Annotated in this window: 54 protein-coding genes, 4 tRNA genes, 2 rRNA genes and 3 other annotated features (1 of these 63 running past the window's edge); of the genes, 48 read left to right on the forward strand and 12 right to left on the reverse strand. The window is 27.9% G+C overall.

Going from position 1 to position 57,671, the window contains the following annotated elements; genetic code table 11:
- From ACUSRV_RS02895 to ACUSRV_RS02935, 9 genes are all read left to right on the forward strand, one after another.
- A 23S ribosomal RNA gene (locus tag ACUSRV_RS02895) occupies positions 1 to 89 on the forward strand; the annotation flags it as partial.
- 42 nt (positions 90 to 131) lie between these two features.
- Positions 132 to 206 (forward strand) — tRNA-Glu (locus ACUSRV_RS02900).
- A 4-nt stretch (positions 207 to 210) separates the two neighbouring features.
- Positions 211 to 287, forward strand: a tRNA-Arg gene (locus tag ACUSRV_RS02905).
- A gap of 4 nt (positions 288 to 291) precedes the next feature.
- A tRNA-Phe gene (locus ACUSRV_RS02910) sits at positions 292 to 367 on the forward strand.
- 14 nt (positions 368 to 381) lie between these two features.
- Positions 382 to 455 (forward strand) — tRNA-Gly (locus ACUSRV_RS02915).
- A 10-nt stretch (positions 456 to 465) separates the two neighbouring features.
- Positions 466 to 582 (forward strand): 5S ribosomal RNA (gene rrf / locus ACUSRV_RS02920).
- 150 nt (positions 583 to 732) lie between these two features.
- The gene (locus tag ACUSRV_RS02925) at positions 733 to 1,566 is read left to right on the forward strand and encodes a YihY/virulence factor BrkB family protein (protein ID WP_490140423.1); all 834 of its coding nucleotides are present in this window, start codon (positions 733 to 735) and stop codon (positions 1,564 to 1,566) included.
- Between the two features lie 43 nt (positions 1,567 to 1,609).
- Entirely contained in the window at positions 1,610 to 2,224 is a 615-nt protein-coding gene (locus tag ACUSRV_RS02930) for a histidine phosphatase family protein (RefSeq protein WP_490140424.1), read from the forward strand.
- Between the two features lie 105 nt (positions 2,225 to 2,329).
- A complete protein-coding gene (locus tag ACUSRV_RS02935; RefSeq protein WP_490140425.1) occupies positions 2,330 to 2,830 on the forward strand; it encodes a fascin domain-containing protein in 501 nt (166 codons plus the stop codon).
- Between the two features lie 45 nt (positions 2,831 to 2,875).
- Here the strand turns inward: ACUSRV_RS02935 and ACUSRV_RS02940 are convergent, their stop codons facing one another.
- Entirely contained in the window at positions 2,876 to 3,568 is a 693-nt protein-coding gene (locus ACUSRV_RS02940) for a hypothetical protein (RefSeq protein WP_490140426.1), read from the reverse strand.
- Between the two features lie 259 nt (positions 3,569 to 3,827).
- Here ACUSRV_RS02940 and ACUSRV_RS02945 point away from each other — a divergent pair, with 259 nt between their 5' ends.
- Positions 3,828 to 4,361: a fascin domain-containing protein gene (locus tag ACUSRV_RS02945; RefSeq protein WP_490140427.1), complete on the forward strand. Its 534-nt coding sequence runs from the start codon at positions 3,828 to 3,830 to the stop codon at positions 4,359 to 4,361.
- A gap of 34 nt (positions 4,362 to 4,395) precedes the next feature.
- Here the strand turns inward: ACUSRV_RS02945 and ACUSRV_RS02950 are convergent, their stop codons facing one another.
- Positions 4,396 to 5,088, reverse strand: coding sequence for a hypothetical protein (locus ACUSRV_RS02950; RefSeq protein ID WP_490140428.1), 693 nt, complete (start codon positions 5,086 to 5,088; stop codon positions 4,396 to 4,398).
- 348 nt (positions 5,089 to 5,436) lie between these two features.
- Between ACUSRV_RS02950 and ACUSRV_RS02955 the strand changes: the two genes are divergently transcribed.
- From ACUSRV_RS02955 to ACUSRV_RS02970, 4 genes are all read left to right on the forward strand, one after another.
- Positions 5,437 to 6,201 carry a DeoR/GlpR family DNA-binding transcription regulator gene (locus ACUSRV_RS02955; RefSeq protein WP_490140429.1) on the forward strand — a complete coding sequence of 255 codons (765 nt, stop codon included), beginning with the start codon at positions 5,437 to 5,439 and terminating at the stop codon, positions 6,199 to 6,201.
- A gap of 189 nt (positions 6,202 to 6,390) precedes the next feature.
- The gene (locus ACUSRV_RS02960; RefSeq protein WP_490140430.1) at positions 6,391 to 7,656 is read left to right on the forward strand and encodes an MFS transporter; all 1,266 of its coding nucleotides are present in this window, start codon (positions 6,391 to 6,393) and stop codon (positions 7,654 to 7,656) included.
- 48 nt (positions 7,657 to 7,704) lie between these two features.
- On the forward strand, positions 7,705 to 8,655 hold the full coding sequence (locus ACUSRV_RS02965; protein WP_490140431.1) for a sugar phosphate isomerase/epimerase family protein: 951 nt from the start codon (positions 7,705 to 7,707) through the stop codon (positions 8,653 to 8,655).
- A gap of 304 nt (positions 8,656 to 8,959) precedes the next feature.
- Positions 8,960 to 10,222, forward strand: coding sequence for an MFS transporter (locus ACUSRV_RS02970; protein WP_490140432.1), 1,263 nt, complete (start codon positions 8,960 to 8,962; stop codon positions 10,220 to 10,222).
- A 75-nt stretch (positions 10,223 to 10,297) separates the two neighbouring features.
- Here the strand turns inward: ACUSRV_RS02970 and ACUSRV_RS02975 are convergent, their stop codons facing one another.
- Together ACUSRV_RS02975 and ACUSRV_RS02980 are read right to left on the reverse strand one after the other, a co-directional pair.
- Positions 10,298 to 11,278, reverse strand: a complete 981-nt coding sequence (locus ACUSRV_RS02975; protein ID WP_490140433.1) for a hypothetical protein — start codon at positions 11,276 to 11,278, stop codon at positions 10,298 to 10,300.
- A gap of 25 nt (positions 11,279 to 11,303) precedes the next feature.
- Entirely contained in the window at positions 11,304 to 11,498 is a 195-nt protein-coding gene (locus ACUSRV_RS02980) for a hypothetical protein (RefSeq protein ID WP_490140434.1), read from the reverse strand.
- 178 nt (positions 11,499 to 11,676) lie between these two features.
- On the opposite strand from ACUSRV_RS02980, the gene ACUSRV_RS02985 reads away from it, so the two are divergent.
- The 6 genes from ACUSRV_RS02985 (at position 11,677) to ACUSRV_RS03010 (ending at position 18,268) form a co-directional block, all read left to right on the forward strand.
- Positions 11,677 to 12,291: a class I SAM-dependent DNA methyltransferase gene (locus tag ACUSRV_RS02985; RefSeq protein ID WP_490140435.1), complete on the forward strand. Its 615-nt coding sequence runs from the start codon at positions 11,677 to 11,679 to the stop codon at positions 12,289 to 12,291.
- Between the two features lie 117 nt (positions 12,292 to 12,408).
- Entirely contained in the window at positions 12,409 to 13,290 is an 882-nt protein-coding gene (locus ACUSRV_RS02990; protein ID WP_490140436.1) for a C40 family peptidase, read from the forward strand.
- 152 nt (positions 13,291 to 13,442) lie between these two features.
- Complete coding sequence (locus tag ACUSRV_RS02995; RefSeq protein WP_490140437.1) at positions 13,443 to 14,114, forward strand: sigma factor; 672 nt, start codon at positions 13,443 to 13,445, stop codon at positions 14,112 to 14,114.
- A gap of 3 nt (positions 14,115 to 14,117) precedes the next feature.
- Positions 14,118 to 14,900 carry an anti-sigma factor domain-containing protein gene (locus tag ACUSRV_RS03000; protein ID WP_490140438.1) on the forward strand — a complete coding sequence of 261 codons (783 nt, stop codon included), beginning with the start codon at positions 14,118 to 14,120 and terminating at the stop codon, positions 14,898 to 14,900.
- Positions 14,901 to 15,204: 304 nt separating this feature from the next.
- The gene (aspD, locus tag ACUSRV_RS03005) at positions 15,205 to 16,836 is read left to right on the forward strand and encodes an aspartate 4-decarboxylase (RefSeq protein WP_490140439.1); all 1,632 of its coding nucleotides are present in this window, start codon (positions 15,205 to 15,207) and stop codon (positions 16,834 to 16,836) included.
- A 739-nt stretch (positions 16,837 to 17,575) separates the two neighbouring features.
- Positions 17,576 to 18,268 (forward strand): DUF4397 domain-containing protein, encoded by a 693-nt coding sequence (locus tag ACUSRV_RS03010; protein WP_490140440.1) that lies wholly within the window; start codon positions 17,576 to 17,578, stop codon positions 18,266 to 18,268.
- A 44-nt stretch (positions 18,269 to 18,312) separates the two neighbouring features.
- On the opposite strand, the gene ACUSRV_RS03015 is transcribed toward ACUSRV_RS03010, so the two are convergent.
- Both ACUSRV_RS03015 and ACUSRV_RS03020 read right to left on the reverse strand, forming a co-directional pair.
- Positions 18,313 to 18,534 (reverse strand): DUF2922 domain-containing protein, encoded by a 222-nt coding sequence (locus ACUSRV_RS03015; protein ID WP_490140441.1) that lies wholly within the window; start codon positions 18,532 to 18,534, stop codon positions 18,313 to 18,315.
- Between the two features lie 32 nt (positions 18,535 to 18,566).
- Complete coding sequence (locus tag ACUSRV_RS03020) at positions 18,567 to 18,785, reverse strand: DUF1659 domain-containing protein (RefSeq protein WP_490140442.1); 219 nt, start codon at positions 18,783 to 18,785, stop codon at positions 18,567 to 18,569.
- A 201-nt stretch (positions 18,786 to 18,986) separates the two neighbouring features.
- Here ACUSRV_RS03020 and ACUSRV_RS03025 point away from each other — a divergent pair, with 201 nt between their 5' ends.
- The 7 genes from ACUSRV_RS03025 (at position 18,987) to ACUSRV_RS03055 (ending at position 23,295) form a co-directional block, all read left to right on the forward strand.
- Positions 18,987 to 19,559, forward strand: a complete 573-nt coding sequence (locus ACUSRV_RS03025; RefSeq protein WP_490140443.1) for a hypothetical protein — start codon at positions 18,987 to 18,989, stop codon at positions 19,557 to 19,559.
- Positions 19,560 to 19,648: 89 nt separating this feature from the next.
- Positions 19,649 to 19,863 (forward strand) — a binding site (T-box leader).
- Between the two features lie 41 nt (positions 19,864 to 19,904).
- Positions 19,905 to 20,112 (forward strand) — a binding site (T-box leader).
- Positions 20,113 to 20,170: 58 nt separating this feature from the next.
- Positions 20,171 to 20,389, forward strand: coding sequence for a hypothetical protein (locus ACUSRV_RS03030; protein ID WP_490140444.1), 219 nt, complete (start codon positions 20,171 to 20,173; stop codon positions 20,387 to 20,389).
- A 24-nt stretch (positions 20,390 to 20,413) separates the two neighbouring features.
- Positions 20,414 to 20,622: a binding site (T-box leader), on the forward strand.
- A gap of 50 nt (positions 20,623 to 20,672) precedes the next feature.
- Positions 20,673 to 20,891 carry a hypothetical protein gene (locus ACUSRV_RS03035; protein WP_490140445.1) on the forward strand — a complete coding sequence of 73 codons (219 nt, stop codon included), beginning with the start codon at positions 20,673 to 20,675 and terminating at the stop codon, positions 20,889 to 20,891.
- Between the two features lie 203 nt (positions 20,892 to 21,094).
- Positions 21,095 to 21,658, forward strand: a complete 564-nt coding sequence (locus ACUSRV_RS03040; protein WP_490140446.1) for a hypothetical protein — start codon at positions 21,095 to 21,097, stop codon at positions 21,656 to 21,658.
- A gap of 49 nt (positions 21,659 to 21,707) precedes the next feature.
- Positions 21,708 to 22,271 (forward strand): hypothetical protein, encoded by a 564-nt coding sequence (locus ACUSRV_RS03045; RefSeq protein WP_490140447.1) that lies wholly within the window; start codon positions 21,708 to 21,710, stop codon positions 22,269 to 22,271.
- A 371-nt stretch (positions 22,272 to 22,642) separates the two neighbouring features.
- Positions 22,643 to 22,990, forward strand: a complete 348-nt coding sequence (locus ACUSRV_RS03050) for a hypothetical protein (protein ID WP_490140448.1) — start codon at positions 22,643 to 22,645, stop codon at positions 22,988 to 22,990.
- 116 nt (positions 22,991 to 23,106) lie between these two features.
- Positions 23,107 to 23,295, forward strand: coding sequence for a hypothetical protein (locus tag ACUSRV_RS03055; RefSeq protein ID WP_490140449.1), 189 nt, complete (start codon positions 23,107 to 23,109; stop codon positions 23,293 to 23,295).
- A 135-nt stretch (positions 23,296 to 23,430) separates the two neighbouring features.
- Here the strand turns inward: ACUSRV_RS03055 and ACUSRV_RS03060 are convergent, their stop codons facing one another.
- Genes ACUSRV_RS03060 through ACUSRV_RS03070 form a run of 3 tightly spaced genes read right to left on the reverse strand, consistent with a single transcriptional unit; the run spans position 23,431 to position 24,786 of the window.
- The gene (locus tag ACUSRV_RS03060; protein WP_490140450.1) at positions 23,431 to 23,859 is read right to left on the reverse strand and encodes a helix-turn-helix domain-containing protein; all 429 of its coding nucleotides are present in this window, start codon (positions 23,857 to 23,859) and stop codon (positions 23,431 to 23,433) included.
- Positions 23,860 to 23,885: 26 nt separating this feature from the next.
- Entirely contained in the window at positions 23,886 to 24,401 is a 516-nt protein-coding gene (locus ACUSRV_RS03065; RefSeq protein ID WP_490140451.1) for an ImmA/IrrE family metallo-endopeptidase, read from the reverse strand.
- 52 nt (positions 24,402 to 24,453) lie between these two features.
- Entirely contained in the window at positions 24,454 to 24,786 is a 333-nt protein-coding gene (locus tag ACUSRV_RS03070) for a helix-turn-helix domain-containing protein (protein ID WP_490140452.1), read from the reverse strand.
- 190 nt (positions 24,787 to 24,976) lie between these two features.
- Between ACUSRV_RS03070 and ACUSRV_RS03075 the strand changes: the two genes are divergently transcribed.
- Together ACUSRV_RS03075 and ACUSRV_RS03080 are read left to right on the forward strand one after the other, a co-directional pair.
- The gene (locus ACUSRV_RS03075) at positions 24,977 to 25,783 is read left to right on the forward strand and encodes a DnaD domain protein (RefSeq protein WP_490140453.1); all 807 of its coding nucleotides are present in this window, start codon (positions 24,977 to 24,979) and stop codon (positions 25,781 to 25,783) included.
- A 24-nt stretch (positions 25,784 to 25,807) separates the two neighbouring features.
- Complete coding sequence (locus tag ACUSRV_RS03080) at positions 25,808 to 26,065, forward strand: Mor transcription activator family protein (protein ID WP_490140454.1); 258 nt, start codon at positions 25,808 to 25,810, stop codon at positions 26,063 to 26,065.
- 48 nt (positions 26,066 to 26,113) lie between these two features.
- Here ACUSRV_RS03080 and ACUSRV_RS03085 read toward each other — a convergent pair whose 3' ends face one another.
- Entirely contained in the window at positions 26,114 to 26,683 is a 570-nt protein-coding gene (locus ACUSRV_RS03085) for a metal-dependent hydrolase (RefSeq protein ID WP_490140455.1), read from the reverse strand.
- 163 nt (positions 26,684 to 26,846) lie between these two features.
- Between ACUSRV_RS03085 and ACUSRV_RS03090 the strand changes: the two genes are divergently transcribed.
- From ACUSRV_RS03090 to ACUSRV_RS03105, 4 genes are all read left to right on the forward strand, one after another.
- Positions 26,847 to 27,212: an HIT family protein gene (locus ACUSRV_RS03090; RefSeq protein WP_490140456.1), complete on the forward strand. Its 366-nt coding sequence runs from the start codon at positions 26,847 to 26,849 to the stop codon at positions 27,210 to 27,212.
- 154 nt (positions 27,213 to 27,366) lie between these two features.
- Complete coding sequence (locus ACUSRV_RS03095) at positions 27,367 to 27,540, forward strand: DUF1540 domain-containing protein (protein ID WP_490140457.1); 174 nt, start codon at positions 27,367 to 27,369, stop codon at positions 27,538 to 27,540.
- Between the two features lie 177 nt (positions 27,541 to 27,717).
- The gene (locus ACUSRV_RS03100) at positions 27,718 to 27,990 is read left to right on the forward strand and encodes a hypothetical protein (protein ID WP_490140458.1); all 273 of its coding nucleotides are present in this window, start codon (positions 27,718 to 27,720) and stop codon (positions 27,988 to 27,990) included.
- 47 nt (positions 27,991 to 28,037) lie between these two features.
- Positions 28,038 to 28,616 (forward strand): hypothetical protein, encoded by a 579-nt coding sequence (locus ACUSRV_RS03105; RefSeq protein ID WP_490140459.1) that lies wholly within the window; start codon positions 28,038 to 28,040, stop codon positions 28,614 to 28,616.
- Between the two features lie 62 nt (positions 28,617 to 28,678).
- Here the strand turns inward: ACUSRV_RS03105 and ACUSRV_RS03110 are convergent, their stop codons facing one another.
- Both ACUSRV_RS03110 and ACUSRV_RS03115 read right to left on the reverse strand, forming a co-directional pair.
- Positions 28,679 to 28,885, reverse strand: coding sequence for a hypothetical protein (locus ACUSRV_RS03110; RefSeq protein ID WP_490140460.1), 207 nt, complete (start codon positions 28,883 to 28,885; stop codon positions 28,679 to 28,681).
- Positions 28,886 to 28,974: 89 nt separating this feature from the next.
- Positions 28,975 to 29,421 carry a helix-turn-helix domain-containing protein gene (locus ACUSRV_RS03115; RefSeq protein WP_490140461.1) on the reverse strand — a complete coding sequence of 149 codons (447 nt, stop codon included), beginning with the start codon at positions 29,419 to 29,421 and terminating at the stop codon, positions 28,975 to 28,977.
- Positions 29,422 to 29,672: 251 nt separating this feature from the next.
- On the opposite strand from ACUSRV_RS03115, the gene ACUSRV_RS03120 reads away from it, so the two are divergent.
- From ACUSRV_RS03120 to ACUSRV_RS03190, 15 genes are all read left to right on the forward strand, one after another.
- A complete protein-coding gene (locus ACUSRV_RS03120; RefSeq protein WP_490140462.1) occupies positions 29,673 to 31,964 on the forward strand; it encodes an McrB family protein in 2,292 nt (763 codons plus the stop codon).
- The gene (locus ACUSRV_RS03125; RefSeq protein WP_490140463.1) at positions 31,954 to 33,213 is read left to right on the forward strand and encodes an McrC family protein; all 1,260 of its coding nucleotides are present in this window, start codon (positions 31,954 to 31,956) and stop codon (positions 33,211 to 33,213) included. Before ACUSRV_RS03120 ends, ACUSRV_RS03125 begins: the two co-directional genes overlap by 11 nt.
- Positions 33,214 to 33,837: 624 nt before the next feature.
- A complete protein-coding gene (locus ACUSRV_RS03130) occupies positions 33,838 to 34,533 on the forward strand; it encodes a hypothetical protein (protein WP_490140464.1) in 696 nt (231 codons plus the stop codon).
- A gap of 306 nt (positions 34,534 to 34,839) precedes the next feature.
- A complete protein-coding gene (locus tag ACUSRV_RS03135; protein ID WP_490140465.1) occupies positions 34,840 to 36,483 on the forward strand; it encodes a phosphoadenosine phosphosulfate reductase domain-containing protein in 1,644 nt (547 codons plus the stop codon).
- Positions 36,484 to 36,497: 14 nt separating this feature from the next.
- Complete coding sequence (locus ACUSRV_RS03140) at positions 36,498 to 37,355, forward strand: DUF4007 family protein (protein ID WP_490140466.1); 858 nt, start codon at positions 36,498 to 36,500, stop codon at positions 37,353 to 37,355.
- A 12-nt stretch (positions 37,356 to 37,367) separates the two neighbouring features.
- Positions 37,368 to 40,904 carry a hypothetical protein gene (locus ACUSRV_RS03145; RefSeq protein WP_490140467.1) on the forward strand — a complete coding sequence of 1,179 codons (3,537 nt, stop codon included), beginning with the start codon at positions 37,368 to 37,370 and terminating at the stop codon, positions 40,902 to 40,904.
- Between the two features lie 20 nt (positions 40,905 to 40,924).
- Positions 40,925 to 42,079 carry an aminotransferase class V-fold PLP-dependent enzyme gene (locus tag ACUSRV_RS03150; RefSeq protein ID WP_490140468.1) on the forward strand — a complete coding sequence of 385 codons (1,155 nt, stop codon included), beginning with the start codon at positions 40,925 to 40,927 and terminating at the stop codon, positions 42,077 to 42,079.
- Between the two features lie 21 nt (positions 42,080 to 42,100).
- Positions 42,101 to 43,864 (forward strand): hypothetical protein, encoded by a 1,764-nt coding sequence (locus ACUSRV_RS03155; RefSeq protein WP_490140469.1) that lies wholly within the window; start codon positions 42,101 to 42,103, stop codon positions 43,862 to 43,864.
- 14 nt (positions 43,865 to 43,878) lie between these two features.
- A complete protein-coding gene (locus ACUSRV_RS03160) occupies positions 43,879 to 45,495 on the forward strand; it encodes a hypothetical protein (protein ID WP_490140470.1) in 1,617 nt (538 codons plus the stop codon).
- On the forward strand, positions 45,470 to 50,683 hold the full coding sequence (locus ACUSRV_RS03165; protein WP_490140471.1) for a DNA translocase FtsK: 5,214 nt from the start codon (positions 45,470 to 45,472) through the stop codon (positions 50,681 to 50,683). The genes ACUSRV_RS03160 and ACUSRV_RS03165 overlap by 26 nt, the downstream gene beginning before the upstream one ends.
- Positions 50,676 to 51,512 carry a hypothetical protein gene (locus ACUSRV_RS03170; RefSeq protein WP_490140472.1) on the forward strand — a complete coding sequence of 279 codons (837 nt, stop codon included), beginning with the start codon at positions 50,676 to 50,678 and terminating at the stop codon, positions 51,510 to 51,512. Before ACUSRV_RS03165 ends, ACUSRV_RS03170 begins: the two co-directional genes overlap by 8 nt.
- 27 nt (positions 51,513 to 51,539) lie before the next feature.
- Entirely contained in the window at positions 51,540 to 55,817 is a 4,278-nt protein-coding gene (locus tag ACUSRV_RS03175) for a hypothetical protein (RefSeq protein WP_490140473.1), read from the forward strand.
- A gap of 118 nt (positions 55,818 to 55,935) precedes the next feature.
- Entirely contained in the window at positions 55,936 to 56,592 is a 657-nt protein-coding gene (locus ACUSRV_RS03180) for an HNH endonuclease (RefSeq protein WP_490140474.1), read from the forward strand.
- A 253-nt stretch (positions 56,593 to 56,845) separates the two neighbouring features.
- A complete protein-coding gene (locus tag ACUSRV_RS03185) occupies positions 56,846 to 57,217 on the forward strand; it encodes a hypothetical protein (protein ID WP_490140475.1) in 372 nt (123 codons plus the stop codon).
- A 374-nt stretch (positions 57,218 to 57,591) separates the two neighbouring features.
- On the forward strand, positions 57,592 to 57,671 hold the start of the coding sequence (locus ACUSRV_RS03190) for a hypothetical protein (RefSeq protein ID WP_490140476.1). Its footprint extends 2,095 nt past the window's final position; the window shows 80 of its 2,175 coding nt (coding positions 1–80); it begins with the start codon at positions 57,592 to 57,594; the stop codon falls past the right edge of the window.

The raw sequence follows: 57,671 nt of genomic DNA on the forward strand, positions 1-57,671 counted from the left end.
CCAGAAAGACTATCTGGTTGATAGGTTCAAGGTGTAAGTTCAGTAATGGATTTAGCTTATGAATACTAATAGGTCGAGGACTTGACCATTAATATGCTGTTTAGTTTTGAAATTGCTAGCAATTTCAGTAAGGCCCATTGGTCAAGCGGTCAAGACACCGCCCTTTCACGGCGGTAACAGGGGTTCGATTCCCCTATGGGTCACCAATGTGGGTGCATAGCTCAGCTGGATAGAGCAACGCCCTTCTAAGGCGTGTGTCCGGGGTTCGAATCCCTGTGCGCTCACCACATTGCCCAGATAGCTCAGTCGGTAGAGCAGGGGACTGAAAATCCCCGTGTCGGTGGTTCGATTCCGCCTCTGGGCACCATTTTAAAACTATATGCGGGTGTAGCTCAACGGTAGAGTTCTGGCCTTCCAAGCCAGCTGCGAGGGTTCGATTCCCTTCACCCGCTCCAATTAAGATTATGTGGTTACAATAGCAAGGAGGATACACCTGTTCCCATTCCGAACACAGAAGTTAAGCTCCTTAGCGCCGATGGTACTTGGTGGGAAGCTGCCTGGGAGAGTAGGACGTAGCCGCGTAAAAGAGAAGCGTATATACGCTTCTTTTTTTATGCTTAACTTTAAAAGGATATAGGTGTGTCTTGGAGAAATTTAATAATAGGAGTGAAAAGTAGTATGAATTCCTGGAATGATAATATTAAATAGATAATTAAAAATTGAGGTATTATTATGGGAAGATATATAAAAATTATATACAATAGATTTAGTTATCACATGGTTTCTTCAAGGGGAGCAGAAATATCATTTTATTTATTACTATCATTTTTTCCTTTCTTGATTTTCTTAATAACTCTAATAAGTTATATACCTGTTATCCACTTAAATATATATGTTTTTTCTAAATTCATGCCTTCAAGTGCTTATAATATAGTATTATATATTGTGAATAAGGCTGTATCTGAAAGAAGTATAAATTTTTTAATATTGAGTTTTTTTATGATGATTTGGTCTTCAACAAACGGTGTTAGGGCTTTAATTAGAGGAATTAATAAGGCTTATGATTTAAGGGAAAGTAGGTCTTATTTTAAGGTTAGTACTATATCGTTAGTATTTACAGCTGAAATAATATTTTTAATTGTATTTTCATTAGGATTAATTATATATGGTGAAAAACTTGGAGTATTTATTTTTCAATTTTTTGGATTGGAAAGAATGTTTTTATTTATATGGAACTCTATGAGATATATTATATGGCTTTTGGCTATGGTATTCGTTTTTTTATCTTTATATCTATATACTCCAAATCATAAAATAAGTATGGGCAATGCCATTCCAGGTGCAATAGTAGCTACAATTGGATGGATTATTGTATCTCTTATATTTTCCTATTATGCAAATAACTATGGAAATTATAGTCTCTTATATGGAAGTATTGGAGGAATAATAGCTCTTTTATCATGGATATACTTAAGTAGTGTAATTATATTAATTGGCGCAGAAGTAAATGCAGTTCTTTATTTTAGAAATAATAAAATTATTAAGGCTAAATTTATGAAAAATTAATATTATATAAAATGAAAATATTTTATATGGAAGGGGATTTTATATGAACATATTTGTAACGAGGCACGGGCAAACAGTTTGGAATTTAGATAAGAAAATGCAAGGATGTCATGATTCGGCTCTTACTGAAAAGGGAATTGAAAATGCAAAAAAACTAGGAGAACGCCTAGAACATATAGATTTTGATATAATATATTGTAGTCCTTTAAAAAGGGCAGTGGATACAGCTAACTACATAAGAGAATATAAAGATACAGAATTAGTTTTAAATGAAGATTTTAAGGAAATGAATTATGGAGAATGGGAAGGTATGACTTTTGATGAAATAAATGAAAAATACCCTGTAGAATATGATAATTTTATAAATAAACCAGATTTTTTTGATCCTATTGGAGGAGAGAGTTATGATTCAGTAATAAGTAGGGTAAAAAGTGGCTTATATAATATTATAAACAATAATGAAGGTAAGAATATATTGATAGTTACTCACACTGCAATAATAAAAGCAATTATACTAATAGCAAAGGACAATCCTCTAGAAAAGTTTTGGAATCCACCTTATATATCTGATACGAGTTTAACTGTATTAGAAGTTGTAGACGGGAAAATTAAGCTTACTTTAGAAGTTGATGATTCTCACTTAAATAGATTTGTATAAATATTATGATTTTGGGTCAGATAAAAAATCTAATGTTAAAAAGTAGTTTCACTATATATATATAAGTATCATAGTATAAGTATAAGATATTTGAAAGGAGAGAATATGTTGTACTATAATTACTGTATAGATATTAATAAATTTTATAAATTAGAAAAACGTCAAGAGATACAACAAGATGTGCCTATACACAGGTTTATATCAGATTTACAATCTGGAAAACTTACAAAAATGATATTAAAGGCATATAATGATAAATATGTAGCAGCAATATCTGGAGGTGGAGATCTTGTAATGGCAAATCAAGATAATATGACTCCAGAAACAAATCTTACATTTGTACCACAGGGATTAGATAGAGAGAAGGTAGTTATAGGAACTTCTAAAAACTATTTTATTTCCACAACAGAAGTAGGAGACCATTTTTTAAGTGCCAAAACGGCATTTGTAACTCCAAATGGTCAGTTTGAAATAATACCTATATATCCAGATAAATTAGCTCTTAAAACTAACCAAGGACATTATGTATTGGTAGAGAATACTATGTTAAAAGGATTTAGTCCTTCTATAAAACCAGAGGGAATTTTTACAATAGTTGAGATATAAAAGGAAACATAATAAAAACAGATACCTTAGCAGATATCTGTTTTTTTAATTCATTCGTACCCCTTTTAAATTATTTGATAAATTTTTGTGATCATAGTAGGAGACACTTAATTCTTTTCCATCTGTTGAAAATATTATTTTTATAGGGCCTGAACCACCAGTAGAATAAAAAGTAGGATTTTCATACCATGCTCCAGTTAATATATTTCCTTGTAAATTTCCAAAAATATCTCCTTGAAATTCTCCTTCTAAGCCTAAACCCTCATATCTACCTTTAATAAGTTCGTTCTGTTGTTCTAATACTATTTTTCCACTACCTACTGTCCATGTGCCCGCTACATTCAACGCAGGTGTTGTATTTATTAAAGTTCCTGTCCAACCACCTGCTACTTTACCATCACAGTAAGCATAAACGCCTGTAAAACTTTTTACATCTGATGAAAATGTAAATTCTATTGGTCCTTTGTCGTTAGGGCAATCATGTGTTATATCTTGTGACCAAAATCCCTTTAATATATATCCTTCTAAAGTACCTTCTATCTTACCATTATCCCATTCATAGGTACCAGTTACTTTGTTATCAATTTGCTCTAATATCATTTTTCCCCAGTTTGTATCCCATTCACCTGAAATATTTATTTGTCTAGGTTTGTTATTCTTATTACTTTGGTATAAAGCATAATTTTGCATCATTTTATTATGCCAATATAAATATGGATTTACTGTAAAGTTATTCATTTAAGCACCTCTTAATATAATTAATTTAATAACACCTTATAATTTAAATATATAAAAAAACAGTACAAAGGGTTACTGATGCATAAGTGAAAAAACTTATAAACGTTCTTTTATCTTGGATACATTTAAGTAGTGTGATAATAAATTGATTAAGACTAAATCTATGAAAAACTGATCCTTTGATTTCAAAAATATAATTTCACTATGCACATATAGATATCATAGTATAAGTATAAGATATTAGAAGGGAGGGAAATTTTTGTATTTTAATTACATGTCAAATCTATATTATTATAGTAAAGACATTAATAAATTTTATAAATTAGAAAATCGTCAAGAAACACAACAAGATGTGCCTATACACAGATTCATATCAGATTTAAAATCTGGAAAACTTACAAAGATCATATTAAAGTCATATGACAATAAATACGTAGTAGCAATAAATGGAGGGGGAGATCTTGTAATGGCAAATCAAGATAATATAACTCCAGAAGCAAATTTAAAATTTGTACCACAGGGATTAGATAGAGAGAAGGTAGTTATAGGAACTTCTAAATACTATTATATTTCCACGGCAGAGGAAGGGGAATATCACTTACATGCAGATTATGCATTTGTAACTCCTAATGGTGCGTTTGAAATAATACCTATATATCCAGATAAATTAGCTCTTAAAACTAGCCAAGGATATTATGTATGGGTAGATAATACTATGGTTAAAGGCAATAGTCTTTCCATAAAACCAGAGGGAATTTTTACAATAGTTGAAGTACAAGAGGAAATATCATAAACCTCCTTCGAAAGGAGGTTTATAATATTTAATATTACATTCGTAATGCTTTAAAAGTATTTGCCAAACCATTGTAATCATAGAAGTAGATTATGAAGCTTCCTCCATGAGGTGAAAATAGTATTCTTAAACTACCTGAACCGCCAATATAGTTAAAACCAGGATCTCCATACCATTCCCCAATTAATGTATTTCCTTGTAAAGTGCCCAAAATATATCCTTCACCGTCTCCTCCTAAGTCTAAACCTTCGTACTTACCTTTAATATCACCGTTCACTTGTTCTAGTATTATTTTTCCAGTACCTACTGTCCATACCCCAGATACGTTTAATTGAGAAATCGTAGTTTTTAGAGTTCCTGTCCAATCACCTGCTGTTTTGCCATCGCAGTAACTCCAAGGACCCATAAAACTTTTTCCATCTGAGGAAAATGTAAGTTCGAATAATCCTTTTTCGTGAGGACAATCATAGGATTGAGCCTCTGACCAAAATCCTTTTAATGTATATTCTTCAAAAATACCTTCTAACTTACCATTATCCCACTCATAGGTACCAGTTACTTTATTATCAGCTTGTTCTAATGTCATTTTTCCCCAGTTTGTATCCCATTCACCTGAAACATTTATTTGTTCTCTTGTTTTTTTATTTTTATTATTTTGGTATATAGCATAATTGTGCATCATTTTATAATGCCAATACAAATATGGATTTGTTATATAGTTACTCATTTAAGCACCTCTTAATTAAATAATACTTTATATTTAAATATATAAAAAAACATTGAAAATGGTTACTTATGCGAAATTTAAATATAAGAATAGTTCCAGAAGGTCATGGATGGACACTAGAAGCAGAAATAAAAATAGACAACAATGATCAATAGAGATATATATAGAAAGTGTTTAATTCTTACTATTTTTATTTATATAATATTATTTAATATAGAAATAATATATAATTATAGTATAAATCTTAAAGAGAACATAAAACTGAGAAATTAAATTAGAAAAACTTTATTATAGAGATCTGTAACATACGGCCTTAGATTGGATAGTTACAGAAGGAGGAGGTATTCTTTGTTAGCGAAAGAAAGACAAGATATAATTTTAGAAATGATCGGAAAAGAAGGAAGTGTTAAAGTATCAAAGTTAACTAAATTATTTGATGTTTCAATTGAAACAATAAGAAGAGATTTAGAAAATATGGAAAAAGAAGGAATATTAAAACGAGTTTATGGTGGAGCAATTTTGAAAAAAAATACCAATGATCCATTAAATTTTCTAAAAAGAGAAAATGAATTTAAGGATGAGAAAAAAGAAATTGCAAAGATTGCAGTTAGATATATACAAGATGGACAGTCTATTGCTTTTAATGGAGGAACTACTAATTTAGAAATAGCAAAAGAATTAAAAAATTATTTTAAAAAGCTTACTATTATAACAAATTCACTTATTATTGCAAATGAATTATGTGATGTAGAGGGATTTACTATTATTTCAACAGGGGGAATATTGGATAATAAGGAATATTCTTTTTACGGTGATTTTGCAGAAAATTTACTTTCAAATTTTGCTGTAGACAAAGCTTTCATTAGTGTTAGTGGAGTATCATTAACAAGAGGTATTACAGATTGTTTTATGAACGAGGTTAAATTGCAAAAAAAATTAATAGAGATTTCTCAGGAGGCTATTATTTTATCCCACAGTAATAAAATAGATAATGTGTCTCTTGTGAAAATAGCAGATATAGAAGATGTAAATTTAATTATAACAGATTCAAAGCTAGATTCTAAAATTTTAGACAAGTACTTAAAAAATGGAATAGAAATTGCAAATGAATAAGTAGGCGATACCTACTTATTTTTTTGTGTAAAACAACATCAATACAATTAAACAATCATTAATTACAAACAACTACACAAAAACTACACAAAAAATATTTGCAACTACACAAAAACTAATATATAATCATATCATGAAACGCAAACGTTATCATGATTACAATTAACATTTTGGTGGGAGGTTTTTGTGTTGGAAAATCAAAACAGCAATTTCAAAAAGTGGTTCACGCTCATTGTACTAATTTTAGGGGGAGGAACAATATATAAACTTGTAAGTTTAAAAGATGCATTTTATGTTCCTATGCAGCAGTTTATGCATTTATCAAATACGCAACTAGGTAATGCTTTATCTATTAATGGAACAATATCTTCTTTTGGTTTTTTAGCTTCAATATATATAGCAGATAGATTTTCAAAGAAAATATTATTACCGTTTTCGTTAGTAGCAACTGGATGTGTTGGATTATATTTATCAACATTCCCGGGTTATAACGGAATACTTTTAGCTTTTGCTTTACTTAGTATATTCAATGATATGACATATTGGCCAGTATTATTAAAATGCGTTAGATCTTTAGGAAGTGAAAATGAACAAGGAAGAATGTTCGGTTTCCTTGAAGCAGGAAGAGGAGTAGTTGATACAATTGTAGCATTTAGTGCTCTTGCAGTATTTGCATGGCTAGGAAAAGGTGCAGGTGGTTTAAGAGGAGCTATATTATTCTACTCTGGAACAGTAATTGTAATAGGAATTATTTCTTATTTCTTACTTGAGCATGATGAGATAGTTGTTAAGGAAAAGAATAAAAATAATATTGCATTAGAAAATACGATGAAAGCATTAAAAATGAAAGAAATATGGTTAGTTGCATTTACTATTTTCTCTGTATACTCAGTATATTGTGGTTTAACTTACTTTATCCCATTCTTACAAGAAATTTATGGTTTACCTGTAATGTTAGTTGGAGCTTATGGTATTATCAACCAATATGGTTTAAAAATGGTTGGAGGTCCTGTAGGTGGATTCTTAGCAGATAAGAAGTTTAAATCTCCATCAAAGTATTTAAGAGTAGCATTTTTAATAGCAGCTGCAGCTATGACTATAATAACATTAATGCCTCATAAAGGTATGAACGTATATTTAGGAATGACTATGACACTTGGATTTGGTGCAATTATATTCACAATGAGAGCGATATTCTTTGCACCTATGGAAGAAATAGGAGTACCAAGAGAAATAAGTGGAGCTGCAATGTCAATAGGTAGTTTCATAGGTTATGCACCTGCTATGTTCTGTTATTCTTTATATGGTAGATTATTAGATGGTAACCCAGGAATTGCAGGATATAAGTACGTGTTTATGTGTATGATTGGGTTCGCATTAATAGGATTTGTTATTAGTAGTATATTAGTTCGTGCTATTAAAAATAAAAATGAAAGAGAACAAGAATTAGCATAATATAATAAAAAATTGACATAAAATAAAAACTAACAAAGGGTGAGTTCAATGAAAATAGGATTAGAAACTGAAAGTTATCATTTACAGTTTATTACTGGAAGAATGGATGTATTTGACTTTATAAGAAAAACGGCTGAATTAGGATTAGACGGTGTAATGCTAAATATTATTCCATGGCCAGGTCGTGAAGAAATATGTGTTTTAGAATCATTTGAGCCTGAATACTTAAAAAGAGTAAAAGAAGAAATACAAAAATATAATTTATATGCTGAAATTGATACTAATGGAACGGATCCAGATCATCTGAAAAATGTTATAGAAGTTGCACATCAAATCGGAGCAGATGTTATTCGTACTTATATTTGTTCTGGAAAGTATGAGCCTGAAAAATTAGAAAAGGCACCAGCAGATTTAAGACAAATAGTACCACTACTTAAAAAATATAGAATAAAGTTAGCTGTTGAAAATCATGAAGAAGAAACAACTAATGAAGTAATTAAAGTAATTAGCGAAGTTAATAGTTATTGGGTTGGAGCACATTGTGACATTGGAAATGGAATGATGGCTTGGGAAGAACCTGTTGAAGCTGTTAAAAACTTAGCTCCATATGCATTCACTACTCACTTCAAAGATCATATAATCATTAAAGATGGAGATGAATATAAGGTTTGTGGAGTTCCAATTGGGCAAGGAAATATAGATTTGGATCAATGCTTTAAGACATTAGTAGAAGAATCTAGACTTGAAAGAATTAACATAGAAATGTGTTTCCCTTATGCAGTATCTTTCAAAAGAGAGCCTGGAGCAGGTGGAGTATTTGAAGTAGGAGAAGGTGCATTTAAGGTTGAAAATCCACCATATGATCCAAGCGTAATTAAACCTTCAGATTACTACTATCCACCAGAAGAATTATTAGAGCAAATGATATCAGATCAAGAAAAAGGCGTGGAGCAATGCGTTAAATATACATTGGCTCTAAGAGATAAATACTGCAGATAAATAATTAATGTTATTAATAAATAGGTAAAAATTATAAAAAAGCTATTGATGATATATCAATAGCTTTTTGTGTATTTGATTGTTAAAACTTACAAAAAATACAACAAATCTACAAAAAACATGTTAAAATTATATTAATTATAAATTGAAAATTATTAATATTGCAATGAAATCAATAGAAATCACCTAAAATGCATTTAGACTATTAATTTCATATAATTATATTGACTCATCCATGGAAAAAAGATTGTAAACTTTCGATAGAAAAGACTCAAGTTATTTTAGTTAAGACTGGGGGATAAAAATGAAAAATACGAATGTTGATAAATGGTTTAAACTAGGGGTCTTAATTTTAGGGGCGGGGACAATATTTAAGATTACGAGTTTAGTAGATGCATTCTATGTTCCTATGCAGGAGTATATGCATTTAACAAATACTCAAATAGGTAACGCTTTATCTATCAATGGAATAACAGCTACTTTGGGATATATAGTTTCAATATATTTATCAGATAGATTTTCAAAGAAAATATTAATACCAATTGGATTAATAGGAGCTGGATGTTTTGGATTATATTTATCAACACTTCCAGGTTATGGTGGCATACTTCTAACTTGGGCTTTAATTAGTATATTTACTGATATGATATATTGGCCTGTTTTACTAAAGTCTGTTAGGTTGTTAGGGGATGAAAATGAACAAGGAAGAATGTTTGGCTTTCTTGAAGCTGGAAGAGGAGTAGTTGACACGATTGTAGCATTTAGTGCTCTTGGAGTATTTGTATGTTTAGGTAGTGGTGCAGCAGGTTTAAGAGGAGCTATATTATTTTATTCTGGAATACTAATAACAATAGGGGTTGTTTCATATTTCTTACTTGAACATGATGAAATACCTGCTAAAGAAAAAAATAAAGATATTAATAAAAATAAGATTGCATTAGAAGGTATGGTTAAAGCATTAAAAATGCCAGAGATATGGTTAGTTTCATTTACTGTTTTTTGTGTATATTCGGTATACTGTGGTTTGACTTATTTTATTCCATTTTTGAAAGATGTTTATGGTCTTCCTGTAGCTTTAGTTGGAGCTTATGGTATTATTAATCAATATGGTTTAAAAATGCTTGGCGGTCCTATAGGTGGATTTATAGCTGATAAAAAGTGTAGATCTGCAGCAAAATATCTGAGAATGTCTTTTGCAGTAGCTGTTGTAGTTATGATTGCAATTATAATAATGCCTCATAATTCTATGAATGTATATGCTGGAATGGCAATGACTCTTTCTTTTGGTGCAATTATATTTACTATGAGATCGGTATTCTTTGCACCTATGGAAGAAATAGGAGTACCAAGAGAGATAACAGGTTCAGCGATGTCTATAGGTAGTTTTATTGGTTATGCACCTGCAATGTTTTGCTTTTCTTTATATGGTAGAATATTAGATAAAATGCCAGGGATGGCAGGTTATAAACAGGTATTTATAATTATGACAGCCTTTGCAGTAATAGGATTTATAATAAGTAGCTTTCTTTGTAGAGCAATTAATAAGAAAAATATAGAAGCACTCTAAATAGTATAATCCCATAAATAATAAGCCTCTTCTAACTTACAGTTAGAAGAGGCTTATTATTTAAATAGTTAATTATTATTGGTTTTTATTTTCTTTGTTATTTTCTTTAACCTTTTCAGTTTTTTCTACTTTAACTTTATTTACTGATTTATTAGTATTTTCTTTAACTTCTTTAGTTTCTTTTACTTTTTTAGATTTAGCTTTTGTCTCATCTTCAGTAGTTACTTGTGAGTCTTGATCATTAGTTACAGCTTCTTCAGTTGTATCCTCTGTAACTTCAGGAGTTTCTGTTATAGCTTTTTTCCCTTGGTTTAACTTAACAGCCTTTTGTTTTGCAGTGAAAGCTAATTTAAACTCTTCTTGTTTTGCAGTGTATGCAGCTTGTTTCTCTTGTAATAATGTTTCTAAACTTGCTATAGCTTCTTCATCTGAAGCTTTTGTAGCTTTATTGTATTGTACTTGAACACTATGTAATTCTTTTCTTGCAGTGTTAAGTTCATGTCTTTTTTGAACCATATTTCTAACTGCTTCTTTTTTAGCAGTTTGCATTTCTATAACTGAAGCTAACTTTTCTTCAGTTGCACTATCTTCTACGTCTTCAGATACATTGTCTAAAACTTCAGTAGCTTGTTCTTGTGTATCTATTATTTCTGAAGATATATCTTCTACAGTTTGTGTAGTTTCTTCAGTAGTTGTTGTATCTTCTGTGCTAGTAGCTTCATCTGTTTTAGCTATGTCTTCTACTATTTGAGTAGCTTCGTCCATATTTTCAGTATAAGCATCTAAAGCTTGAGTAGCTAATTCAGTTTCTCCTTCTTTTAGCATACATTCACTTTCTCCAAGTCTTTCCTGAGCTAGTTGTATTAATAACTTAGCCATTTCTTCATCTGTTGTAGTAAATTTCATTTTGAAATCTTCAAGTTTAACGTCTAACTTATAAAGTACGTTAGTAGGTGTTACACCTGCTTCATCTTTAAAAGTTAATTCATCTGCATATACCGAATTAGTAGTTAATGCTAATAGTGATGCTGTAAGTAATGTTGTTAGTTTTTTCATTTTAATCCTCCTGATTTTTTTTATGTTATATTTTTCTCTGCCTATATATACGGGGGGGTATTTTAAATTTTAGGAGGTATGTTTTAAAAAACTTTTTTCCTAATTTTGTTATGTGTATCAAAAAAGCCCTTATAAAATGGCTTTTAAACTTACCATCTCCATCAAGTCCTAAAGATAATTTTATCTTTAATGACGAAGGATTGTTTACTTCTACAGCCATTTTATCTACCTCCTTTCTTTTAGGTTAATTTAATTATATATAGTATTAAATTAAGCAAACTGAAAAGTATTTTAGTAAAATATTTTAAATATAGTGTTATTTCCATTAAGGATTCAAAGGATTTGCACGATTTATGTAGAAATTTATTTTAATTAAGCATTATTAGGGAGGAATATAAATGGATTTTAATACTGAAGCTGTTAAATGGGATAATGAAAATAGAACAAAAAGAGCAAAAATGGTTGCAGATGAAATAACTAAGTCGATTGATATAAAAGAAAAGTACCGTGCTTTGGAATTTGGATGTGGAACTGGCCTTGTAAGTTTTAATCTAAAAGATAAATTTGAACATATAACATTAATAGATACATCAGAAGGTATGATGAAAATTTTAAATTCTAAAATTAAGGATTTAAAAGTAAATAACATGACACCTATTTTAACAGATATAAATGAAAATGCTGCAGTAATAGGTGATAAATACGATGTAATATATACTTCAATGGTATTACACCATATTGAAGATGTAAGAACAACTTTAAAAAATCTATATGGTATGCTTAATGACAATGGATACTTATGTATAGTTGAATTAGTTGAAGATGACGGAGGATTCCATAGATCAGACAAAGATTTTAATGGTCACAATGGATTTAATACAGATAAGTTGAAGAAATTATTATCAGAACTTGGATATGAAGATGTGAAATCTCATATTTTTTATAACGATGTTAAGGTTGTTGAAGGTTCAGAAATAGATTATTCCTTATTTTTAATGATAGGAAAAAAATAATCAGAAAATTCGATTAAAGAAACTTTTTCTTCACTTTTTGTGAAAAATAGTATATTATTATGTATATAGGGCATGCAAACCCAATCGGCGGATAACTACCCCCAAGGAGGATACATAATGAAGAAAGGCACAATAGTTGCAGCTATAAGCATATCTGCTTTAAGCTTAGGGATAAATACAAGTGAATCTTATGCACAAGAAAAAGGTACAATAACAGCTAGCTCATTAAACGTAAGATCTGGAGCTAGTACTAAATACGGTAAAATAGCAACTTTATATAAAGGAAATACAGTAGAAATAATTTCTTCATCAAATGGATGGTACAAAATAAAATTAAGTAACGGAAAAACAGGATGGGCATCATCTCAATATATAACAAAAGGAAAATCTTCAAATACTAGCACACAGTCTTCACAAGGAAAAGCTAAGGTAAGTGCATCATCATTAAATATAAGAAAAGGTCCATCAGCTTCAAATGCTAAAGTTGGATCATTAAGTAAGGGACAAGTTGTAGATGTATTACAAAAAAGTGGAACTTGGTCAAAGATAAAAACATCAAGTGGAGTTATAGGCTGGGTTTCAAGTTCTTATTTAACATCTACTACAAGTACAACTGAAGCTCCAAATAGAGGAATAGGAAGAGATGCTGCTGTAGAATTAGCATATAAGCAATTAGGTAAGAAGTATGTATGGGGAGCAGAAGGCCCTAATAGTTTTGATTGTTCTGGACTTACTTACTATGTGTATAAAAACGCTGTAGGCAAAACTATACCTAGAACATCAGCAGCTCAAAGTAATTACGGACAATTCGTATCTAAGTCAGAACTTCAACCTGGAGATCTAATATTTTCTGGTGCAAAGGGAAAAGTAAGTCATGTTGGTATATACATAGGAAATGGAAAAATGATACATGCGCCACAAACTGGCGATGTAGTTAAAATATCAGAAATAAATAGTGGATATTATAAAGATAGATATATAACATCTAGAAGACCTTAATAAAAGCAGCTTGGTAGTTTTACTACCAAGCTATTTTTTTTATTATTTTTGCTAGATTTTAAATAGTTATTTTTTTCCTATAAACTTATACTCTAAAAAAAAATATTATGCACGTATATAATATCTGAAGGAAGGTGGTGTCTTAAATTACTATGATAATTAATAAAGACAGAGATGAATTTATAATAGAAAATAAGGCATTTGTCCAAAATACAGCAAGTAGTGTATGCAAAAAAAGATTACATTGGGAAAATGATGATGAATTAAGTATTGCTCTTATAGCATTTAATTCAGCTTGTGAAAACTACAAAAAAGATAAAGGAAGTTTCTTTTCATATGCAAAAGTAGTTATAAGAAATGCTCTTATAGACTTTTTTAGAAAAGGAAAAAATAATGATTATTTAGTTTTTGAAAACGGCGATGCTAACGAGCACGATTACATAGATAACAAAGTGTCTTTGAGTGAATATGAAAAACAGATAGAAAATAAATTAAGAAAAGAAGAAATTGAAATGTTATCAGATGAGCTTCTAGAGTACCAACTTACTTTTTCAGATCTTGTAGATTCATCACCATCTCACAGAGATACTAGGGATGAAATTTTGAAATTGGTTTCTAAATGTATTACAAATAGTTTTATTACAGATCGTATTAAAGATAAAAAGAGATTACCTGTAAAAGAAATAATCCTTTTAACTGGGAAGAACAGAAAATATATAGAAAAATGGAGACGATATATATTGGCATTAATAATTATTTTATCTAGTGAAAACTACAATTATATTAAATCCTATTTAAATATAAAATTAGAAAGTGAGGTGTAAGTAATGAAAACTAAAACTGGTATAGTTATGGAGATTAAAGATAAGATAGCTTGTATAATGACACAAAATGGTGAATTTGAGAAAGTTAAAATAAACAATAATGAACCTATGGTAGGAGAAATATATACAGGTGAAGTTTATAAAAAATCCGGCAGTATTAAATATTTTGTATCTGCAGCTTCAGTGTTATTATGTGTTACATTAGGAAGTAGTTCATATGCCTATTACAATCCAGTTAATTCATTATTTGTTAAAATTAATAACTTGGATACAAAAATTCAAGTCAATAAGTTTAATAAAATAATAAAGGTATCTACTACTAAAGAAGAATCTAATAATGTAATAAAATCTTTAAAACTAAAACACAAGGATATAAATGATGGTTTGACTCAAATAGTTGAGGCATCAAAAGGGACTAATAATCATAATTTATTCGTAGAAATAAAAACTAATACTAAGGTTGAAAGTAAGTTAAATATAGAAAAATTTGAAGAAAATATGCATAAAGAAAGTATAGATTATATTATAGATAAAAAAACTGAGGATGAAAACAATTTAAATGTTAAAAGCAAAGAAATTAAAGTTAATGAAGAAAAAACAGTAGAAAATAATACAGCTGTAAAAGAGTCAAATGATAGTGTAGAAGACAAAGCTATTCAAAATAATAAAGAAGAAAATACTAAAGTTAATGTGAAGAATAAAGTAAAAAATGAATTTACCAATAAAAGTAGCGTTACTAAAGAAAACAAAGAAGCAAAAAAGAATGACAAAAAGGATACACAGTAAAATGTGTATCCTTTTTTATTTAACTATTTTGACATACCTTCTTTATACTAACAAGATTAATGGCTTAAAATAACCTTAATTTAATTAAGCATTATCATAAAAACACACTACTAAAGGGTTGAATTTGAATATAATAAATTATTTAATAAGGCAAAATGCTTTAAATAACTTATTTAAGTTATGTACTATTGAAATTAATTATGTTAGAATAAATATAATTTAAGAAGTGCACTTACTAGCATTAAAAACTGAGAATTCTATAGCTAATTTCAATATAATATTTTACATAAATAGGAGGATAAACATGGATAATATAAGTCTTCATCGTGGGGAAATTGAAAGAGTTTATAATAAAATCAGTCCCTTTGAGCTTAAAGATAAGTTAATTAATCTTGCTAGAAAATCAAAGGGCGGCAGTGAAAATTCATTACTAGATGCAGGTAGAGGTAACCCTAATTGGATTGCAGCAACACCAAGAGAAGCATTTTTTACATTTGGTCAATTTGCTATTTTAGAAAGTAAAAGAGTATGGAATGAAGGTGACTTAGCTGGAATGCCTGAAAAACAAGGCATTACAGAGAGATTTATAAAATTTGCAAAAAGCCATGAAAATGATCCAGGAATTGGGCTTCTTGTTGATATTATTAATTATGGTGTAAATGAAAAAGGATTTAATTCTGATGAATGGATTTATGAGTTAGTAGATGGAATTATTGGCGATAATTACCCTCAACCAGATAGGATGCTAAGACATGCTGAAATAATAGTTAATGACTATCTTATTCAAGAACTAGGCTGTGGTAACAGTACTGGAGGAAATCTTAAAACATTTGCTGTTGAAGGTGGAACTGCAGCTATGTGTTATATTTTTGATACCCTTATTGCAAATAACATATTTTCAAAGGGAGATAAGATTGCATTAATGGCACCAATTTTTACACCTTATCTAGAAATACCTCATTTACCACGTTATAATTTTGAAGTTATTAAAGTTATGGCAGATGAAGTAACTGAAGAAGGTATACGTACATGGCAATATTCACCTAGTGAAATGGAAAAACTAAAGGACCCAGATATAAAAGCCTTATTTATAGTTAACCCAAGTAATCCTGCTTCTACAGCAATGAAGCCAGAAACTGTAAGTCAAATAAAAAATATTGTTGATAAACACAATCCAAACTTAATGATTATTACAGATGATGTATATGGAACTTTTGTAGATGATTTTCGTTCAATAATGGCGGATTTACCATACAATACAATTGGAGTATATTCTTTCTCAAAATATTTTGGGGTAACTGGATGGCGTTTAGGTACTATTTCTCTTTATGAAAACAATGTATTTGAAAAGTTATTAAGAGAACAAGATGAAGACAAAAAGCACAGAGCAAGACTTCGTTATGGAGCACTTTCTGAAGATCCAGATAATATTTCTTTTATTGATAGAATAGTTGCAGATAGTCGCCAAGTTGCTCTTAATCATACTGCAGGACTATCAACTCCACAACAAGTACAAATGGTATTCTTTTCATTATTTGCTTTACTTGATAGAGAAAATAAATATAAGCAACTTACAAAAGATATTTGCAGACGTCGTCAAAGATTACTTTTTGAAGGGTTAAAATTAGATTTAAAAGTAGATCCTTTTGATGCCGCTTACTATACTCAGTTTGATTTAATTGAATGGGCAAGTAGAAATTACGGTGATGAGTTTGCAAACTACTTAAAAGAAACATATAAGCCAGTAGACATTCTTTTAAGATTAGCAGAGCAATCATCTATTATTTTACTAAACGGCAGCGGATTCCATGGGCCAGAATGGTCTATAAGGGTATCTCTTGCAAATCTTAATGATGAATCTTATTCTAATATAGGAGAATCTTTGTATAAAATATTACTACAGTATGTTGAAGAATGGAAAATTTCTAAAAGCTAAAATTCAAAATATAAAGAGTAACTATCGTTGTAACGGGCTTACTTTTGAGGTGCAAAACGAAAAATAACATCTAAAAAAGCAACAAAAAACACATCCAAAATCACACGTAAAAACACATCTTCAATAAATTTATTGTTAAGGTGATTTTGTATGTGAAAATGTAGGATAAAATAAAGGTGTTTTTCTATAATAATTTATGCAAGATTTATTAAATTTAAGCTAAATGATATACTTTAGAAAAAATAGATAGTAGCAATAATATAGTTTTGTAGTGATTGTTTCATATTTGTATAAAATTGCGTACTAAAATATGTAAGATAATTCCAGATCTAAGGTACCAGGGAATAAATAAAGTTAGGTAAGCAACAAAAGACTAGGCAAATGCCTAGTCTTTTGATAAAACTGAACAACAATTTAGGTAAAAACTTAGATGACGAGCAGTTCTACTTTATAATATGCAATACTGAGAAAAAGTCGATTGTTTTTTAAAAAATATATAAAATGTTTATTTTCGGCACTGTATTTACAAACTGTGAAATAAATTTAAGGCAAAAAGGATGCGTTTTTAGTTAAAAAACACACCCTTTTTTTTGTGATTTTGGTTGAGATTTTATAATTTGCACCTCAAAAGTAAACCCGTTACTATCGTTGTTGCTCTTCTAATTTTGTATTTAACAATTTAATGCTTGTGTACATATATTATACTATGCTAAAAATTTTTATAAAAAGGTGTGACGCTATGTATAAAATCAATCGCCAAGTTACACATGATATTATAATTCCTTGTGTAGATAACCAATATTCATTTGTTAGAATTTTTCACAGTAGGCCTGATATGCCTCCTATAGATGTATATGTAAATGGAGTTTTAAGGTTTAGAAATATACCATACTTGGGGCTAAGTTATTATATTCCTTTTGCAGTTGCTGTTGATAATATACAAGTTTATCAATCAGGAACCCAAAATCTTTTACTAGAAGAACCGGAATTTCAAATTACAGGGGGCCAGATATTTACTCTTACAATAGACAGAGTAATGGAAAATCTAAATATATTAGCAATAAAAGATGATATTAACGAAAAAGTATACCCAGATGAAACTAAAGTTAGATTTGTTAATTTAACAGGCGAAGGACTAACGGTGAGACTGAGTTATGTACAAGGAGGAATACCTGAAATAGTGGAACGTTTGCCACATGCTAATGCATCTAATTATGTGAAGACAACGGAAGGCTTATATCGTATAGCAGTGGAAACAAATAAACCAGGTGCATATAATCCAACAGCTAGAGTTAGTTTGCCTATTGGTAAACTAACTACTGTTTATATAGTTGGAAGTTTGGATCCTACATCTAAACTATTTAAAGAAGGTGGTTCAGCTCAATTTGTAATAATTGTAGATGGAAATACTTCATTTACAGTATGTAGATAATATTATATGTACAAAAAAAGCCCTTTTAAAAAAGGGCTTTTTATTTATGCTAATTCAAATTCTGTAGTATCAGTAGCTATTATCTTAGCTTCTACAATTCCTACCAAATCAGAACCTTTAGGTTTAAATACATTCTTTGCAACTATTAAGTTCATAGCAGAAGTTATTTCACCTTGTGTTATATCAGCTCTAGGATCATCTATTGACATAGATATATTTTGACCTAGTGCATCTACAAAAGTCATAACCAATCTAGTTTTTACCATAAAACTACCTCCTTTCCTATATTTTTAAACTACTAAGCACTTACAGATGTGTTATCTACTTTTAAAACATCCATTAAGTCATATGCTTGAAGATTAACAAATGCATTTGCAACAGCTAAAACATCATCAGCTAACGCATCGTGTTTTAAGGCACTAAATGTCTTAGATCTAGTTATTGCCTTACCATCTCCATCAAGTCCCAAAGATAACTTTATCTTTAATGACGAAAGATTGTTTATTTCTATAGCCATGTTATCTACCTCCTTTCCTTTAGGTTAATTTAATTATATATGGTATCAAATTAGCTAAACAGAAAAGAAGTTTTTAAAATTATTTTAGTAAATTATTTTGAAAAATTTTAGATATGTAAAGGTAACTATTGCATAGGATATATATTATGTTTGCAACAAATAATATACTTATAAGATCATTTAGATTAAGGAGTAAATTATATGTCCAAAAAAAGATATTTTGTCCTTGTCTCACATTGTTTACTCAATCCATCGACTAGGGTTCACTTGTTGGGAAAAAGATTTGATATTTCTAAAATGGTTAGCGAATACTTTTTAGGAAAAAGTATTTCTATAATACAATTACCTTGCCCAGAGTTCACTGCTATGGGATATTGGAGAAATCCACAAGGGAGAGAACAGTACGATAATATATTTTTTAAAAAACACTGTAGATCAGAGTTGACAAATTATGTAGATATGGTTTGTGAACTTAAAAATAATAGCAACACACCTTTATGTTTTATAGGCATTCAGGGAAGTCCTACTTGTAGCATTAGTTGGGGCAAACATAAAACCAATAAATATGAAACAGAATCTATGGTAGAAGACAATGAATCACCACAGGTACCAGGAGTATATGGAGTAATGACAGCTGTATTAGACGATATGTTAAAAGAAAATGGAATAGATATACCATACTTTGAAGCACCTATAAAAGAAAATAAAGAATCAGAGTTAGCTAGTAAGTTTTTTAGTGATATAGATGAATTATTATCTAATCCTGAGAACTAAAAATATAATTAATTTTAAAATAGAAAAATTCTAAAAAAAGACTTGCATATACTTAACAGATAGAATATAATAATTATTAACTTAAAAACAAAAAAGCTAAGAAGGAAAGTAGTAAAAAATAAGTTTGTATGCAGAGAGTGAGTGGTTGGTGAGAACTCATTACAAAGATTTTTGAATCCATTCCAGAGCTTCTAATCGGAAATAATAGTAAGATTAGACGTAAACCTACGTTACAGGTCTAAGAGGGTTATATTTTATATAGCCAATTAGGGTGGCAACGCGGATACAGACTTTCGTCCCTTTATACAGGGGTACGAGGGTCTTTTTTTATACAAAAAAAATAGTCAAAAAGCTAAGAAGGAAAATAGTAAAAAATAAGTTTGTATTCAGAGAGTGAGTGGTTGGTGAGAACTCATTACAATGATTTTTGAATCTATTCCGGAGCTTCTAATCAGAATAAGATTAGACGTAAACCTACGTTACAGGTCTAAGAGGATTATATTTTATATAATCAATTAGGGTGGCAACGCGGATATAGACTTTCGTCCCTTTATACAGGGGTACGAGGGTCTTTTTTTATACATTTTTACATTAATAAAGGAGGTGAGCTTATGGGTTCTTTCAAAGGATTATATACTTTAGCAAATGTAGCTAGTATGTATGATGTAGATCAGGCTACTTTAACACAAGGTTTAGGAGAAAGATTTGTTAATAATATAGATGTAAAAAGATTTGGTGAGACTTGGGTTATAACAGAAGAAGCACTACTTAGAGAATTTGGATTTGTACCTTTATTTGATGATAGTAATTTCAATATGGAATTATTTTAATATAAAATTTAAAATATATATGATAAAAAAGCTAAGAAGGAAACTAGTAGAAAATAAGTTTGTATTCAGAGAGTGAGTGGTTGGTGAGAACTCACTGCAATGATTTTCGAATCTATTCCGGAGCTTCTAATCGAAAATAAGATTAGACGTAAACCTACGTTACAGGTCTGAGAGGGTTATATTTTATATAACCAATTAGGGTGGCAACGCGGATATAGACTTTCGTCCCTTTTTATAGGGGTACTAGGGTCTTTTTTTATACACAAATTGAGGAGGTAATATTATGGGTTCTTTCAAAGGATTATATACTTTAGCAAATGTAGTTAATATGTACGATGTGGATGAAGCTGATTTAATACAAGGTATAGGGGAAAGATTTGTTAACAATATAGATGTAAAAAGATTTGGTGATACTTGGGTTATAACAGAAGCAGCACTACTTAGAGAATTTGGATTTGTACCTTTATTTGATGATAGCAATTTCAATATGGAATTATTTTAATAAAGAAACTTATACGGCATGTGTTCGATATTAAACTGGACTCATGCCGTTTTTTTTTATTTGGCTATGTTTAAACTAGTGTTGAAATTATTATATTTATTATATAATCAAACTATAGTTTAATACATAGTTGTATAATAATGTGAAATAGAATTATAAATATATATTATTAGGAGAAGGATATTATAAGGACGGGGATAAAATTGATTATAAAAGACACTAAGTGTTCTATAGTAAATTGCTATTTGTATAGAATAGATAAACTAAAAATGAATGGATTATATAAAATATATGAAAAAAATGATACTATATTTGGAGCTAAGCTATCAGGACAAATTTTTGATGAAGAATCTGCAGATTCGTGCTTTGATAGTTGGATAGGTACTGGATTTATATCTATGATAATAGTGTGGTTACTTAGACAGCTTCTCTCAGGATGGGTTAAGAATAAAATTAATAAACGCTATGAAGTTGAAGAATACTATGATACTTTTGAATTTGATTCTATTACTTTTTTGAATAAGAATAAAGGTAATTTTATTTTTGATAAGTGTGATATAAATAAAGTGAAAATTTTTATGAAACGTATATCATTTGATCCCATGTACATAAATGAAGGAACTATTGTTATAGAAACAAACCAAGACAAACCAATGAAATTTGTTGTTATAGGTAAACAGAGTATGAGAGATGTAGCTAGAATTTTTTCTGACTTAGGGATAGTCATTGAGGTTAAAGATAAAGGACTTTTATACAATAAATTTTAGTTATATAAATAGGTAGAAAAATAGATTAGCTATAAGGGCGGGGATAAGTTTGATTGAAAAAGACCATAAGTGTTCTATTCCAAATTGCTATTTATTTAGAACAGACAAACTAAAAGTGAATGGATTATATAAAATATATGGAAAAAATGATGCTATATATGGAGCAAAATTAGCAGGGGACATTTTTGATAAGGAATCTGAAGATTCGTTCTTTTATAGTTGGTCAGGTAATGGATTATTATCTATTTTAATAGAGTGGTTACTTAGGCGATTCCTTTCAGGATGGACTAAGAATAAAATTAATAAACGTTTTGAACTAGAGGAATACTATAACACTTTTGAATTCGATTCTATTACTTTTTTGAATAAGGATAAAGGTAATTTTGTTTTTAATAAGTGTGAAATAAATAAAGTGAAAATTTTTATGAAGCGTTCATCATTTTATACCCTATACCAAAATGAAGGGACTTTTGTTATTGAAACAAATCAAGGTAAACCAATGAAATTTGTTGTTATAGGCAAACAAAGTATGAGGGATGTAGCTAGAATTTTTTCTGACTTAGGAATAGTTGTTGAGGTTAAAGATAAAGGATTTTTATATAATAAATTTTAGTTATATAAATCATAATTATAGCATTTCAGGTACCAGTTTCTATTGCTGTAGCTTTTGCGTTATAATTTAAGTCTCAATGATAGTAGGTGTTATATAGTGTTGTAAACCTAACAAATTCTGAATACAGAATATGACGGTACAAAAGATATATGTTATAGAGTAAAAACGGGAGATATATGGGTAGGCGAGTTAAGGTAAATACTAGTTTGATTAATTAATATATAATTATATACTAGGCAGTTGTACAATATTACTCAGCAGTATAGTACTACTAAATAATACGTATTTTATTAAGAAGTGAAAGATGATTACACATATTATAATATAATGACTTTTAAAATTTTCAGTAATAAAGGAGACCGCAATAATATATGGAATATATTGTGCTTATTTTGACAGTATTAATAGGTATAGGCATTTTAATCTACAGGATAATTAGGAAAGAGATGCATATTTTCAGTTCAGGTTTAAAATATGAGATTATTGGAAGAGAAATCTATAAAGGCTTATTAAGAAAAAATGAAAAATTAAGTGTTGAAGAAGCAAAAATCATTATTAGTTCAATTATAGATGAAAATTGGTTTGTGAGTTTAGATAAAGAGCAAATTAAAAATATTACTTGCCAGATTAATAAATATTTAAATCAAAATTATTATGAAGTTAGTGAATCTGAACTTACAACATTAGTGAAAAATTTTAAAGATAATAGTATGATTTAGCAGATTAAAATTAAATTTGAAAAAGTTTAATTTTAAGTATTAGATAAACAATCTGCGTTGCATAGTATTTATATACTACGCAGTAATATAATATTACGCAATATGAGGGGGATTTTATGGAGGATTTTAAACGATCTCGAAATCTATTATTAGTTGCGGGATTCTGTTCTTTAATATCTACTATTTTGCAATTAGTAAGTAATCAATTTATTCTCGCGCCAATTTTTAATATAGCTGCATGTATCTGTTTTTTTATGGGTGCTTATAATAACCATAAGAAAATTACTAAAGATAATAAAGATTAAGGTAGTGAATAACATTTATATGATATGAAGAAAAAAGAGGAGAGTTTAGTTAATTCTCCTCTTTTTTAATATATACTTAATTTCAACATTATACTAAAACATAGCCTTTTATTTTAAGCAGATGGCTCATATAGATTATTCACTAGGAGAACCATCTTTGAGTAAATATTTTTTTTGTTTAAGTTTTGCAATAGACAAGCCAATTTCCAGAGCTTTAATTAAAGAATCTTTGGCTCCTTGATAAAGTGGTCCGCCATTAAAAATAAATTCTTCTGAACCTTTTAAGTCATTTTTTATACTTTCTAACCTATACATAATATCTTTTTTATGATCATTAGATAGAAAAATAGAATCTAGATTTCTAAAATTACTTCTACATAAAAGATAATCAGAAGATACATTAAAAAAATCTGCAATTTTTATTAGTCCTTCTCTATCAGGAAATCTATTGCTAGTTTCGTATTTTGCTATGGAGTGGTAAGAGATTCTTAATTCATTTGCCAATTCTTTTCTTGTTAATCTCATTTCTAATCTAAGTTCTTTTAATCTAACTCCAAAATTCATAACAATGACCCCTTTTTTATAAAATATTAGTAACAAAATTTATTATTCATATAATCCGAATGTATGTTCGATTGAAGTTCCAAAAAAAGAGCATTATCATCAAAAGAGATAAAGCATTCTTCTCTAGATAAAAACTCAAGTCTATATACTAAAAGGTCGTAACTTACACCTAGTTCATCGGATAAATCATAAAGAGATGTTATATTTTTACTTAAAGCATCTAAAAGTTCATCCTTTGGGATAAGGTAATTTGTTGCCCATCTCATAGCTTTTTCCTCTACTTTATTAAGAACTAGCCTGTTTCTATATACTGGATAAGGACCTACATGATTTCCACAAGTAGTATAGTAGTGACCTAATTCTTCTCCTAGGACCTCTAACAATTTAAGATTATTTTTTTCTAAACACTTATGTAAACCTATTACAGGTAAACTTCTTTTTTCATTAAAATAAAGCCCCAATAAATCATAAGGAAGAGTAGCAAATTCTATTTTAATCCCTTCAGCATCGCATAAATTATATAATTGTTGTAATTTGTTCATGGTTTCTCTCCTAAAAATATAATTATTTCTAGATGTAAGTAGGATTAGTATATTAGTTTTTGTCTGTACTGTATTTAAATCTAAGATAATTTAGATATTCTTCTAGTTCATGTCTTGCTTCTTCTGGAAGACCTTCGTCAAAGTTTGTTCTATGAGTTGCCAAAGTTGTATCGCTAGTAATTTCCTTTGGTTCCATTCCTAAAAGATAATCAGTAGTAACATTAAAAAACTGTGCTATAAGTCTTAATCTATCATAATCAGGACTTTTGTCCTTAGTTTCATATCCAGCTATAGTTGCTCTGCCAACATTTAGTACATCTGCTAATTGTTGTTGAGTAACGTTTCTACTTTCTCTAAGTCCTTTTAATCTTTTTCCAAACTTCACACAATCACCTCCAAATAAATAATATCATCCATGTGCCTTATTGTAAACAATAAATTATAAAAATGGAAAAATATAGGTAAATAACGTTGACAATGTGACTATACGACACTATAATAAAAATAAATTAGTGACAATAAAACACTAATTTTAAAGAAATGTTTCAAAAAGGAACTATAAGGGGGACAAATTCATGGAATTTATAGTACAAGAGGGAAATGTTCAAAGTAGGGGGTATGGCATAATTCCAAAACTAGTAATGCAAGATAATAGACTTACAATAGAGTCAAAGGGAATATATGCATATTTAGCTTCTTATTGTGGGGGAGGGCTAAATCAGGCATTTCCAAGTGTAAAAACTATAATCAGTCATTTGAATATAAGTGAAAAAAGGTTTCAAAGTCATGTTAAGACCTTAAAAGAATTAGGATACATAACTGTAGAAAAGAGAAGAGATAATGCTGGTGCATTTTTACATAACATATATATTATAAATCAATATGTAGAAGAAGAGAAACCATCAGGTCAAAATCTACCGGTGGATAACCTAATGGTAGATAGGCTACCCGTAGGTAATTTGAGTACTAATAATAACAATAATAATATTAACAAATATAATAAAAACAATATATGTATATATAATGATAACGAAAAATTAGCAGTTATGACTAAGTTATATGAATCTAATTTAGGTTTAGTAAATAATGTTGTAAGTGACTGGATTATGGAAGTATCTAAAGATATAGATATTGATTTGTTCAAAAAAGCCCTAGATATATGTGTAAGTAAAGGTAATTATAATTTGGGGTACATAAAGGGAATAATAAGAAATTGGACAAGCAAAAACATAAAAAGTATAGAAGATATAAAACATAATGAATCTAGATCTAAAAGCAATAGAAAAACAAATTTTCACAATTTTAAAGAGACATTTAATAAGTATACTGAAGAGGAATTAGAAGATATTATTATGAAAAATCAAAAGCTAAAATGGAGTTAGATATAAATATACGGGGGGATAAATATGATAGAGTATTTAAGTAAGGAAGACTTGACTGATTCTTTTTATGATATTGCTGATGAAATAGGACTAGATTCTTTCATAAAGTTATGTGAGTTATGTGGTGGAAGCTCTTTGTATATTCCAACTATGAACTCTTTATTAAAGCCTGTTAGAAATAGGGTTATAAAGGAAAGCTTTGATGGAGGAAACTATAAGGAGTTAGCGAGAAAATATAATATAACTGAGGTACAAGTTAGAAAGATAATTTCAAATATGTAAGATGATAAACTCAGGCCATGAGATTATCCTGGCCTGAATACAATTTGATTAATTTAGTAAATTAGTTTGATATAAAATTAAAATTGAGTATAAAAATATAAGAATATATATAAAACTTCTAAATAGTTCTTCTTGAGGTGAGTTTGTTTTTATCTTAAGTAAAGGGAATTTAATCTTATTAAGGGATGGATATAAAAGTGCAACACCTGATATGTTTAGCATATCAAAGAAAATATGAGAAGCACAGCCAAGTATTATACCCCATTGAATTGCAGGATAAATAGTCATTAAGAGAGGTACATGAAATACTACTAGTATCTTTTGTTTGATTATGAATAATAACAAACCTATTAATGCAATAAAAAATATACTATGTGTAATAGTTCTATGTCCATACATTTTATGTATATTTCTAGATATTATAGGAATACGTAGACCTAGTGTGGATTTTTCTGTGTCTATATCTGGTAGCAATGAACCTAGCTTAAGGCAATAATAAAATGTTACTAGATATAATAATTTATAGATTAGATCTAGAGCATAAAAATAATCCATAAAAAATAGATGAAGAGCCAGTACTCCAAATAGGATACCGCCACCAACATGAGTTTTCCCCATCAAGGATATCACCCCATTTATTAATAAATGTTGTAAACTAATATCACTTGTAATATATGAAATGGGGTAAAATGTGTTACAGAAAATTAAGTTCATTTCATGTATTGGAAAAATAATGCAAGGAAATTATAATTAAAGTAGAAGAATTGAGAGAGGTGATATAATGGATAACTGTATATTTTGTAATATAAACAATTACGTTTTAGAAAATGAATTAGCATATGCTATATATGACAAGTTTCCAGTAAGCAAAGGACACTTACTTATTATATCTAAAAGACATGTTAGTGGATATTTTGACGCCACTAAAGAAGAAAAGCTAGCTATATTTGATTTAGTTGATAAATGCAAAGAATTACTTGAAAAAGAATATTTTCCAGACGGATATAATGTAGGAATTAATATAGGAGAAGCTGGTGGACAAACTGTTATGCATCTACATGTTCATTTGATCCCTAGATATAAAAAAGATGTAGAAGATCCTAGAGGCGGAATAAGGGGAGCAGTACCTAGTAAGATGAAGTACTAATACAATGCCTTATAATTAATTTTTAAGATTTTAAAAAATATTTTAACAAAAATGGTTTTATTTATTACAAAGGACTATTATATATTTTTCATAGTTAATACACATAATATAATTAGACCGAAAGGTTATTTTAAATTAATGGGAGGTATTAATTATGCATAATATAAACAAAAGTATAGGATGTACTGTGTCACAATGTAAATTCCATGATGACAAAAAAGATTATTGTACATTAAATAACATAAAAGTAGTTACACATGAAAATAAAACTAAAAAAGTGGAAGGTTCAGACTGTGGAAGCTATGAACCAAAAAATTCTCTAAGATAATACAAATTATATAAATGGCCTTAGTTCTAGATTTTATAGGACTAAGGCCATTTATTTTTTTGATTTAAAGTAAATAGCGATTTAATACATACTCTTAAAAGGAGAATACTAAAAAATAAAGAATATAACTTCAGTAGTTAAATTAATTTTATTATTAGGTATTGCAGGGGATTATATATGGAGTGGATAAAAAAATATAAAGATAAAGTAGAGAAATATATACATATAATGGGAGCATTTATTGTTATTGTATCAATGATTTATGCTATTAATGTGTATCAAAAAACTACCGAGGAGATACGTGAAAGATATGGTCCTGATGCAATTGTTGTTGATGGAAAGGTATACTATAAAGGGGTGGACCCTAGAGCTACTGATACTCACAGACCTACAAGTGATGATGATGAATATGATTTTGTAGATTGGATTTATGATTTGATAAATAGGTAGTACCTAGTAGGATGAAATGCTAAGATAGTATTTAAGGGGGATATTGTATGAGTCTAGTATATAAGAAATGTCCAAGCTGTGGATCTAGAAATGCAGTAAAAATAGTATATGGAATGCCAAGTTATGAACTATATGAAGAGGCTGAACAAGGTAAGGTAGTCCTTGGTGGATGTTGTATTATGGAAGATGCACCACAGTATCTTTGTAAAGATTGTAATTACGAGTGGAATAAAAACCAGGTTATAGATAATGCTTATAAGAGTATTTCAAGTATAAGAGCATATATTGGTGGATATTGCGGCCCATGTTATGAGGTTGAATTAGATTTTGAGAATAATAAATTAATATGGATTAAGAAAGCAAATCTAGAAGAAATTGAAGACTCAGTTACAAAAGCTATTGATTTAGATGAGCATAACTATATAATTGGGAATCTAAAAATTATAAATCTGCTGAGTTGGAAAGCAGATTACAAAGATCCTGGTGTTTGTGATGGTACTCAATGGAGTATAGATATAAAAAGTGATGACAAGACAATACACAAGTCTGGCAGTAATAATTATCCAATAACATGGAATATGTTTTGTAGTTTAATTGAAGAAATTACAGGGAAGGCTTTTATGTAAGCTATTAAATTTTTATTCCGTACTCAAAACGAGTACGGAATAAAGGTTTAAATATGTAGCTTTTATTTTGCTTTATTTTTTCGACTTTCTCTTGCCTTAGCAATACCTAGATCCATAGCTTGTGAAATACTTTGTAATGCTTCTAATGATAGAGCCCCTGATTCACCATAAATACAAATAACACGATTAGTGTTTATCTTTTTTACTAATTCCATATACTCTTCTCTTTCATACTCTAATAACTCATACTCTTCTTTAAGTCTAAGCATAATACTCCTCCTAATATATAATCTTCAGAATGTATGTTCGATAAAATGATGTAAAAATACGGTTTAAACTACTAAGTTCATAGTAGAAGTTAGTTAGAATCCGCCAATATTACCTCTTGTAATTCCTTTTTGGGTAGATCTTCGTTTTGTTTAATTTTTACAATAGATAAGCCGATCTCCATAGCTTCAATTAAAGAATCTATACATTCTTGAGAAAGTCGTTCACTGTCAAACAAAAATTCATCTGAATTTTCTAATTCATATTTTCTTTCTTCTAATATATTTGAAATTTCTTTTTTATCATCCTTAGTAAGCAAACTATAATCAACTTTTCTAATACTAATCTTACCTAAAAGATAATCAACAGATACATCAAAGAAATCTGCAAACTTCTTTAAGATTTCTTCACCAGGAATTATTTCTCCAGATTCATACTTTAATAAAGTTGTATAAGGGATTTTAAGTTCAATAGCTAATTCTTCTATAGTTAACCCCTTTTCTTCTCTAAGTTTTTTAAATGTAGATTTAAAATTCATAAATAATAACCCCCTTTTCTAAAATATAATTGTTACATACACTATACAAACATATGTTCGATGAAGCTATGATATCATATAAGATATTCAATGTAAATAAAAACAGGAAAATAATGTTATAATTTAATTATTATATTCAGTACTCAAAACGAGTACTGAATAACTTATGTTAGATTATGCTAAGGGAATGTAAATATAATTAAATTATGTAAATAAACGTAATAGAGAAGTAAAAATATAAGGAGGTTAACATGAATATAAATGAACTTATCGAAAAATCAAAACAATTTAATATAACAGAAGAATATATAAAAAAAGATGAAGAAGACAGACTTAGATTTATAAATAAGTTTCCACTAGAAATGATAAAGGACATGACTTTAGAACAATACTCTATAAATAGTAGTCATGATTCTGAGAAATACAATGATACATTTACATATTGGTTAGAATTCGGGAAAATCTTAGCAGGAATTCGTGGAGGTAATGCATCAAAGTTTTATATATACATGGATGTAAATGGAGAATACTGCACAGGATATGGTAAAAATAAAAGAATTCTAAAGGGTGAGGATCTAGAGCTAGAGTTTAATACCTTAAGAGATAAAATATACAAAGCAGTAATACTTGCAAAGGAAGATAAAATAGAAGAAATAATAGAACTAAATATACCTATATGGAACATGGTTTTATTAAAGATATTACTCATATATGTACCAGAGAAATTCTTTAGTGCTGTATCATCAGGATGGCTTGTTCCACTTGGAAAAGATTTAGAGCTAGAAGATATAACACCTGTAAACTCTGAAAACTTAGTAGCTCTAAACTATTACATATTTAAAAAGCTTAAAGAATACGACACTTTTAAAGATTGGAACTATACAATACTAGGAGAATTTATAACTAGTTTGTATTACAAAGCATCAATTCCGGATACAAAATATTGGGCAGCAGGATATTATTATCAAGATGAAGGATCAAAATTAGAAGAATTTAAATCTAAGAATGTATTTGGTATAGGTTTTTTTAGAGAAGATCTAAGTGATTACATAGATGACAAAGAAGCTTTAGAAAATTTACTAGAAGAAAGAAATGTTGAAAGTGCTGGTAGAAAAGCAATAAGAAATTTCCTTCAAATAAAAAAAGGAGACTATATAGCTTTAAAATCAAGTTTCACAAAAGGACCTAATGGAAAAATATCGGTAATGAAAGTATCTGCTATTGGTATAGTTAAACAAAGTCCTATTGATGGATATGTATTTGATGAAAACTTAGGACATACACTACCTATTGAATGGACAAATCTTGATGTAGTTGAGCATGAAGGTATAAATTATATGCAAACTCTTACTCAAGTAAAAAACAAAGATTTAGTCTCTATTATATTCAAAAACACAAAGAAAGAAGTAGAGATTAAAGAAACTATTAAAGAAGATGTTGTTGTAGAAGAAAAGTTTGATAAAAACATAATATTATATGGACCTCCAGGTACTGGTAAAACCTATAACGTTGTAAACAAAGCTCTTGAAATAATAGATAAGAATTTATATAAAGATATTATAAATTCAGATGATGAAAAAGATAGAGAAAAAACAATAGATGCATTTAATAAGTTAATAGAAACTGGGCAAATAGCATTTTGTACATTTCATCAGTCATATGGATATGAGGAATTCATCGAAGGTTTAAAATCAGATGGAAATGGAAACTTTGTATGTGAAGATGGAATATTAAAGGAAATAGCATTTAAAGCTTCTTATTCTGGTCTTAAAAAAGAAGAAAAACTAAGTATAAACAAGGATTTATCTATAGAAGAACTTAAAAAACAAAGAAAAGATATTGTTTTAAAGAACTTAAGAAATAAAAATAGCTTTAACTTCAATAAAGCGGATAAATACGTTCTTATAATTGATGAGATAAATAGAGGAAACATATCAAAGATATTTGGTGAATTACTTACTTTACTTGAAGAAGATAAGAGAATAACTAAGAATAATCAAGTTATTTTAAAGTTAACTTATACTAAAGAAGAATTTTCACTACCTCCAAATTTATATATTATAGGAACGATGAATACAGCAGATAGATCTATTGCTCTTATGGATATTGCATTAAGAAGAAGATTTAACTTTATAGAAATGATGCCAGATGAAAGTTTACTAGATACTATTGATGATATAGATATGGAAAAAATGCTTGGTATTATAAACAAAAGAATAGAGTTTTTATATGACAGAGATCATATGATAGGACATGCTTATTTGAAAAATGCAAAGAGTATAGAAGATATATCTACAGTATTTAAAAATAAGATAATTCCACTACTTCAAGAGTATTTTTATGATGACTGGGAAAAGATAGGCCTTATTTTAGGTGGAATAGGTAAAAGCGAAGAAGATGAATATATAATTTACAAAGAAGAGATAAGAGCAGAAAACTTATTTAAATCTAGAGATTTTTCTTATGGGTTTAATAGCAAAACAAAATATCATATAAAACCTAGCATAGGTGCTGGGGAGTTGAAAAATATATATGAAGGATAAGTATATATGTATTAGAGAATCCTTTGACTGGATATATATTGGAGATAAAGATGATGAACTTTCAAATAAGGAATATGAATCTCTTATAAAATACCTTAGTATTCATTACAATGATAAAGAAGTAATAGAAGTAAAATATAATAAAATAAGTTTTATAAATTATGTAGGTATAATAGCTCTAGGTGAAGTTACAATAGAGATTCTACCTAAAATATCTTTATCAAATAATATAAGTAAAGATAGGGAAATGCTTTTATTTATGCTTTCAAAATGTGATAAATTACCTATTAAGATAACTGATACTTTAGATGTGAATTTAAGAAATTGTAGTTTAATAGATATAATAGCTAAGTTTTATAAAGATTCTTTAATTAAAGAATTACAAAGAGGTATGTATTTTGAATATGTACATGAAGAAGATAATTTAAATAGCTTAAAAGGTAAGTTACTTCTTAAGGAACACGTTAAAAACAATTATGCAAATAAAACCAGGGCATTTTGTAGGTATGATAATTATACTGAAGATAACTTTTTAAATAGTGTATTTAAAGCTGCAACTTTATGTGTTTTGAAAAGAGTTAGAAATGATTCTATATTAAATGATATTAAAAGACTTCTTTTATTCTTTGGAGATGTAGGACATAGGCATATAAATAAGGAGCAAGTTTTATCATTTAAGTTTAATAGACAAAACACTAGATTTAAAGATGCTTATAGTTTTGCAAAGCTTATAATACTTAATATGTCTATGGAAAACACAAAAGGAAAAGATGAAGGCTTTTCAATGTTGTTTGAAATGAATACACTATATGAGCAGTATATAGGAAATATAATATCTACGCTTTGGAATGATAAAAATAGAAGAGTATCACTACAAGACGAAGGTAAATATCTTTTAAATAATATTAATTCTAATAGAAAAAATATAAAGTTAAAACCTGATATAGTTCTTAATGACTATAAAGAAGATTATCAAGTAATTATAGATACAAAGTGGAAGGTAATTGAATATAACGATAGGTTAAATTATGTTCAAGGTGATATATATCAGATGTATGCATATGTAACAGCATATGAAAAAGCTAAAAGATGTATTTTACTTTATCCATATGTTAATGAAGATAGTACTTATCCAACATGGCAGTTGTCGCCACCTTTTGATGATAAGTATATAGAGATTAAAAGTGTTAGATTAGATAGCTTAAGTGATACTATGGAGGATTTAAATGAGGTAATATATGGTAATTAAAAATAATGAAATAGTTTAAACTCCGTTAAGAAGTTTAGTTTTCTATATGTCTTAGGTGCGTGTTGAAAAATATGGTAAATTCAATTATAATTAGGTATAGATTTATCTTTTAAAAATTTCATAGAAAAATTTAAAATAAATAAAAGTTTATATTTTCTATAAATAATTGTGGATAAAGGTAAAGGATAAATACATTAAAAAGTAGGTGTTGGAATTATTAGAAATAAACTATGAAATTTTAAAAGTAATGAAAAACAAGTTTTGTTAATTAAGAAAAGCTTAAAATTTACTATATGAAATATATAAACTAAGGCACAGTAGATGCTAAGGGTTATAAAAATAACTTATAAACTAATACATATAAAATATAAGAAAATATCTTAGTTACTATTGAGCATGAAACTATTCTAACTTGTGTAAGACATAGAGCCAGCACGCATAGGAAATAAACTTTATGAGGCTTATTGGTGTAAATTAATATGATTTGGGGGGAATAGAATGACTGAATAGCAGTATTGCTATTATATGGTAGAGTATTGTTGTTATTAGTAATTACAAAAAAGTATATCTACTATGCGATAAAATTATGTTATCTTTCAATATAAATATTAAGGTGGAGAGGCTATGTCTAATTTGGAAAAATACGCTATTATATCTACTACAGCAATAATTATACTTATGGTTGCCTGCGTATATTTAATAATTATAAATAGAGATTATAGAGAAAAAATAAAGAATATAATTAAAACTACAGAAGGATTTGAAGCTAATATTATAGCATTATTAATAGGAATCTTTATAATGGTACTATCTTTCTTTATATACATATATTTATTTAAACCAAATGACTCAAGTGGAATAAAACTTGTGGTATGGGTTTTCTTAATAGGAATACTTTTAAGGATATTGATAAATGTACCTTTTAAAATGAAGTGCGGTAATGTTAATAGTATTATTTATGCCTGCAATATTCTAAGCTTAATAATAATTTATATTATAGTTAAAGATATAGATTTTGTACTTACTATACTTGCTGTTTTATTGAGCAAGTTCTTATGGTTTGATACAAGTCCAAAGAGTATTGGGGAAGAAATAGAAAAGATAACGAAGTTAGATAATAAAAAATTAGGTATTGCAATAATAATCTTCATAGTGCTAGGTACCGTTACATATTTTATCAATGAAATACTGCAAGATATTTCAATGTATATCTGGGCTGGTATCTCGATAGCTGCTATATTAATACCAATTTTGACAGCCGTAATATTAATATTAATGTTAATATTACGAGGATACTTTAAGACAAAAGATAAGCAGTAAGATAAATTAATCCTTTATACATAATTAGACAAAAATATCTTGTTTTTAAGATTTAAGATTGTTCAAGGAAAGTAAATATATACTATTTGATATAAGAAGTATTAAAATAAAACTAAATATAAGAGGAACATGTAGGCTACCAAGCAATTGGTAGCCTTACTTTTATATAAATTAAAACATAGTTATACAAACACAAAAAATATGAATATTGACAATATCTAAACTAACAGCAACTATATATGGCGAAAAGTTGGCGATTGGTGTAAAATTAAAGTATTAAAATATAAAATGAGGGGGAGTGTGTCTATGGCTGATATAGAATATAAACTTCCGGAGATAAATGTTTATTACTGTAAGCAATGCAATGTTCCAGTTTTAATAGATGAAAATAATATAGGTAATAAATGCCCTAATTGTAACAGTGAAGTAAGGTACGTAGGCACTGATGGAAGAGTAGTATATCCACAGGAGAGATTACTATTAGAGTGTGCTATAAGAGAACCTTTAAAATATATAAATAGTAGCGTATGGAATTTAAAAGGAAACAAGTACTTAATAGATGGAAAAATACTCAAAATGTCGGTTAAAGAGCTAACCTCTAAAGATCCTGACAAGGTAAGGGAACTTATAAATCAATACAAAGAACAAAATAATGATAAATTCTTTAAAGAAAATATAAAGAAATTTATTGAAGTTAACAGATATAGACTTAACTTAATAACTGATGAAGCTTGTAGTTACATAAAAAACATGGCTTCTGAATATACACTGGATAGTATGTTTGTGTCTTTTAGCGGAGGAAAAGATTCAACTGTAGTATCAGACCTTGTTATAAAAGCTCTTGGGGCTAATGACATACTTCATATATTTGGAGATACAACTTTAGAGTTAGGATCTACATATCAATATGTAGAAAAATTCAAAAAACAAAATCCTAATATATTACTTAGAAATGTAAGAAATAAGGAAAAAGATTTTATGGATTTAACAAAAAATAGCTTTGGTCCTCCATCAAGGGTAATGAGATGGTGCTGTACAATATTCAAAACAGGACCTATAAGTAGAAAAATAGATGCATTATTTAAAAATAAAAGAGAAGTTCTTACTTTCTATGGAATAAGAAGAAGTGAATCTGTTGTTAGAAGTAAATACGAAAGAGATTATGAGAGTCCTAAAATTACAAAGCAGAGAGTTGTAGGACCTATTATAGATTGGAAAGACATAGATGTATGGCTATATATACTCGCTACTAATGTATTAATAAATGAGGCTTATGAATGGGGATACACAAGAGTAGGATGTTGGTGTTGCCCTAATAATAGTTCTTGGTCTGAGTTTATGAGTAAAATCTATGAACCAGAAAGATACAAAGAATGGAGAGAAGCTCTAGTTAATTTCGCAACAAAAATAGGAAAGCCAGATCCAGAGGATTATATAGAAGAAGGTGGATGGAAAGCAAGACAAGGTGGAAATGGTCTTAATGTAAGTCACACTAAGCTTAATTCACAACATTGCACCACAGAGCAAAATGCAAAAACCTATGAATTAACAAGACCTATAGAAGACCAACTATATGAACTTTTCAAACCTTTCGGAGTTATAGACAAAGATTCGGGAAGAAAATTCATTGATGAAATATTAGTTATAGATAAGAGAACAGGACAACCAATAATATCTATACAAGGAAGTATGGGAAGCAATAAGCTTAAGATAGCAATATTAAGTAGTAATAATCCAACTCTTTTAGAAAAAAGGATAGAATGTCAAATAACAAAATATCAAGCATGTATGGGCTGTTTAGGCTGTGAAAGTGTATGTAAGTTCGATGCTATAAAAATAAGAAATAATAAATACTATATAGATGAAAAGAAATGTTCTCGTTGTTTGGAATGTGTTTCTCATTTCACAAATGGATGTTACGTTAAGAAAATTCTATATACGAAGAAATAAGAGGTGTGTAAACTATGAAAATTAAAGGACATCAAAGCTTTTATATCAGAAGAGGCTGGATTCATAAAGGCATTAAAAAAGTTAATGAAGATAAAAGTGTGTTTACAAATAAAGAATTAACTTTAACAGATGAATTTGGAATAGGAAGTAACATGGTTACTTCTCTTAAGTACTGGTTAGACGCGTTTGGCCTAGTGGATAAGAAAAGACAAGGGAACGAACATTATCATGAACTAACAGACTTAGGAAAATTGATATTGGAAAAAGATCCATATCTAGAAGAAACTAGTACATGGCAACTGCTTCATTATAAACTAGCAAGCAATGAAGAGTTAGCAACTACTTGGTATTGGTTCTTCAATGAATATAACGGAAATAAGTTTAATAAAGAAAACTTATTTAATAACTTAAATGGATTTATACAAGAAAGATATGAAAAAGAACTAGCGGAGAGAAGTTTAAAGGATGATATAAGTTGTCTTTTAAGTTCTTATGTTCCTAGAAGAGATATAGAATCTCCAGAAGATAATATAGAAAGTCCTTTTACCGATTTAGGACTTATAGAAATATATAATAAGAAAAACGGAGAGATATTCTACCAAAGAGTATCAAAAATAAAGTTAAATGTAAAAGTTGCTCTTTATATAATCTTAAATGAAGCTAAAGAAAATAAAGCTGTAGACTTAAAGGATATAATTTATTCTCCTAATAATATAGGAAAAATATTTAACTTAAATATGTATGAGGTTATCGACATATTAGAAAAATTACAAGACCTAGGATATATAAACTTCACCAGAACCGGGGGATTAGATTATATAACATTTGCCAAGAGTCCTAGCGTACAAGAAATAATGACAAATATATTCTAGGAGAGATCAACTATGTTAAAGGATATTATTAAATTTAATTCAGATATGCAGTCCTCTATAAACTTAAATCTAGATTATAAGGATGAGGGAAAGAAGCTATCTTATATACCAACAAAATCATCAATAGAAGTTATAGGCGATATAATCTCATCTTTCAGTAATCAAAATAAAACTAAAGCTAAGATATTAATAGGGCCTTACGGTAAAGGAAAATCACATTTAGCTTTATATTTAATGGGATTAATAGCAGATTATAATAGAAGTGAAAGAAAATATAATATATTACTTAACAAGGCTTTAGAAGCAAGTAATAATGATAAAGAAAATAATCATTATAAAAGTATTAATAATTTTATAAAATCCCAAGATAAATACCTTCCTGTTATTTTAAACTCTACTCCTTATAACAATGGACTTTCTGATTTGCTTATATATGGACTTAAAAAGTCTTTAGAGTTAAACGGTTTAGGAGATATAAGTTTAGATTTTTACTTTGATAAAGCTATAGATAAAATAAAATTATGGGAAAAAGATTATGTAGAAACATATAAAGTATTTGAAAGATTATTGGATGAAGATATAACTGAATTTATAGCAAAGCTTTCTTCTTATAATAAAGAGGCTTACAAAAAGTTTGAGGAGTTATATAAACAGATAACATCAGGTGCTGAATTTGAACCTTTACTTTCTTCAAATCCTGTAAATATATATAAAGATGTAAATGAAAAAATAAAAGAGCATGGATATAAGGGTATATTTGTATTTTATGATGAGTTCAGTAAGTATATAGAATATTTAATTTCTAATGATGCATTTTTAGATATTAAGTTGTTACAAGATTTTGCTGAGTTTTGTAATAGATCTAAAGATCAACAGGTACATTTGTTACTAATATCTCATAAAAACATAAGCCAATACACAGGAAGCTTAGAAAAAAACAAAATAGATCAGTGGAAGGCTATAGAAGGAAGATTTGAAGAAATTCAATATAATGATTTTACAAATCAACAGTATGAACTAATATCAGGAAGTATAAAAAAAGACGAAAAATTATGGAATGAATTTATATTAAACAATGAAGAAAAATTTGAAAATCTAAAAAATAATATGATTGTTAGGAACTTATTTAAGGATTTGAGTGATGATGAATTTGAAAAATGGGTAGTGTATGGTGCTTATCCAATGAATCCTATAACAACATATTGCTTACCTAGAATATCTGAGAAAGTAGCTCAAAATGAAAGAACATTATTTAGCTTTTTATGTAAAACAGAAACTAGCAGTCTAATAGATTATGTTAGAAACAATAATTGTGAAGTAAAACTAGACGTATTATATGACTACTTTGAAGATAATATAATATCTCTAGGATATACAGATGAAATGTATAAAATATGGAGAAAAGCAGCTAGTGCAGTAGAAAAACTAGAAGATAAATTAGGCAAAGAAATAGTAAAAACTATAGCAATTATCCATATATTAAATAACTTTGCAGTATTAAAACCGACTAAACAAATAATAAAGTTCCTTTATAGTGATAAGGGTCTAGATACCCTAGAAAATCTTATAGAAAACAATATAGTTATAGATAGAAAGACAACTACAGCTTTAGATATATGTAATGATATAGATGTTGAGATATTTACAGAAATAAAAAATATAAAAGAAAACTCTAGAAATTCTATAAATGTAACAGAAATTTTAAATTCTAACTTTAACAATATATTTATAGAAAGTAGAAGACACAATGATGACAATTGTATTATAAGATACTTCAAAGTTAAATTTGCAGAAGAAACTTTAAGTAATAGTTATATACAACAAGATCTAAAGTCTCAAAATAGTGATGGAGTTATATATATAATAAATTCAAATGATGTTATTCCTAGTTTAGGTAATGAAAAATCTATTTTTATATATGAAAAATTAGATAAATATATAGAAGAAGATATATATGATTTATGGTCTATAAAGAAGTTCAAAGAGCTTAATAAAGATGATATATCTATAAAAAATGAATTGGAAATAATTGAAAGAGCATATGAAGAAAAAGTTTCAGAATATATAGATAATATACTTAATATCTCAACAGAAAGTATTGTTTTATATAAAGATGAAAAACAGTATCTAAATAGTAAAAAAGATTTAAGGGAACTTACATCTGAAATAATGGATGATATATTTTCTAATACTCCTATAATAAACAACGAAATAATAAATAAAAACAAACCTTCAAGGGTAGTAGCAGGATCGAGAAAGAGGATAGTAGCTGAAATACTAAATCCTTTAAATAAGACTATAAACTTTAGAAAAGGAAGCTTAGAGTCAACTATACTTAGGTCAATACTACTTAGAAATGGATGTCTAGATGAACTAGAAACTGAGGGAGTTTATAAATTAAAGTATAATATATTAACTAAAGAAGATACTTCTAATAACGTGTTTATCAAGCTTATAAAAGGAATAAATGAAATAATTATAAAATCATCAGAAGGAGAAGTAAGTTTTTCAGAGATTTACGACTTTATGATTTTACCAGAATATAAATTCGGTATGAAGAAAGGGCCAATACCTGTAATACTAGGATTTATATTAAATAAGTATAAAAAGTATCTTTCAATTAAAAAAGATGGAATAGAAATACAAATAAGCGCTGATATATTGGAAGATATAAATGAAAAGCCAGAAAAGTATATATTTAGATTAGAGCAAATTAATGATGAAAAAGAAGTATATATACAGCAGCTAGAAAGCATCTTTAAAGATTATATAAATGAAAACGATAAAATATATGACAACATAACCTATTTAACAATGGGTATTAAAAAATGGTTCTTGTACTTAAGTAAGTATGCAAAAGATGCTAAAAATGAATATAAAGGAAATTTAGAATCAGAAAGATTAAGTAAAGATGTTGTTAAGTTTAAAAATAAACTAAGGATACTAAACGAAAATTCAATAGAATTTTTATTTAAAGATTTAAAATCTATATTTAATACAGAAGACTACAGCAAGTTAATAACTAAGGTTAAATCTGCTAAGTATGAAATAGAGGGATTAACTGATAATCTATATGAAAAAGTAGAAAGTGATATAAAGAAAGAATTTGATTTATCTCAATTAGTATCACTTAACAACGGGCTATATGAATTAGTAGATAATATAGATGAAGCTAAAAAGTATTCTGGTGGAATAGAAAGTACTTTAATAAACTTTGCTTGTGATAAAAAAGAGTTAAATGATCCTAAAGAATATTTAGATAAGCTATCATATGCTCTTATAGGAATATATGTGGGTGATTGGAATGATGAAACACCTAATAATTTCTACAATAAGCTAAGCGAAATAAAACATAACTTAGAAAATAAAAATGATAGTTCTGATGATAATAGCAAGGAGATGCAAACTTTAGAAATCGCTGTAACATCGGGAGAACTTAGTGATAGAGCTGAAATGTTATTAAATGATTTAAGAGACACAATAGAAGACTACGGTAATTCTATAAGTGAAGAAGAAAAGAGACAAATATTAGTAGAACTACTTAAATAGAAAGGAAAGGGAGAGAAAAAATGAGTAATATATATTTAGATAATGCAGCAACTACTTTCCCAAAACCTAAAGAAGTATATGAGTATATGATGGATATGTATCAGAATTACGGTGCAAATGTAGGAAGAGCTACAACTTCATATGATAAAGATATAAATAGTATAGTCAGAGAAACTAGAGACATGTTAAAAAATCTAGTTAATGCAAAGGACAGCTATGAAGCTGTCTTTGCACCTTCTGCTACTATAGCATTTAATCAAATACTTTGGGGACTAGACTGGAGCAAGATCAATACTGTATACATAAGTTACTTTGAACACAATGCTGTTCTTAGAACTTTAGAAGCAATAAAGAAAGATAAGGATATAAATATTAAGTTCCTAGAATTTGATTCAAATAAATGGGAATACGATTTCAAAAAAATAGAATATGAATTTGAAAATAGTTCACCAGATTTGATAATAATGAATCATGTAAGTAATGTTTTTGGTTATATAACACCAATAGAGAAAATATATGAATTTTCTAAAAAATATAATCCTCTTTATATTATAGATGCATGTCAGTCTATGGCATTAGTAGAACTTGATTTATTAAAATATAAATTTGATTTCGTTATATTTGCAGGACATAAGACTCTATATGGACCATTTGGCATGGCAGGATTTATAATGAACAAAAACGCAGATTTAAAGCCATATATATATGGAGGAACAGGTACGGAATCTATGAGTATGGATATGCCAAATGAAATTCCAGCCAAATATGAAGCTGGGAGTTTAAATATACTAGGTGTGTTTGGTTTGTATAAAGCATTAAAGTGGATAAATGAAATAGGTGTTGAAAATATAAAAAAACAAGAAGAAGTTATTACAAAGGAACTTATAAATGTCATCAAAAAATATGATTTTGTTCAAACGTATATACCTACTAACAGCCATATAGGAATAGTTTCGTTTAAAATCAAGGGGTATCCTGTTGATACTATGGGAGAATCTATAGCAAAGAATTATAAAATTGCTCTTAGATACGGACTACACTGTGCACCTAATGCTCATGAAATAAGTAATACGTTACCAGAAGGAACTATAAGAGTTAGTATAGGGTATTTTACAACTATAGAAGATATAAGAAAACTTGATGATGCTTTAAGTGAATTAGAATATGAAATATAAATTAGTAAGGAGAAAAGTATCATGAATAATATTGGGAGTGAATTTGTTAGTTATTTAAATACAATGAACAATGCTAGTAGTAATAATGAAAATGCACTAGCAGAATCTCAAGTTAAGAGTAAATATTATGATTATATAAAAGTAGATAGAAAATTAGGAAATTATATATATGAGGAATTATTCGAAAAGGGGAAATCTAGTGCTGTGATACTTACAGGTCATGCTGGAGATGGTAAGACAAGCATACTTATACAACTATTATACAAATTAGGGTACATGTCAGAAGAAGATAAAAAGTCATTAAAAGAAGAAGAACTTGTTTTAAATAAGTTTTTTTACGTTAAAGACATGAGTGAATTAAATGAAATAAAACAGCAAGAAATGTTAAAAAAGTTTTTAGTACAACATGGTAAGAATATATCTTCACTTCTTATATCTAACACAGGACCTTTATTAAATACATTTAGAAAAATAATTAATGATGATACAAAGTTTGAAAAATTTGAAGATAGTTTGTTAAAGCAACTAGATAATAACAATTTAGAAGATATAGAAGTAGAAATAGATGATAAAGTACAAAACTTTAAGATAGTAAATATGGCTAAGATAGATAATACGTATTTAGTAAGAGAATTATTAACTAAAATTTTGCAAGAAAATCTATGGGAAAAATGTAGACATTGTAAAAATACAGATAGCTGCCCTATATCTTTTAATTATCGAATTTGTACAAAGAATATAGATAGAGTTACAGATTTTATAGAAAGAACTTATATATACCTTAAGGAAAATGAATCAAGATTAACTGTAAGACAAATAGTATCACACATATCTTTTGCTCTTACAGGAAATTTAACTTGTGAACAAATAAATAAAAAGTTAACCCACGACAAAGAATCACTATTTGATTATGCTTTTCCAAATTTATTCTTTGGTTATAAGGGAACTGAATTTATAAAAGAAAGCTATAATATAAAAGCAATAAAGGAGCTTTCAAAAATAGGGATAGATCAAGTTTCATTATCTAAAGATCATAGCTTATTTGTAAATGAAGATTTTAATATGTTTGATAATGAAGTTAAACATATATTAGAAGATAAGTTAAGAATTAATATAGAAAGTTTAGGAATAGAAAGTGACAATTCTGTGCAGCTGAGAAGAGCATTTAGAAGATTTTATATGATTTTAAGTAATATTAGTAATGAAGAATTCGATACAATGATTTCAGAAATATTTTCTGATGCTTTTAAAGAATATTATAATTTAATGAAAAATAGCAACTTAAACTCCATAGAAAAAAAGAAATTAAGAAATTTGATATTCGATGCCTTATACAAAGTTTTCTTAGGTGTATATAACAAAAATAATGATATTTTATATTTAACTGTTAAAAAAGATTTTGATGATATACAGAACGTACAGTTAGTTTTAGGTGAATTCAATAGAAATAATATAAATGTGTTTAAGCAATCTAGTGAAGATTTAATAAAAGAAAATGGAGAAATAAATAGGTTATATTTTAGTGTTGGAAATGACAAAAGAGACTGTTTTGAAATAACATATCAAATGCTTAAGTATTTTATGAGAATCAATGAAGGTGAAATATTTACTAGTCTAAATCCAAGTTTTACATTTGGATTAAATAAAATAAAATCAAGGCTACTAAAGAAATGCAGAAATGAAAATTATGATATAGATGAAATAAAGCTATTATTTTTCAATAAAGATAACATAAAAACAATGAATATTCTTATAGAGGATTCAAAACTCTTTGCAGATAGTTAGGGGAGGTGTTATATATGATATATGATAAAGGGGTTTTCCCAAATTTAAAATTAGAAAACAACGAAGTTCCAGAGGTACAAAATCTTCAAATACAAGCATATGGAAGAAGAATAAGAAAAGATCAAACAGTACCAGAATATCTACTTGAGTTTTTACTTATGTATATAGGCAGAGATTATAAACTTGATCAACCAGAAAATGATGGAGAATATCATACTCACCTCAAGTATATAGTAAAACCTAACATAGGTCTTAAAAGACTTGTATTCTTTGAAAAAAGCAAGCTTGAAAATAGATTCGAAATAGATAGACATGCATATGAAAAGCTAAATAATCTACTTATGGATAATATAGACACATCTATACATAGTAAGGAAGATGTGCTAAACGTTATTCAAGATTTATATTATGGGTTTTCAGCTGTTACTAAAAATAGGGGATGGTTTGCACAGTCATTAATGCCTATATGTGAAGAAGCTGTATTTGCAGAAGCAATGGGTAAAAAAACTAAAAGAAAAAATAAATTTAAAGATAAAAATTCTCTAGATAGCTTTAATAGTGAACAGATGCTTTATGTTGAGAAAGGATTTGAATTTGGAGAGCATAATTTCATGGCAAGAGGTGGAGAAGTATATTTTTTACATGTTCTTCAAGGATTACAACAAAATCCTGAGTATAAGGAAAGCATTGAACAAAATTTAAATGCACTTCTTAAATCTTTTCCACAGTTTTCTAAAATATCAAATTGGATAATAAATACATGGAATAAATACTTAGAAGAAAAAAGTGTTGATATAGAGAAAAACTTAGATGTAGAGATGAAAGCTCAGTGGGTAACTGAAAGATACAAAAGAAGATCAGAGTACACAATAAAAGAGTTAAATAACCTACTTATGTGTGAAACTTCTGAATTTGAAAAGATAGACCTATTAAATGTAGGAATAGTTTTTCAAGTTTTAAGGATGATAGTAGAATCTGCTGTAAGTATAGCCGAAGATAAAAAAGAAGTTAATCCTATGTGGTTAGTTCATATTACTTCAAAATCTGATGCAGATAAAAAAATTAAAAAGGCAGCGTCGGAACACTATAAAAACCTAGAAGAAAAGATGGAAATAGCTATATACAATATGCTAGAAAATAAGAAACAATATCTTAAGGATAATGAGAAAGAAGCGAAAAAAACTGAAAAAGAAAAGACAGATTTGGCTCTTTTAAAAGAAGCTAATGAAGATTCATTTAAGTTGCTAAGAAAATTAGGTAAAGATATAGGACTAATAATACCATTAAAAGGAGAGGGAATGAGATTTACATTGTCTGATTCTCTAATAAGATTTTTAGTACTTTCCTTAATAGAACCAGAGCAAAAAATGACATTAGACTCTTTTTTAAAGAAATTATATAAACATTATGGGATAGTTATAGGGCCGAGAGAGTATGACTTATATGTAAGAGACAACAAGCTAAATATTAATAAGGATATGTCATATTTAAGTGATAATTTATTAGAATTTCAAAACTTATTAAGAAAGAATGGTTTTTTAAGAGAGCTCTCTGATGCAACTTCCATTGTTGAAAATCCTTATATGAAATTGGAGGGGGATACAAATGAACTCGTACGTGAGTATTGCTAAGGAACTTATATTTAATGAAATAGAAAAAGGAAATAAGATTAATATAATAAAATTAGAAAATTTTATAACTCCTAAAATATATAACGAAATATGTTTGTACTTTAAAGGGGTATTAAAGAGTAAAAACATAGATTTTATAGCCAAGTTATCTAAGGAAAAATATGAGTTTTGGGGAGAAAACTCAAGTTTTTCTTCGGTTCTTAAGGAAATGGATAAAGAAGGGTTTATTGAGAAGGAAGAGCATTTAACCAAATGGAGAAACTATTGTTTTAATAATGAAATAGAGAGTTGTGTTGTATTTTTAATGGGAACTGAGCTAGTTGAAGACCAAGGTGGAATAGAAGACTTTTATAAAATAAATCCACATATAATAGAAAATTATGTAGGTAACAAGTATTCAATTATGTTTCAACGAAATAAGTATATAGAATCGCTAAATTTATCAGATCAATATCTAAATATAATAGATAATATATATAAAAATATATTTACTCATATACCTAAAGATTTATTTAATTTAAGCGAGTTTATAGATTCTTTAGAGTATATAGAAGATAAAGATGAGCTTATTAAATATATATTCGAAAGTTTAAATGAATGGTGGAATTTACCTAATATAAGAAATATTCTTAGTAATCCTGGTCTAAACAACTTAGAAAAGAAAAAAATAGATGTCTTAGACAAATCATATAAATTTGTAAATAGAACTATGATATCTAAATATCAAACAGATAAAAAAATAGCAGGCTTGAGGAATACTGCTGATAAATATTATGAAAAACATCAAAATGAAATAACAGCAGAATTTAATGAAAAATTTCCTGGATATAATGATTATAGTGCAGTAGTAGAAGATATTATAAATTATATCCAAGGCATAAAAATAGATGAAATCAAACAAAAATTATTTAAATGTAACTTTACAGATATACTAGGTATATTAAATTATAAAGAGGGTATTGTTAGACCGCCAACTACTAAGATACCTAAAATATATGGAGATCCATTTAGAGCTATATATCTTCCGGTATTAATGGAGCTAAATAATATACCTAATGATTTGAGAAATAATATAAATAAAATTAGAGTAAATATACAACAAATAAGCTTGGCAAATACAATAACAGAATTAGATAATGAAGATAATGATTTAAAAACAAAATGGAAGAATATGTGTAGATTTTTGGGAGGAATAGAAACATTATTTGAAAATTTAATGCTATTAAATGCTGAAGGAGAGACTATTAAACTAGAAATTTACTCAGAAATATCCTCAAATGAAGAGATATATCCATTTGATATAAAAAATGCAGGAGATCTTTTACAAAAAGGGATAATTAAGAGTGCTTCTGCTAGCGAACAAAAGTCTAAAATGGCCATGGAATATGAATTCTATGGCGAAGTATCTGAAGAAGTTATTGAATCATCAGAATATGAATGGCATATATTTGAGACTGATTTTTGGGCTAGTACATATAATTTTATAGAAAGTAGTTTTGAAGATTTTATAAAACAAGATAAGTTTATACCTATAGGTATATGTAAGGAACTAGATAGTGTATTAGATATCACAAATGAAGAAGAAGTTATATACTCTATTAAGGATTTAGAGGTTAAATACAAAGATGTACTAGAAGAATTGACAGAAGGAAATGGTGAATTAATAGTTAGAGTACATGACCTAGGTGAAACATTTAATAACGTTTTAAGTTATATAAAAGAAAATGGTTTATTTAATGCAATTAAAAATACTGAAATGATACAATTTATAAGAAAATATAATAAATTATTAGATTCTCTAGTATGTAATCTAAAAAACGGGGAGCATACAGATATATCAAGGATATTGTCTAAGTGTTTTCTATTAATAAATGAGGAGAATATATATTGTGATCATATAACAGGAGCAATAATGATGCCTTATCACCCTGTAATGATAGAAAAAATAATAGAAAGATATAATTATTTAGCAAATGGGTTTTCAGAAATATTTGAAGAATTAAGGCTATCAAAAACAGACAAGTACAAAGTAAATGTAATAACAAATAAATTAGATAGATTAGATCAATTAGCCACTATAACATTTGGGTCTAGTATATTAATTGGAGAAGATAATAAATTTGTATCTTGTAATTCAACTTATGGATTCTACTCACTGTATGGCAACTCTAAAAATAATAATGGCTCTTCTAATAAAGTGGATTTTGGTATTAATGATGAAGATTTTACTGGTACTGTGCAAAGTAATCCAGTATCTAGTTATATATCAAAGGTTATAGGAGACTATTTAAATACCTATCCTTCTAAAATAGATGGGGTAAATATATCATTTATAGAACCTAAATACTACAAGAATTTAATAAATGGATTACACAATATAATAACCAAACTAGAAAAAGAAAAATTAAATGTAAAAATAAATGTTCATATATATACTAATGACTATAAATGTAACAGCAAGAACTATATAAAGTATTGGCTAGAAAATAAGTTCACAGAAGAAGATAATATAACTGTAAAAGCTCATATAAAATATATAGATTTTTCTAATTCTGTAGATAACATAAAAAATAATATAGCTAAATCAGACTTAGTTTTTATAGAAAATATTCTTGAAACAGAAGATATAAAGACTGAATTAGTTAATGATCCTATAAAAAAAGACATATCTCAAAGTAGGTATCCATCTGTATATTTACCTATACCATGTAATGAGATTAAATCAAGAAAAGTCTCTATAACTCAAACACAGTTTGAAGCAGAGTATAATCATACTAAATACATGACATATATGCAAAATAACAACGTAAAAGATGGACAATACAAAGCTGTGAAAAAAGTAACTCTGAAAAATAATATAGAGAAATTAATAGAAGGACTACATGATGTTGGTACATGGGTAGTTATAATAGATGAAAATATAGATGTAGATATACTTAACCTAAAGAATAATAAAATAATAGGATTCTCAACAGGAAACGGATATTTTGGTGAACTAAATACTACTATATCAGCTAAAGCAGAATATCTAAATGATCTAAGACAATTTTTAACGACTAGACTAAGACATAAATTTAGTAACTGGAAGGCAAAGCAAATAGAAGATGCAGCACAAGAATGTATAAATTATGCTAAGTATTTAGATGGATCAGAAATACTAAAAGCTATAAATCCTAATGATGAATCTATAAATAATTACTTAGCTTATTTACTAACCTCAAAGTTTGAAAATATATTTGAAAATAATTCTGATAAATTTTACATAAGAAAAATTATTAGTTTAGATACTCATAGCCATTTATTTGATAACCAACTTGAATTATCTAAAGAAAAAAATATAAATTCAAGACCGGACTTTTTAATTCTAGAAGTTGAAAAAGAAAATAACAACTTACCAGGTGACGAGAATATAAAAGTAAAAGCTAAAATAGTGGAATGTAAATTAGCGAAGGCTAATGATATTCATATACAAAAAGCAAAAGACCAAGTTTATGAGGGATATAATAGATTATCTAATATATGGAATGCATATAGTGATTCAGTTGAAAGAAGATTCTGGTTTAACCAGCTATATAGATTACTATCATACAATAGCAATATAAATAGTATAGAAGATAAAAATGAGAGGGACTTATTAATAAATAAATTAACAGGTATAAATGAAGGAAAATTTGAAATAGAATTTGATAATTATATATATACTTACTGGATAGATACTGACTTTGATACTCCTTATGCAGAAGAAATAGATAGTGTTGAAGAAGTAGATGTAAATATTTTTAAATTTAGTAAGAATTATATAAAAGAGCTTCTAATTGGCATAGATGACAATGATGAGGATGTAGAAGGCGACGAGGAAGAAATACCAGTACCAAAAGATGACGAAATAGATGATACAAATGATGAAGCTGAAACTCCAGAAGAAGGTAGTAATGCTGATAATGATAAAGGTGAAGGTTATGATGATGTAGCTGCTGATGGAGATGAAGAAGCTCCACAGCAAGAACAATTAATAATTGATCCTGAAGTTTTAAAGTTATTTAATTCTGGAAGTAAAGAAGCTATAGAACAAGAAGAAGAATCTATTAAGTCAAAACTAAGCAAATTACAAAATCAGTTAGAAATTAGAAAAATCCGTATAATACCTAAAGGTTATATAATCGGGCCAGATATAGTTAGAATAAGAGTAGAATTGGCTACAGGAGTAGACTTCAAACAAATAGAAAAATTTGCTGAAGAAATGAAACTATGGTTAGGGATAAATGAGCAACCGTTATTATTTATAGCAGATGGTTATGTGAATATAGATATAGTAAGAGAAAAAAGACAAACAATAAGGATGAATGATATATTATCTAAGATTAATGAATCTTCGCATAAATATAAAGACATTAAGGACAAGTTTTATATATTATTAGGAGAGGATGTATTAGGAAATCCTAGGTTAGTTGATATGAGTGACTCTAACAGTCCACACCTTTTAATAGCAGGACAAACTGGAAGTGGGAAAAGTGTATTAGTGAATGTAATATTGTCAGCCATTATGTCTATGTACACTCCAGAAGAAGTTGAGTTGATTTTAGTAGACCCTAAGTTTGTAGAACTTACTTTATTTGAGGATAGTGAATATACAAGAAATAGGCAAGCTGCAACTGAACCTGAAGAAGCTGTAAACTTACTAGATGAACTAGTAAGTGAAATGGACTCAAGATATAGGCTATTTAAGTCTAGCAGATCTAAAAATATAACAGAATATAATAAGAAAAATCCAGATAATAAACTAAAGAGAATACTTATGGTATTTGATGAATATGGAGCTATGATAGAGTCTAGCAGTGAGGTTAGAGCTAAATTAGAAAGTGCTATAAAGCAACTATCTCAAAAGGCTAGAGCTGCAGGGATACATATAATTATATGTACACAAACCCCTAAGGCAGAGATAATAACTACAACTATCAGAAATAACTTAACAGCTAGAATAGGACTTAAAGTAATAGATTCTAATGCATCTAATCTTATATTAGATACAAAAGGAGCAGAGTCTCTTTTAGGTAAAGGAGATATGTTACTTAAAACAGGGGATACTTCAAACTTAATTAGAATTAAATCACCATATATAGAAGAGAATGAAGTTGAAAGAGTTGTAGAATATTTAAATGATAAGTTTAAGGTGGGAGATAATGAGTAGTACAACAAAAGGTAATTTAAATTTTCATGAAAGCTTTTGTCCAGAACTTGAATATATAGGAAAGATACTTCAAGTTGCAGATAACTATGATTATTTAACTAAAGAAGATATATCAGAATTAACGGGGATACCTACAGGAGATAAATCAGGCAAGGTTGAGCCTCATATACATTATGCAAACTATATGAATCTTATAAAGGTTGATAAAAATGGAGGCAAGTACTTACTAAAGAAAACTGATTTAGGAAACTTAATATATAATGAAGATTTATTTTTAGTTGAGGATGTAAGTAAAGTTATATGCAATTACTTTTTAACTTCTAAAAGATTTGGAGCCACTATGTGGTTTCAGATCTTTAGAATAATTACAGAAAAGTTTGGAGACATGATAAATGAAGAAGTTCTAATAAATGAACTTAAAGATATGAATGGTATAAAAATAAACTTAACTCCATTTAGAAGTGCATATAGAAATGATAATTCTTTAAAGCCACTACGTTTGGTTGAAATAATAGATGAAGATGATAAAATAGTTAAGTTCAATAAAAACAAGGTAGATGAAGAATTAATATATGTATACAGTTATACTCTGATAAAGGAATTAGAAGATCTAGATATAAATAGGCAAGAATTTACTATTAATGAAATACTTGAAGATATAAAATGGCATAGGGGATTTTGTTGGGATGAAGAAGTTGCAATGAATACTTTAGATGAACTTAGTGATATGGGGATAGTGAATTTAAATAAACAATTGAATCCTGTAACAGTTATAAAAAACATAAATAGTGAAGACTTGCTTGATAAAGTATATTCTTTATTGTTTTAAAAAGGGATATAGACTGGAGATGATTTTATGACAAAGATAAAAGATATTATATCTTTAAAAAAAGATGTAGTATTTGGAGGGGCAGTTCAAACAGATTGGTACTATGACAAAGAAAAAGCTAAAACAATATCTAAAAACTTTATATTTCATGGACCTGAATTTTTTGGAGTAACGCAAGACGATATAGAATATAAAACTCATAAATTAATGGATACATGTAGTTTTACAAACTTAATAACTAATAAATTAAATGACGATGAAGGAAATCCAATAGTCCTTACAATAGCAGGATATGGAACGGGAAAATCTCATTTAGCAGTAACTTTAGGTAATTTATTCTCTAAGGAAAAAGAAAGCGATATCTACAAAGATATAATTAAGAATTTAAGATCAGCAGATTTGAATATATCTGAGAATATAAAAGATAAAACTAATAAACCAAATTTAGTTATAGTCTTAAATGGTATGAAAGATTTTAATCTGAATTATGAAATATTAAGTACAGCAAAAAAGGTATTAGCGGAATATGGGTATGGAGAAGAAATATTCTCTGAATATACTAAAGCTTATAATATTGCTCAAACATTCCTAGATAGAAACTTTGATAATTTCAAAGAAAAATTTGTAGAAAGCACATTAAATAGAGGAATAAATGCTATAAATCTAAAAAAACATTTAATAGAAAATATATATAAAGATGAAGTTTTTGAATCTATAAATGATGTATATAGTTATGTAACAGGTGGCCCTATAAGATGGGATGAAGGTATATCTTCAGCTGAAGTACTAGGGAAATTAGTAGATAAAATGTGTGGTACAAGCGGACATTTTAATAAAATACTAATATTATTTGATGAATTCGGAAGATATATAGAGTATGCATCGGATTATCCAAATAGAGCGGGAGATTCAGCTCTTCAACAGATATTCGAGGTAATACAAGATAGCAACAATAATATACTGTTTGTAGGATTTATTCAATCAGATCTTAAAACATATTTAGCTAGGGTAAATAAAACTTCTAATATAAGCAGATATATAACTAGATACGAAGGCGGAGAAAAAATATATCTTTCTTCAAACTTAGAAACTATATTTGCAAATTTAATAAAACCTAAAGATACAAACTTATATTCTAATTATATAGAATCTAAATTAAGAAATGAAAAAGTAGAACAAAAAAATAAGTTATTATTCAATAAAATAAATGAATGGATACCTTCTGCTAGAGGAAAAGGGGTATGGAATAACTGGGATAAGTTTAGCAATATTATATTAAAAGGAGTATATCCATTTCATCCTGTAACAACGTGGATGCTTTCATATCTTTCTGATTGGTATCAACAAAGATCCGCTATAAACTTTCTAATAGGATGTTTTGAAAATATAGAAGAAAAAGAGATAACAGAATTTGGAGATTTACCAGTAGTACTTCCTATTGACATTATAAAAGGCGATTTCTTCAAGGAACTACTATTAGCAGAAAGTGAAGGAAGACAAAAAAGCGAATATTGTACTTTATATGATAAAATATATATAAAATACAAAGATAAATTAAATAAAACTGAATTAGATACTTTATCAGGAATATTAATATTAAAGCTTGGAAAATTTAGAACATTAAATAAGGAAGATGTACTTTTAGCTTTAGACTATATAACTAGTATAAAGAGTGAAATATTAGATGAGATTTTAACAAATTTAGAAAACAACTACGGAATAATAGCATATGATGAAAAAGCTGCAACTTTTGATTTTATAGAAGATGCAACAGGAATAAATGACTTTAATAGATTTCTTAGAAGAAAGAAATCAAGTCTAGAAAATATAGATATAGAGATATTATTGAATAATGATATAAAGCAAAGACTAGGAATAAATGATTATATATTAACTGATTTTGGAGCAAAAAATAATATAAAAACAAGTGAATGGCAATATGAGCAAGATATAGTGACATTAAAGAGAATAGATAGTGTATATATAAAAAATCTAATAAATGACTTTAGTAACTCAACAGATCCTAGTAAACCTAAGGGTAAATTAATATATATATACAATAATAAAGATAACGAAATAGACGAACTGAATAAATTAAAGGATTTATACAATCAATACAATTTAGATAACTATCCTATAATATGGATACTACTAGATGATAAAGAAAATGACCTATACAATTTATTAGTAGACGGTAGTATAATACCTAAATTTACTCAAGAAGAAACAATGAAGTTTGCTAAGTTTATGATGATGTTCACAGAAAAAGTAAATGATGGATTAGTACGCCAATTTAATAATATGGTTCAAGAAAGAAATATATTTACTAATGAAGGTTTGGTAAAAAGTTCGTTGAGAATAAAGAACATATGTAATAAAAAATTCGAAGATTTATATAAAAGGATAATATCATTCCCGTTCGAAGGGTTTACAAATAAAAACCTAGGTGCTCCTAAAAAAATACATGGAGCTGTGAGTAAAGGAATATTATCTGGACAGTTAAATTACCAATGGATACAGTTACAAAATAAAGATATAAAAAATAGAATAGATATAGTATTGAGGAATAAGATGGTTGGATGGGGTGTTCTAGATGATGAATTTAGAATAATTATTCCAAAGAATATGAACCTAAAGGGTGTTTATGATGAGATAAGAAATATGTTTGATGAGGGCGATGTTAACATATACGATCTATATATAAAATACACTCATCCACCATATACTTTTAATGATTATTCCTTCGCATTGGCTATAGCAATATATATAGCTATAGAAGGTATAGAAATCAAGATATTCCAAGGAAGTAGACCTATAAAGACTATAGACTGGGCAACTGAGTTTTACAAAGAAAAAGATTTAGATTTTAAATATCTTAAAAACTCTAAGCTAGTTAAAGTTGATTTAGGTGAGTATTTAACTAGATACAAAGTTATATGCGATAAGATAGAAAGAAATACAGATATAGATATTTGTATTAAGTTAAAATCTGAGTTAGATCAGTTATTATCAGAAGAAGAGCCTCCAGAAGAATTTAGGTTAAAGGTAGAAGGCTGCAAGATGTTAATAAATCAAGGCGAAAAACTTTATAATAAAGTCAGAAAATTTATAGGCGAGATGAAATATGATCTAGAAAATGGTATGAGAGAATTAGATTTTAAATATATAAATAAAGTTGCTTTGAAGTGCGAGAAACTGACTTCAACTATAGAGGAAGGATTACCTTATCAATATAGTGAAAAGTACATGACTTTATTTGAAAATTTAGCTGATAAGGCAAGAGATTTTATAGAAAAAGAATATGTAAATTTCTTAAATAAAAATGCTAAATGTAATAGTATCGCGCAGGTGTCTGGTTATGAAAAATGGATGAAACTACTTATAGAGGATTTAAGGGATTTAGGGTATGATGATTATGTTAGACTTACAATAAATAAGCTAGAAGATCAGCTAGATAATCTAGATAATATTAAAAAAAGACAAACAATTAATGAAAGTGTAAAGAATTATTTAGATACAGTAAAGCCTAGTGAATACTCAACTCAAGAAGAACTTCTACAGTGGAAAAAGCAGGGTGAAGAGTTAATAAGTATAGTTAGAGAACACAATATATTAGATAAAAATGATAAGGAAGCCTATACAACAGGTCTAGAATCTAGGTTAAAGACTAATAACAAGTTTTTAGATAATATAAACAATAGCATAATGGATATTATAGATAATGCTCTTGAAATAGATTCTATTATGGAAGCTAAAAACCTTATAAATGAAATACAATATGTTATGTCTAAGAAGTTAAGACCTATAGATAGAGAAGAAATAGAAACTATAGGACAAGTTGTTCAAAACTTAGTTAAGGATATAGAAGAAATAGATAATATAGAGAAATTTAGTATAAAGTTTGAAGAAGCAACATTACTAAAAGATAAATATAGAGAACATGAAGATATTGTGGCTATAGATAGTGTAATAAATAGATATATAAAAAGCATAAATGACAAAGTAAATGAACTAAACAATAAATGGCTAAATGCGCATTTAGGATTTAAAATAAAAGAAATAGATAACTGGAATTCTGATATGTGCTTCAGATGGATTAAAGAAACAAGGGGTATTCCAAATTATCTTATAGATAGTACTGTAAATCGATATAATGAATATAAAAATAAAGTAGATAATAGAATAAGTAGTTTAAATATGGATAGTATAGTAAATTTATTTAAAGACTTATCATTAGAGAAAAAAGAAGTATGTATAAGTTTACTATCTAACATGCTAGAAGAGTTAAGCAGTAAAGTAAATTAATATTATGTTGTATTTTATAGGTACTTACTAATATATATTAGTAAGTACCTTATTAAATTAATGATCATTTAACAGTATTTAATACAGTATAAATGGTTTAGTAGAAAGGGGGAAACTAATGAATACTTCATCATGGTTATTTGAAATAATGCACGTAATAAATTTACTTGGAGGAGAAGCATCTCTTAACTCAATATATAAAAATATTGAAAAAAGAGGAAAAATTGATATTGAAAATTATATCGACTGGAAATCTCAAGTAAGAAAACAAATATATTTACATTCTAGTGATTGCGATATATTTAAAGGAAAACCAGGAGACGAGAATGATATTTTTTGCTCTGTTAATGGAAAAGGAAAGGGAATATGGGGAATAAGAAATTCGAATAATAATTTATATGCTTCTGAGCTTAATATTTCTAGTGAACTGATGAGAATAGAAACTAGTATAAATAGAATTATTAGAGATAGTAGCTTAGCTAAAACTATTAAATCCTTATATAAGAATACGTGTCAGATATGTGGAACTCAATTAGATTTGATAAATGGAGAAACATATAGTGAAGCACATCATATTAAGCCATTTGGAAATCCTCATTATGGACCAGATATTACAGGTAACCTAATAGTACTTTGTCCAAATCATCATGCTCAATGTGACTATGGTGCAATAAAGCTAGAATTAAAAGAGATACAAGTGCACCCCTCTCATGTAATAGATGAGACATACGTATGGTATCATAATAATTATATTTATAGCTCAAGATACTACTAAACTTTAAAAGGTTTAAGAATATATAGTTTAAAGATGTATGATTAATCATACATCTTTTTAATATTATATTTGAAATTAGAAACTTATACAATTTCAAGTATGTTCGTCTTGGTATTTTAGTTGGTTTATTTTATAAATTATTATTAAATAGTTATTTTAAGATTTATATTAAAAAATATGTAAAAATATGGCATAATAAGTATTGGCATAATCTAATTATAATATTTCAAAATTAAAAAGGGGATTGATAAATATGAAAGAAATAGAAATTGGTATGGTGGTTAATAACCATAAAGAGATAAGAGACATAATAGGTGGTGGGAATGAGATGAAAGGTATCAAGTATAAAAAAGGGTTAGATAAAGTAGGGATAGTAGATAACCAAACTAAGTATAACAATAAGTGGATAGATGGTAAATTGCATTATTGTGCAGAAGACAATAAAGCATATGATAATCAGTTAGAAATACCAACTAATAAAGCAATATATGAAGGTATATTGCCAATATATCTATTTGAGTATGATAAAAAGAATAACAACTTTATATTATCATCACAAATGAAATATAATAATTTATATTATGATGAAGTTGGGAAGATTGTTTTTATACTAGAAAGAATATAGTTTATACATAAATTAAGTGAGTATATGATTATGAATACGTATATGCCTAGGAGAGAGATAGAAAAACTAATACTTAGCGCTAGCAAAATAGTTATCAATTGAGGTAAATTACATAAAAGTGTAGGAGTATATCCTTCTAAAAGATATAGAATGACTACTGGTTAACAGATGATGAAATTAAGATATAGAGTATCATCGACTCCTTATAGTATAGATTGTAAAAAAATATTGATAGAATTATATAATAGAAAGTAAAATATTTTAAAGATATACTTTTATATAGATAATATTTAGATATAAGCTAAGAAAAGTCATTTCAAACAACTAATTAGCCATAATTAATTTTATGGGATTAATTATATAGGAGATAAAGTATGAAGATAGACGATTTAGAAAAAAATTTTAAAAAATATGTTGATGATAATAAAAGTAATTTAGGTTGTGATACTAATAA

The sequence above is a fragment of the Sporacetigenium sp. TC11 genome, assembly GCF_058146105.1.

Coding starts and splice junctions, on each gene's coding strand:
- ACUSRV_RS02925 (WP_490140423.1), top strand. CDS start 733: ATGGGAAGATATATAAAAATTATATACAATAGATTTAGTTATCACATG.
- ACUSRV_RS02930 (WP_490140424.1), top strand. CDS start 1,610: ATGAACATATTTGTAACGAGGCACGGGCAAACAGTTTGGAATTTAGAT.
- ACUSRV_RS02935 (WP_490140425.1), top strand. CDS start 2,330: ATGTTGTACTATAATTACTGTATAGATATTAATAAATTTTATAAATTA.
- ACUSRV_RS02940 (WP_490140426.1), bottom strand. CDS start 3,568: ATGAATAACTTTACAGTAAATCCATATTTATATTGGCATAATAAAATG.
- ACUSRV_RS02950 (WP_490140428.1), bottom strand. CDS start 5,088: ATGAGTAACTATATAACAAATCCATATTTGTATTGGCATTATAAAATG.
- ACUSRV_RS02965 (WP_490140431.1), top strand. CDS start 7,705: ATGAAAATAGGATTAGAAACTGAAAGTTATCATTTACAGTTTATTACT.
- ACUSRV_RS02970 (WP_490140432.1), top strand. CDS start 8,960: ATGAAAAATACGAATGTTGATAAATGGTTTAAACTAGGGGTCTTAATT.
- ACUSRV_RS02975 (WP_490140433.1), bottom strand. CDS start 11,278: ATGAAAAAACTAACAACATTACTTACAGCATCACTATTAGCATTAACT.
- ACUSRV_RS02980 (WP_490140434.1), bottom strand. CDS start 11,498: ATGGCTGTAGAAGTAAACAATCCTTCGTCATTAAAGATAAAATTATCT.
- ACUSRV_RS02985 (WP_490140435.1), top strand. CDS start 11,677: ATGGATTTTAATACTGAAGCTGTTAAATGGGATAATGAAAATAGAACA.
- ACUSRV_RS02990 (WP_490140436.1), top strand. CDS start 12,409: ATGAAGAAAGGCACAATAGTTGCAGCTATAAGCATATCTGCTTTAAGC.
- ACUSRV_RS02995 (WP_490140437.1), top strand. CDS start 13,443: ATGATAATTAATAAAGACAGAGATGAATTTATAATAGAAAATAAGGCA.
- ACUSRV_RS03000 (WP_490140438.1), top strand. CDS start 14,118: ATGAAAACTAAAACTGGTATAGTTATGGAGATTAAAGATAAGATAGCT.
- aspD (WP_490140439.1), top strand. CDS start 15,205: ATGGATAATATAAGTCTTCATCGTGGGGAAATTGAAAGAGTTTATAAT.
- ACUSRV_RS03010 (WP_490140440.1), top strand. CDS start 17,576: ATGTATAAAATCAATCGCCAAGTTACACATGATATTATAATTCCTTGT.
- ACUSRV_RS03015 (WP_490140441.1), bottom strand. CDS start 18,534: ATGGTAAAAACTAGATTGGTTATGACTTTTGTAGATGCACTAGGTCAA.
- ACUSRV_RS03020 (WP_490140442.1), bottom strand. CDS start 18,785: ATGGCTATAGAAATAAACAATCTTTCGTCATTAAAGATAAAGTTATCT.
- ACUSRV_RS03025 (WP_490140443.1), top strand. CDS start 18,987: ATGTCCAAAAAAAGATATTTTGTCCTTGTCTCACATTGTTTACTCAAT.
- ACUSRV_RS03030 (WP_490140444.1), top strand. CDS start 20,171: ATGGGTTCTTTCAAAGGATTATATACTTTAGCAAATGTAGCTAGTATG.
- ACUSRV_RS03035 (WP_490140445.1), top strand. CDS start 20,673: ATGGGTTCTTTCAAAGGATTATATACTTTAGCAAATGTAGTTAATATG.
- ACUSRV_RS03050 (WP_490140448.1), top strand. CDS start 22,643: ATGGAATATATTGTGCTTATTTTGACAGTATTAATAGGTATAGGCATT.
- ACUSRV_RS03055 (WP_490140449.1), top strand. CDS start 23,107: ATGGAGGATTTTAAACGATCTCGAAATCTATTATTAGTTGCGGGATTC.
- ACUSRV_RS03060 (WP_490140450.1), bottom strand. CDS start 23,859: ATGAATTTTGGAGTTAGATTAAAAGAACTTAGATTAGAAATGAGATTA.
- ACUSRV_RS03065 (WP_490140451.1), bottom strand. CDS start 24,401: ATGAACAAATTACAACAATTATATAATTTATGCGATGCTGAAGGGATT.
- ACUSRV_RS03075 (WP_490140453.1), top strand. CDS start 24,977: ATGGAATTTATAGTACAAGAGGGAAATGTTCAAAGTAGGGGGTATGGC.
- ACUSRV_RS03080 (WP_490140454.1), top strand. CDS start 25,808: ATGATAGAGTATTTAAGTAAGGAAGACTTGACTGATTCTTTTTATGAT.
- ACUSRV_RS03085 (WP_490140455.1), bottom strand. CDS start 26,683: ATGGGGAAAACTCATGTTGGTGGCGGTATCCTATTTGGAGTACTGGCT.
- ACUSRV_RS03090 (WP_490140456.1), top strand. CDS start 26,847: ATGGATAACTGTATATTTTGTAATATAAACAATTACGTTTTAGAAAAT.
- ACUSRV_RS03095 (WP_490140457.1), top strand. CDS start 27,367: ATGCATAATATAAACAAAAGTATAGGATGTACTGTGTCACAATGTAAA.
- ACUSRV_RS03100 (WP_490140458.1), top strand. CDS start 27,718: ATGGAGTGGATAAAAAAATATAAAGATAAAGTAGAGAAATATATACAT.
- ACUSRV_RS03105 (WP_490140459.1), top strand. CDS start 28,038: ATGAGTCTAGTATATAAGAAATGTCCAAGCTGTGGATCTAGAAATGCA.
- ACUSRV_RS03110 (WP_490140460.1), bottom strand. CDS start 28,885: ATGCTTAGACTTAAAGAAGAGTATGAGTTATTAGAGTATGAAAGAGAA.
- ACUSRV_RS03115 (WP_490140461.1), bottom strand. CDS start 29,421: ATGAATTTTAAATCTACATTTAAAAAACTTAGAGAAGAAAAGGGGTTA.
- ACUSRV_RS03120 (WP_490140462.1), top strand. CDS start 29,673: ATGAATATAAATGAACTTATCGAAAAATCAAAACAATTTAATATAACA.
- ACUSRV_RS03125 (WP_490140463.1), top strand. CDS start 31,954: ATGAAGGATAAGTATATATGTATTAGAGAATCCTTTGACTGGATATAT.
- ACUSRV_RS03130 (WP_490140464.1), top strand. CDS start 33,838: ATGTCTAATTTGGAAAAATACGCTATTATATCTACTACAGCAATAATT.
- ACUSRV_RS03135 (WP_490140465.1), top strand. CDS start 34,840: ATGGCTGATATAGAATATAAACTTCCGGAGATAAATGTTTATTACTGT.
- ACUSRV_RS03140 (WP_490140466.1), top strand. CDS start 36,498: ATGAAAATTAAAGGACATCAAAGCTTTTATATCAGAAGAGGCTGGATT.
- ACUSRV_RS03145 (WP_490140467.1), top strand. CDS start 37,368: ATGTTAAAGGATATTATTAAATTTAATTCAGATATGCAGTCCTCTATA.
- ACUSRV_RS03150 (WP_490140468.1), top strand. CDS start 40,925: ATGAGTAATATATATTTAGATAATGCAGCAACTACTTTCCCAAAACCT.
- ACUSRV_RS03155 (WP_490140469.1), top strand. CDS start 42,101: ATGAATAATATTGGGAGTGAATTTGTTAGTTATTTAAATACAATGAAC.
- ACUSRV_RS03160 (WP_490140470.1), top strand. CDS start 43,879: ATGATATATGATAAAGGGGTTTTCCCAAATTTAAAATTAGAAAACAAC.
- ACUSRV_RS03165 (WP_490140471.1), top strand. CDS start 45,470: ATGAACTCGTACGTGAGTATTGCTAAGGAACTTATATTTAATGAAATA.
- ACUSRV_RS03170 (WP_490140472.1), top strand. CDS start 50,676: ATGAGTAGTACAACAAAAGGTAATTTAAATTTTCATGAAAGCTTTTGT.
- ACUSRV_RS03175 (WP_490140473.1), top strand. CDS start 51,540: ATGACAAAGATAAAAGATATTATATCTTTAAAAAAAGATGTAGTATTT.
- ACUSRV_RS03180 (WP_490140474.1), top strand. CDS start 55,936: ATGAATACTTCATCATGGTTATTTGAAATAATGCACGTAATAAATTTA.
- ACUSRV_RS03185 (WP_490140475.1), top strand. CDS start 56,846: ATGAAAGAAATAGAAATTGGTATGGTGGTTAATAACCATAAAGAGATA.